The following is a 57,097-nucleotide window of genomic DNA, read 5'->3' on the forward strand; positions in this document are numbered from 1 at the left end:
ATCGTGACGTCGGGGTGCTCGGTGGTGTAAGCGTCGATCAGGCCCTGGATGTAGTCCGCGTAGTTGGCCTGCAGGTTGATCGTCCACCACTCCACCGTGCCGGCGAACTCCTCGCCGGCCTCCCCGCCACCGCCGCCGGTGTCGGGATCCTCCTCGCCGCTGATGCAGGCCGTGGTGGTCAGGGTGGCGGCGGCTGCGGTGCCGCCGAGGAAGGTGCGGCGAGTCAGGCGCGCTCGCCTCGATGCGGATGTGCTCATGATTCCTCGCTCGAAGGTGTCGGTGATGGTGGTGCGGTCGTCGACGACCGGACGGTGTACCCGAGGTGGGATGTCAAAAACATGCGTTAGCGACAGAGTGAAGCATGGAGTGGCGGAGGCGTCAACCATGACGCCCGGCGCGGTTTCTTGCGCGTTGAGTGCGTTGTGCTGAGGTATTGACAAGCCATAGCGAGCCTGTCCAGACTGTGCGACACGATCTGAAACCCAGGTTATGGAAGCAAGCGCAGCGGCTTGGCGGCAAGCGGCACAGCGAATCTCGTCTGCTGCCGCGGACACCGGAGAGGGAGGTGCCGATGACGGACCATCTGGGCCCGGTGCTGGGCGGGAAGCCTGCACCGCCGTCGGCCGAGACGGCTGCGGACCGGCGAAAACGGCGCCGTGCTCGCCGCCGTCCGGGTGCTCCGCGCGGCAGTCGCGTGACCCAGGGGCGCTGGTACACGCCTTATCTGTTCATGCTTCCGGGCCTGGTGCTGTTCGCGATCATTTTCGCCTGGCCGGTGGTGCTGGCGCTGCAGATGTCGGTGTCCAGCTACGACATCATCTCCCCGCCGACGTTCGTCGGGCTGGAGAACTTCGAGCGGCTGCTGGTGGATCCGCGGTTCCACCACGCGTTGACGAACTCGCTGCTCTTCCTGGTGCTCTACACCCCGCTGGCAGTGGTGGTGCCGCTGTTCCTGGCGCTGTTGGTGAACCTCAAGGTGCCCGGTATCCAGTCGTTCCGGGTGGCCTACTTCCTCCCGGTGGTGACCTCGATGGTGGCCGTCGCGGTCGCCTGGCGGTTCCTGCTCAACCAGGCGGGAGTGGTGAACTGGCTGCTCTCCCTGGTGGGCCTGGGACCGGTGGACTTCCTCCTCGACACCAGCTGGGCGCTGCCCACGGTGGTGGCGATCGAGGGCTGGAAGAACATGGGCTTCTACATGATGATCTACCTCGCCGCACTGCAGGGGATCCCGCGGGAGCACCTGGAATCGGCCACCCTCGACGGCGCGAGTGGGCTGCAGCGGTTGCGGCACATCATCGTGCCGGCGCTGATGCCGTTCTTCGCGGTGACCTTGACGCTGGGGATGCTCGAAGCGATGAAGAACTTCGAGACCGTCTACATCATGACCCGCGGCGGTCCGCAGGACGCCACGCTGACGCTCGGCTACTACATCTGGCACCTCGCGTTCGAACGCAGCCAGATGGGCTATGCGAACACGGTCGGGATCTTCATGTGGGTGCTGATGATCGGGTTCGCGCTGCTGAACCTGACGGTGACCCGGAGGAAAGACTGATGAGCGCAGACACCGTCCGCCGGCAGCGGCCCGCGTCGTTCTGGGTCCGGCGTTGCCTGCTCTACTTGTTGCTGGCAGTGGTGGCGTTGGGTTTCGTGGGCCCGTTCGTGCTGCTGCTGTCCACGGCGATGAAGCCGGAGACCCAGTCGGTCTACGGCTTCCCACCCTCGATCGTTCCGCTGCCGCCGGTCTTCGACTGGTTCGTGGATGCGTGGACGCTGATCCCGTTCGCGCGGATGCTGCTCAACTCGGTGCTCTACGTGGTGATCACCATCCCGCTGTACCTGTTGGTCTCGGCGATGACCGCCTGGCCGCTGGCGCGGATGCGGTTCCGGGGCCGCGGGGTGTTCTTCATCCTGTTCCTGTCCCTGATGTTCATGCCGGCCGAGATCATGCTCGTGCCCCGGTTCCTGGTGATGAGCCAGCTGGACCTGACCGACTCCTACACCGCCGTCATCCTGGTGGCACTGCTCAGCTCGCTGGGCGTGTTCCTGCTCCGCCAGACCTTCGCCGAGATGCCGGGGGAGATCATCGAGGCCGCCCGGATCGACGGCGCGAACGAGTGGGGGATCTTCTGGCGGATCGCCCTGCCGATCACCAAGCCGACGATGGCGGTGCTGGCGATCCTTGGGTTCATCTCGGTGTGGAACAGCTTCATCTGGCCGCTGGTGGTACTCACCACCCAGGACAAGTTCCCGATCGCCCTCGGGATCGCCTATCTCACCGGCGTGACCGGTACCGATATGCGCGGTCTGGCGGCCGGCACGGTGATGTCCCTGGTGCCGGTGATCGCCATCTTCATTGTGCTGCAGCGGAGGATCCTGAGTTCGATGGGCGGGGCGGTGAAGGGATGAGGCGATCGCCTCGGCCCGGGTGGCCGGTACGGATGACCGGCGGCGGGGTGTCACAGGTGAAGGAAGGGACGAGATGAAGTTTGTGTCGGTAGTCGTGGATGGTCGACGGCGGTCCGGTGTGCTGGACGGCGACGGCAGCGTGGCGTTGATGGTGGAGGGTCTGGGTGCCGCCTTCGGCGCGGGCGCCTCGATCGAGGACTGGACTGTGGCCGGGCGCGCGGCGTTGGCTGGGGGAGCGGAGCGCGTGCCCGCCGATCAGGTGCGGCTGGGGGCGCCGGTACAGCCGGGGAAGATCGTCTGCGTGGGTGCGAACTATGCCGAGCACGTGCGGGAGTCCGGTGCGCCGATGCCCACCGAGCCGATCCTGTTCCTGAAGACGCCCGACACGGTGGTCGGACCCACCGACGAGATTCTGGTGCCGCGTGGCAGTGAGCACACCGACTGGGAGGTCGAGCTCGGGGTGGTGATCGGGCGGCAGGCCGCCTACCTGCCCGATGACGCGCGGTCGCTGGAGTACGTGGCCGGGTACGTGCTCGCCAACGACCTCTCCGAACGTCACTTCCAGCTGGAACGCGGCGGCACCTGGGACAAAGGGAAGAACTGCCCCACGTTCTGCCCGCTCGGCCCGTACCTGGTGACCAGTGACGAGGTGCCCGACCCGCAGGACGTGCGCATCGGCCTGGACGTGAACGGGACCGCCTACCAGGACGCCAGTACCGCGGACATGATCTTCGACGTCGAGCTGGCGATCCGGTACATCTCCCAGTACATGACCCTGTACCCGGGGGACGTGGTGCTCACCGGTACTCCGGTGGGGGTGGGTATGGGGCAGAGCCCGCCGCGCTACCTGGCGGCAGGAGACAGCGTGCGCGTGTGGGGCGAAGGGCTGGGGGAGCAGCTCAACCCGGTGGCGGGGGCGTAGGGCTTCAGCTCTCGAGTGATGCTCTGGCATCGCTGAGCAGCAGATACAGGTGCAGCGCGTCCGTGGGGGACTGGCGGAAGCCGAGGGCCTGGTAGAAACGTGCAGCGCGCTCGTGCAGCGCATGCACCAGCAGCAGTCGGACCCCGACGCGGTCAGCCGCGGCGAGGGTGGACAGCACGGCGTCACGGAGCAGAAGTCGGCCGAGGCCCGAGCCTTGAGCACGTCGGTCGACAGCGAGCCGGCCCAGCAGCACGCGCCGCACCCCCAGCACAACTGGCGTCTCGCGAGCTCCGGGCGACCGTCGGTGGGAGGCCACGGGCCGTACCGACTCTCACCCGCCGAACGGCACCCGCCTGCGGAAGTCGTCGGCCACCTGCTCGAACGTCATCCACTCGACGCCGTCATGGCCGCTGATGTAGTCGAAGAGGCGTTCCAGCATCAGCAGCACCTGCGGGCGGCCGGAGACGTCCGGGTGGATGGTGAACGGGAACACCCCGTAGTCCATCTCCCGATAGACCCAGTCGAACTGGTCCTTCCACAGCTGCTCGATTACCTGCGGGGAGACGAACCCGTGCGAGTTCGCGTTCGCCTTGATGAACAGCATCGGCGGCAGATCGTCCACGTACCAGTTGGCGGCGATCTCCACCAGGTCCACCTCGTGGCCGCGGACCAGCGGTTTCATCCACTCCTCGGCCCCTTTGCTGTAGTCGACGTTCGTCCAGGTGTCGCCCACGCGGGCGTAGAACGGGCTGAAGTCGTCGTAGGACTGGGAGTTGTCATAGGTGAAGCCGTGCTCGAGCAACAGCTGGGCGGTGCGTTCGCCCATCTCCCACCACGGCGCCACGAACCCACGGGGCGGCGCGCCGGTGAGCTGCTCCACCAGCTGCACGCTCTTCGCCAGCACATCGGACTCCTGCTGCGCACTCATCGTCACCGGGTTCTCGTGGCTGTAGCCGTGGCAGCCGATCTCGAATCCGGCCGCGGCGACGGCGCCGATCTGGTCCGGGAAGGTCTCGATCGAGTGCCCGGGGACGAACCAGGTGGCCGGCAGACCCCGCCGCTCGAACAGTCGCTGCAGCCGTGGCACACCCACCTCGCCGGCGAACATGCCACGCTGGATGTCGTTCGGCGAGTCCTGCCCGCCGTACGAGCCGAGCCATCCGGCCACCGCGTCCACATGGACGCCGATGCAGACCTTGATCTCCTTGGACATGTGCGGGTCTCCTCCTCGTGGTGAGTGGGTTCGTCAGTCGCGGGCGGGTGCGGGAGTGGCTGGCCTGCGTGAGCCGGCGAGCGTGTGCAGCAGGACGTGCACCACGAACGCGATCACCAGCGCGGCCAGGCTGGCCGAGAAGTCACCGGGCAGCGGCCACACGTACTGGAAAAGCAGGCCGGAGGCGGCACCGACTACGAACGAGGTCACCGCGAACCAGCGCACTGCCGGCTGCTCGCGATAGCTCGTGGGGGTGAACGCGCCCCGCCGGAGCAGGAAGTAGTCGGCGATGATGGGGGAGACGAGCGGCACGAAGGCGGCGCCGAGCACAGTGATGAAGTCGTTGAAGAACAGCTGGTAGAACGCCAGCGAGCCAAGGACCGTGCCGACCACGCCAACGATGAGCACCAGCTTGGACCGCCTGACCTTCACGCCGAAGCCGTGCAGCACCGGTCCGGTGTAGAGGGAGTTCGAGTACAGCTCGGAGTTCTCCGTGGTCCACAGCGAGGTGGTCCAGACCACCACCCCGATGATGGTCAGCAGGATGCCCTGGGTGTACATCCAGTTCACGAAGTTGGAGTCGCCGGTGGCGATCGAGCCGATATAGCCGACGACGTTCAGCAGCGGGTTGGTGAGGATGAACGCCGCGGCCGCTCCGATCACCACAGCGCGGACGTTCTTGGCGAACCTCATGATGTCCGCGCCCATCACCGCCCCGGCGATCCAGGCACCCACCACGATCGTGATCCCGGTACCCATCGGCAGGCCGCTGCGGGTGGAAGCCTCGTCCACCATGGCGCCCCAGCCGCCGTTGTCGTTCAGCATGCCGACCCCGGCATAGAGCGCGACCACCAGCAGCAACGGTGCGACCGGCAGGGCGACCTTCTCGATCATCGAGATGCCGCGGTAGGCGGTCCAGGTGAACAGCGCTCCGAAGGCGACGCAGGTGAGCACCACCTCGAGGGAGACCGGGGCGACGTCGGCGCGGCCGAAGCTGGCGGGATCGATCACGGTGATCCCGGTCGGGTTGCCGAGCAGCACCCCCCAGATCTCCCCGATCATGCCGAGGATCGAGGCGAACCAGCCGAGGGTGAGCAGGGCCATGAAGACCATCGGCAGAATGAATCCGCGGTCGCCGTAGGACACCTTGGACAGCAGCGCGAGGTTGAAGCCGGTGCGCATCGCCGGGATGCCGAGCAGCACGGTGAGGGTGAACAGGACCAGCTCGCCGATGGAGATCGTGGCGACCGCACCGCCGAGCGTCATGCCCGGTTGGTCACCCTGCCCGGCGAGCTGCCCGCCGACGATCAGGCCGGTGACCACGAAGCCGAAGCCGACCCAGATCGCGGCGATGCCGATCGTCTTGCGCCGCGCCGACCGGGGGACCGGCTCAAGCATGTACTCGTCGTGTTCGTAGCCGAGCTGTTCCTCGCTCGGTGTCGGGTTCGTCTTTGAACTCATCGGTCCTCCGTCCCGCTGCAGAAGTCGGGCGTGTCAGGCAGCGGCTCGATCTAGTGGGGTTGTCGGGACCATAGCGAGTGGGCGAACGTTTTCCGCGGACGCGCGCCGTTCCCGCTGGTCGGTGTCCCGCTCAGCACGGCGCAGATACTTCGGCCGGCATCAGCCGGGATGCATCGATGATCGGTGACCAGGCCAGGTGCACACAGATGTTGGCGCACGAACCGACCCGGCTCATCCTGCGGTCCTCCACAGCGCCGGCGCACGAAGGGTCCGCGGGCCGAGGCTGAGCCTGGCGACCCGGGAGCTACCGCCCGCTCCGGACGGAGTCCAGGTCGCTGTATGCGGTGACCTTCGAGATTCCCAGGCGCGCCGAGACCCGTTCGACGGCGCGCTTGATGTGGAAGGCTCCCCGGTCCTCGAGCACACGGAGCACCTCGATACGGTCGGCCTTGGTCATCAGGTTCACCGGCTTGCCGGTCGCTTTGACCGCCGTGTCGATCATCTGCTCCAGCACCATCTGGATGTCGGGGCCGACGATCTCCTGGGGCCCCTCGTCGCCGTCGGAGGGGAGGAGGCTCGACAGAATCGCCTGGGCGTTCTGGACCACTGTCAGGTCGATATTGATACAGAGGGCCGCAATCACGGAGCCGGCCTCGTTCCGGTAGTACACCGACGAACAGTGCAGGTCACGACCGTCCGAGGTCCGGCCGTGATAACCGAAGGCGTTGTGGTCGATGTCTTCGTGCTGCAGCACCCCCAGACCGAGGTTCGTTGACGGCCCGCCCACCGTCCGGCCGGAGACGTCGCCGTTCTCGATGGCATAGATCGTGCGCTCCATCGACCGGTCGGAAAGGTCGTGCAGGACCACCTCACAGTGCGCTCCTACTGCTGCAGTGATCGCACGCATCACCGGTTCCAGCATGGAGTAGAGCTCGGCGACGCTCTCGAAAGTCTGTCGACCGGTAGTAGCGGGAGCCTGCTCCCTGTGCGCCGGCATGAGGTCCTCCTCGTGAGTTTTGACAGTGCGTTCATCGTACTGTAGAAATTCCGTTAACTTGATAGAAGTTACATTAGGTCGGGGTTGAGCTGGGTCCCTCGCTCGTCCGACAACGAAGTCAGACCTTACTGATGGAGGAAACGATGAGTGTGCGAAACCGGCGCGTGTGGCTGCTCGGCGCGAGCATCGCCACGGGCGCGATGGTTCTGGCCGGGTGCAGTGGTGGTGGAGACGACGACACCATCTACGTTTCTGTGGCAAACCACCCGTGGACCGATGCTGTGCTGGCCAACGTCGACGAGTTCGAAGCCGAGAGCGGGTTGACCGTCGAGGTCACGTCCTATACCGAGGACCAGCTCTCTCAGCAGCTCAACGTCCGGTTGAACGCCAACGCGGATGACATCGACGTGATGATGGTCCGCCCGTTGCAGGAGATCCGAACCTTCGACCGGAACGGCTGGCTCGCCGACCTCACCGAGCAGGCCGCCGGTGATCAGGAGTGGGACTGGAGCGACTTCCAGGAGGGTCCACGGGACTCGGTCACCGTGGACGAGCGTGTGCTCGGCGTGCCGCTGGCCACGGAGCGGGAGGTGCTCTACTACCGCACCGACCTGCTCGAGGAGGCCGGCCTGGAGGTACCGGAGACCCTCGAGGAGTTGGAAGAGGCGGCGCGCACGATCCAGGAGCAGAACGATGATGTGTTCGGCTTTGTCTCCCGAGGCGCCCGAGCCGCTGCGGTGACGCAGTTCTCCAGCTTCCTCTATAGCTACGGTGCTGACTGGGAGGCCGAGGACGGCTCTTCCGGTATCGGCACTCCTGAGGCGCGCGAGGCGTACACGTTCTACACGGACATGCTCCGGAACTACGGCCCGCCCGGAGTGACGAACATGAGCTGGCCGGAGGCGATGGGGATCTTCACCCAGGGCCGAGCCGCCTTCTACACCGAGGCGGACAGCCTCTACACCAACGCCACCGACCCCTCGAACTCGACGGTGAGCGACACGGTCGGGTTCGCACCATTCCCCGCCGGCCCGGCGGGATCACACCCCACGAACGTGCCGTCCTGGGCGTTGTCAGTCCCGGAGAGCTCCACCAACCACGAAGGTGCGTGGGAGTTCATCCGGTGGGCCACGAACCAGGAGAACACCTTGCTGGCCCAGGAGAACGGCGTCATCGGCGCGCGTGCTTCGGCCTGGGAGGCGGAGGTACCCGACATTCCGGAGGATCTCGCCGAGGCCCAGCGGACGAGCGCCGAGGTCGGTGTGGGCTACAGCCATCCGGTGGTGCTGAACGTCAGCCGCGCTCGGGACATCGTCGGCGAGCCGATCGTGACCGGTATCGAGGGCGGCGACATCGAGGCTGCCCTGGACACGGCGGACCAGGCGTTCACCGAGTTCCTCGCGGAGGAGAACGAGGACTGAGCGACGCCATGGCTCCCGCCAACGCAGGCGGGCGGGAGTTCCACCCGTGAACCGATCTGAAGGAGGTGCGCAGATGAGCACAGCGTTGACCAGCAGGCGCCGGGCGCCCTGGCAGGGCTTCTCGGACTGGGCGAACAGGCACCGCAAGTGGGTACTCGCCACCCCGGCCATCGTGTTCGTCATCGCGCTGATGGTGCTGCCATTGCTGTACACGGTGGTGCTGAGCTTTACGGACGCCGAGGGATCGATCCAGCGAGCCTTCGACTTCGTCTGGTTCGAGAACTACCTCAGCATCCTCAGCGATACCGAACGGTTCTGGCCGGCCGTGTGGCGCACAGCGATCTTTACCGCCGTGGCCGTCGCGCTGGAGATGACCATCGGTACGGCCGTGGCGCTGCTGCTCCGGCGCCCCTTCCTGGGACGCGGCGTGATCCGCGTCATCATGCTGCTGCCGTTGGTGGCTACGCCGGTGGCGGTGGCGATGATGTGGCTCCTGATCTTCGAGCCGACGGTCGGTTTCGCCAACCAGCTGCTCGGTTGGCTCGGCATCCCCGCCCAGGGTTGGATCTCCGACCCGTCGACGGCCCTGCCCACGCTGATGCTGGTGGACGTCTGGCAGTGGACACCGATGGTGATCCTCATCCTGCTCGCCGGGCTCGTTGGTCTGCCCGAGGAACAGCAGGAGGCCGCTCGGATCGACGGCGCCTCCAGCTGGCAGCGTTTCTGGCACGTGACGCTGCCGATGCTGAAGACCACGGTGATCGCTGCGCTGCTGTTGCGCAGCATCGATGCGATGAAGACCTTCGATCTGCTCTACGTGACCAAGGGCACCGGCGGTGGGTCCGCACACGAGGTGGAGACGCTGAACATCTACGCGTACGCGCTCAGCTTCGACTACAACGAGTACGGCATGGCGGCAGCCCTAGTGCTGTTGTACTTCCTGCTCATCGTGATCGTGCTCGCAGTGCTCACCGTGCGCCGGAAGGAGGCGCAGCGATGAAGACCGCGACCTCGATCGAGTCCCGAGGGTTCGTCCGGTTCCGGACGGTGTTCCTGATCGTGTTCGGTCTGATCTGCCTGGCGCCGATCGCGTGGATGCTGCTGGCCTCGTTCAAGACCAACATCGATATCTACGATCCGAGTAGCACGTTCTCCTTCAGTCCGACCTTGAAGAACTACGTCTCAGTGTTCGCGCAGGCGGACTTCCTGCAGTTCTTCATCAACAGCCTGGTGATCGGCGTGGGATCCACAGCGCTCTCGCTGCTGATCGGCGTACCGGCGGCCTACTCGATGCAGCGGTTCGGGATGGTGAAGTCTTCCGGCATGATCCTGCTCTCCCGGGTCATCCCGCACGTGACGCTGCTGGTGCCCTGGTACTTCATCTTCGCCTCGATGCGCATGGTGGGCGGGTACAGCTCGCTGATCATCTCCCACATGTTCATCGCGGTACCACTGATCGTGTGGGTGATGATCGGCGTATTCGAAGGAGTCCCGGAGGAGCTCGAAGAGGCTGCGCGGGTGGACGGCCTGACTCATATCGGGGCCTTCCGCCGGATCGTGGTGCCCTTGGTGGTTCCGGGTATCGCCACCTCCTCGATCCTGTCCTTCATCTTCTCGTGGAACAACTTTGTGTTCGCACTGGTGCTCTCCGGCAACGACACCAGGACCCTGCCGGTGGCGATCTTCAACTTTATCGGCTACGCCAGCATCGACTGGGGTGCACTGATGGCAGCGTGTGTGAGCATCACGGCACCGATGATCGTGATGGCGCTGCTCGGACAGAAGTACGTGGTGGCCGGTATGACGGCCGGGGCGGTGAAGGGCTGATGATGACAGAATCCGGTGACCTGGTGAACAGCGAGGCCACCACCTTGCTCTCCGAGCTGGTGGCGATTCCCAGCGTCAATCCGCGAGGGGAGGCCCTCCCGGCAGAGACACCTTTGGCGCAGCACATCGCCGACTGGTGTGCTGCGCAGGGGATCGAGGCCGTACTGAGCCCGGTCCTGGACGGACGCAGCAACGTGGTGGCCACCGTGCCCGGGCGAGACCCGAGCACCGCGGTCCTGTTCGAATCCCACCTGGACACGGTCGAGACCGAGCACATGAGTACCCCGCCGTTCACCCCCACAGTGCGGGACGGCCGGCTCTACGCCCGGGGGGCGTGCGATGCGAAAGGGCCGTTGGCGGCGTTTCTGACCGCACTACGGGACGTCGCGCATGCACCCGAACCGCCGCCGTCCACTGTCATCGTGGCCGCCGTCGTGGACGAGGAGCACGCCTACCGCGGCGTTCTCCAGTTGCTCGAGGACCTGGGCGGGGGACCTGCGAAGGTGCGCGGCGCCGTCATTGGTGAGCCGACCGACCTGCGTGCCGTGGTGGCGCACAAAGGCGTGATGCGCTGCCGGATCGTTGCGGAGGGCCCTGGCGGGCACAGCTCGCGTCCCTGGGGGATCGAGAACCCGATCGAGACTGTCGCCCGAGTGATCAGCTATCTGGCGGAGGAGATCACGCCCGAGCTCGACGGCCACACCCATCCGTTGGTCGGGCCAGCATCATTGGTGCCCTCCCTGATCAGCGGCGGCACCGGCCCGAACACGGTGCCGAACCAGTGTGCGGTGAGCCTGGACCGGCGCACGCTACCAGGGGAGGACCCGCAGCAGGTGTGGCGTGAGCTCCACGATCGGGTGAAGGCACAGTTCGGCAGCAGCGTCACCGTCGAACCACCGTTCCTCACCGACCTGGCACTGGACAACGATCCCCGTGATCCGTTCCTCGCCGGTGTCTGCGCCGAGCTGGGGAGCGCCGGTCACGACCCAGCGCCGATCGGGACCGGGTGGGGCAGCGATGCCAGCAAGATCGCGGCTGCCGGGATTCCCGCGCTGGTCATGGGCCCTGGATCAATCACCGATGCCCACACCCCGGACGAGTCGATCGATCTGACCGAGCTAGCCCGCGCCGTCGATATCGCCCGAGCGGTGATGTTCCGCCCGGTGCAGACGCCCCAGGAGGTCTGAGGAAATGGAATCTGCCGAGACCGGCCCGTTGGTGTTCGCGCCCGACTCCGGAGTGGAGTGGCCTGCCCTTCTCCTCAAAGAGTCCGCGCTGCGCCACAACGCCGAAGTCATGGCGCATTACTGCCGCGATCACGAGGTGTCGTTGGCCCCCCACGGTAAGACGCATGTCTCGCCAGAGCTGTGGCACCTGCAGGAGGGAGCCGGGGCCTGGGGCGTAAGCGTGGCCTCGCCTGGCCAGGCCCGCGTGTTCCACGAAGCCGGAGCTCGCCGCATCCTGCTGGCCAACCAGCTTGTCGATGCAGCGTTCGCCCGATGGGCCCAGCGCCAGCTCGCCACTGACGAGGACTTCGAGTTCTGCTGCTATGTGGACTCCGTCGCCGGGGTGCGCCTGCTCGAGGATGCGCTCGACTCAGGACCGGCGTTGCCGGTGGTGATCGAGATCGGGCACGACGGCGGTCGTGCCGGGTGCCGAGACTCCGCCACCGTGCGAGCAGTCGCTGAGGCAGTCGCGGCGTCGGACAGCCTGGCTCTGGTAGGCGTGGCGGGGTACGAGGGCAGCGTGAGCCACGCGCGCGACGCTCAGGCCCTGGACGCCGTGCGGGAGTATCTGCGGGGCGTGACCGCAGAGTTCCAGAATCTGGGCGCTGCCGGGTTGCTGGATTCCGCGGCCACGGAGTACCTGCTCACCGCTGGTGGCAGTCTCTACTTCGATGTGGTCGCCGAGGTCTTCGGCCGGGTGCGGTACCTGGACAGGCCGGTCCGGACAGTGCTGCGCAGCGGCGCTTACCTGACCCACGATCATGGTTTGTACGGTCGGCTCTCACCGCTCGGGGCCTCTGGTCCGCGTGCGTTCCGACCCGCCGGCGAGGTCTGGGCCCAGGTTCTGTCCGTGCCCGAGCCGGGGCTGGTCCTCCTCAATGCGGGCCGGCGGGACGTGCCGTACGACCAGGACCTCCCGACCGCACTGGGCTACCGGCGTGACGGTAGCTTCCACCGGCTCCAGGGGAGCGAGGTATTCGAGCTGAACGACCACCACACTTTCCTGCGCACCCCTGCTGGTCAGGAGCCCGCCGTGGGGGAACTGGTCGCCCTCGGCACTTCGCACCCGTGCACCCTGCACGACAAGTGGTCCCGCGCGCTGCTGGTGGATGACCACTACCGCGCCGTCGGCGCGATCCACTCCCACTTCTAGACCGCCATCACCTGACCGCTGCCCGGGTCTGCACCCGGGCAGATCGCTGACGCATGACCAACTTGGAGGTTTGTCACCATCGTGAAGAAGGCACTGTCCACCACGAAAGCACCCGCGGCCGCCCACTCGTTCTCCCAGGGGGTCCACGCCGGGCCGATCGTGCAGATCTCCGGTCAGGGTCCGCAGGACCCGGAGACAGGGGAGTACGTCTTTCCAGGCGACGTGGGCCGGCAGACCTGGCGGACGCTCGAGAACGTGCGCCACATCGTGGAAGCCTCCGGTGGCACCTTCGACGACGTGATCTCCCTGCGGGTCTTCCTCACCGACCAGTCGGAGTTCGCGGGTATGAACGAGGCCTACGAGGCATTCGTCCGTGAGCACACCCCGTCGGGGACCCTGCCCGCCCGCACCACGGTGTTCGTCGGCCTGCCCTGGCCGCAGATGCTCGTAGAGATCGACGGGATGGCCGTCATCGGGCAGTGAAACTGTGGGGCAGCCCGGGGCGGTCCGCAATCACTCCGGAAGCCAGCGCGCTCGGAGGTCCGGCCGAAGCCAGGCCGCCGGTGACGCGATCGAGAGGCCGCCGTCCACGGGCAGCACCGCTCCGGTGATGAACCCCGCTGCTGGTGATGCGAGAAAGTCGACGGCTGCAGCGACATCGGCCGGCTGGCCTGTCCTCATCAAGGGGTAGCCGGCAGTGACGTCCGGCAGGTCGCCATTCCCGATCATCGCGGGCGCTACTGCGTTCACCCGCACGCCTCGTGGGCCGTACTCCAGTGCTAGTTGACGGACCAGCCCCTCCACGCCTGCTTTGGCGGCCGCATAGGCAGGGAGACTGGGTGCAGCCAGCGTCGCATTGATCGAGGTCACTGCGACGATCGCACTTCCGCGCCTCAGATGGGGCAAGACGGCGCGGCTGACGAAGAACGCCGAGTCCAAGGTGGCGCCGAGTGCGGTACGCCACTGGACGTCCGTGGTGCATTCAGCCGAAGCCACCGGCATCGCCGCGGCCGCCAACACGACCACGTCAAGACCACGGATCTCCTCGAGCGTGCGCTCGACGACGTTGCTTGTCTGCTCGGGCTCGGAGAGATCGGCCACCATGTGGTGCACGAACGCAGGGTCATCACTGGCGTCCGCGGAGACTCCGACTACCAGTGCGCCACTGTCGGCGAACTGCTGTCCGATGGCCGCACCGATAGGCGAAGAGGCACCGATGACGAGTACACCGCGCACAGCCATGGGGCGGCCACCTAGCCGTAAGTCGGCAGAGCCAGTGCGGACATGATTGCCGTCAGGGATGCCCGACCCGGAGCATCGAGGTCCTGGGCGGGGGAGCGCACGGTGCTGTGGTCGATGATCCCGCGCGCGAGCAGGACCTCCTTGTGTACCGCCCAGGCGATGCCCTGCTGCAAGCCGAACACGATCAGCGGTAGCAGCGCCGCGAACTCACGCCGTGCCTCATCGGCCCGCCCGGCCTGCCACGCGGTCAGAATGGGGCCCAGCACATCGACGAACTCGCAGGCCGGCATCGTGCCGACGGCTCCGCGGCTATATTCCTCAAGCACGAACTGCGCGTTCTGCCCGCCGAGGATGGCTGTGCCGCGGTCAGCGAGAGCAGCACGTACCGCAGCGACCTTCGGCACCGTAGGTGGCGCCTCGACCTTGACCGACGTGACGCCGTCGAGGTCGGCGAGCTCGGCAACGAGCGCTGGCGCCATACTCACGCCTGTCGCGCCGGGTGCATCCTGAACCATCACCTGCGTATCGCTCGCTACGGCGACTCCGGCGACGTCACCGTAGAAGTCCACCAGTTGACCGGCTGTCGGTTTCACCATGAAGGGCGGGAGCACCATCAGCGTGTGCGCAGCACCCCCGATGTCGTGGATCTGCTCGATAGCGGTGATGGTGGACGTGCCGTTGATGCCCGCCACGATCGGACACTGACCAGCGACAACGTCGGTCACAGTGGCAAGCACCTGCTGACGGTCGGCCTGGGTCAGCGCGAAGGCCTCGCTGGCCATGCCGAAGATCGCCACGCCGTCGACCCCGCTCGCAAGCTGAAACTCGATCAAGCGGCGGAGTGAAGGCAGATCGAGTTCACCGTTCGGCCGGAATGGCGTAGCCACGATGGGGACGAGGCCCTGGACGGTGCCGCGCGATACAGGGGATGACACTGGTCTGCTTTCTGTCGGGTGACGAGTACGTGATGCGGTGTGGTCAGGAGCGTGACGCCAGGGCGGTGACCGCGTCGATGTCGACGTCGATGCCGAGCCCCGGCCCGGCCGGGAGGTCAATGTGGTCCGCCGCGACCAGAAGCGGAGCGTGCAGGATACGTTGCCCGACCTCCGTGGACGTGGGCTGGTACTCAAATGCCGGCAGGTCCTCGATCGCGGCGCTGACGTGCAGTCCTGCAGCCATCGCCACCCCCAGGCCGACTGAATGGTGCGGGGCGACGGGGACATGTGCTGCGGAGGCGACCTCGGCGATGGCCATGCCTTCCGTGATGCCCGTACGCGCGATATCCGGTTGGGCGATCCGTAGTGCCCGTGAGGTGAGCCAGTCGCTGAATTCGTAGCGGTTGCGCATAGCCTCACCGACAGCGATGGGGATCGAGGACCGGGCAACGAGCTCGCCGTGACCGGCTCTGTCCTCCGGAGCCAACGGTGCTTCAAGGAACCAGCACCCCCGTTCGGCCAGGCCGTGCGCCAGGCGAATCGCGTCGGTGATCGAGTATGCCCAGTGTGCATCGACGGCGATGCTCAGCTCAGGAGCTGCCTCGCGAATCGCGTCGACAGTGGCGAGGTCCCTCTCGACACCGTGCCCGATGTGCAGCTTCACCCGCCGAGCTCCGCGTGCCACCCAATCGCGGGCAAGCGCCGCTCGCTCGTCATCGCTGGGCTTCGGCAGCCCGGAGACATAGGTCGGAATCGATGTCCGGAACGCGCCGCCGAGGAGCTCGACGACCGAGCGGCCGCTGATCTTGCCGGCCAGATCCCAGAGTGCGATGTCTACCGCCGCCAGAGCGTCGGCCTGGTGACCGACCAGGTGCCCGCGTTCCCGCATCAGGTCCCGCAGTCTCGACCAGGTCGGTCGCGGTGAGGTCGCCGACCCGCCCCGCAATACCGGTGCGAGCAACAGCTCCACGATCGCTGCCGGGACTTCCGGAGCGACCGGAGCGAGCGCCTCGCCCCAGCCGGAGGTTCCGTCGTCGGCAACTACTTCAACGAGCAAGGTCTCGTAGCGGGCCGAGTACAGGCTGCGCCACGGCTCGCGCACTTGATATCCCGTGGTGGAGGAGTCGGGCATTGCTCCCAGATAGGGGGCGTCCGCAGCGAGCTTGAGGACGTAAGTACGTACATCCGCGATCTCTGGTCGTCGCATCACGTATCCAACTTCGATTGACGGAGCATGTGTCTATGCATGAGACTTGCATACAGAGCATGACGGATGCAAGGTGGAGTCGAGGGAGGAGCACACAGTGGCGGAGCAGGGTACGAACCAGAGCGTGGAGAAGACCGCTGCGGTCCTGAGTGCGTTCATCGACGGTCGCGAGCTGCGAGTCGCGGACGTCGTGAAGCACGCACGCCTCGGCCAGTCCTCCGCCTCCCGGCTGCTCGCCACGTTAGAGAGCCTGGAGTACGTCGAACGGGATCCGGTGAGTTCGCTGTACCGGCTGGGTCCCGCGCTGGTCACTCTCGGCGGCGTAGCAATCAATCAGCATCCGGTGCATCGCGAGGCGCGCCAACGTGCGCAGAACTTGGCGGCACGGCTCGGTCTTGGCGCGAATGTGGCAGTGCGGCGAGGCGAGTCGCTGTTCTATCTGTGCAACTTCGAAGGTCGGCTCGCTCCGAAGTCGTTCACACTCATCGGGCAGCGGAATCCGCTTCACGCCACGGGTATGGGGAAGTGCCTCCTGCTCGAGCTGTCCGCTGAGCAGCGCCGCGAACTGATCCCGGATCTACAGAGATTCACCGCGCGCACGATCACGGACCATGACGAGCTCGACCGAGACCTGCATGAAGCCAAGGAGCGGGGCTACGCGATCGAGGACCAAGAGCTCGCGCTCAGCCGCGCATGCCTCGCGGCGCCCGTCCTCGGCCCGGGTGGCCAGGTGGTGGCGGCCATCTCGGTCTCCGGCCCACTGACCGCGGTCAATCTCCCAGATCGGGAGCGCGAGCTGGGTCACGAGGTGATCGAGATCGCCGATGCGATCAGCGCCGGCCTCGGCTATCTGGGGCCGCACTCCGGCTGACACGGCACCCGCGCATGCGCCGCGGCGCAGGCGTCCACCTCTTCATCGACGGAACACGGGAGATCAGAACATGCGAGTAGCAGTCACCGGCGCGGCAGGACGAGTGGGTCGACGATTGGTCGAGTGGTTCTGTGAGCGTGGCGATGACGTCGTGGCGCTCGATCAGGTTGCCGTTCCGATCCACGAGGACGTCAGCTCCGTCGTCGCGGATCTGACAGACGCAGATGGCCTAGTGACAGCCACGGCGGGCTGCGACGTCATCGTGCACCTTGCCGCCGCCATGTCCTGGGACCCGCGAGAGAGTGGCTTGCTCCATCGGGTCAATGTGGATGGCACCTGGAACGTTGTGAACGCGGCGGCGGCGAACCGCGTTCGGCGGTTGGTGTTCGCGAGCAGTGGTGAGGTCTATCCGGAGTCCAAGGCGCAGTTCCTGCCAGTGGATGAGCACCATCCGACCGAACCGACGTCGGTCTACGGGATGACCAAGCTTGTTGGCGAGGCGATGGTCCGGAACCTGGGTCGCCGCAGCGACATCGAGACTGTCGTGGTCCGGCTCCCGCACACGCAGGAGGCGAGCGAGCTCCTGGATCCGGCCAGCCCGTTCAGCGGGCCCCGGTTCTTCCTGCACCGCCGCCTGGAGCAGCAGCGGGAACTCGGCAACGCCGGAGCCGTCGCGGCACTGGAAGCGGCGGGACGTGCCGATGAGCTGACCCTTCTCCTCGCCCGTGGCGAGGACGGAACGCCGTACCGGATGCCGATCTGCGACGCTCGGGACACAGCAGCAGGTCTGGGACTCGCGGCCACTGTTGCCGGCGCCGCTGACCAGGTGGTCTATATCGGCCCGGACGAGGCGACGTCGATGGCAGCGCTGATCCCCGAAGCCTCGCGACTGACCGGTCTGCCGCTGGCCGAGGTCCGGCTGCCAGGGCCGGCAGTGAACTACCACACCAGCATCGCCAAGGCGCGTGAGCTGCTCGGGTTCGCACCCCGATGGCCGATGCCGACGATGCTCGCCGAGGCCGCCGAGGCCCGGCAGCGAAGCAGCAGTACCCAGGCCTGAAAGAAATCGACGAAGGAGTCAGTGATGAAGAAGTACATGGTTGCGGGTTCGGTGCTCGTTGCGGGTGCGCTCACGCTGAGCGCTTGCAGCGGTGGCGACGGCGGCAGTGACGGTGAGGTGACGCTGGACTTTCCCACCTGGCAGGCGACGGAGCCTGGCTATCAGGAGTTCTGGGAGGCCGCCGTCGAAGAGTTCGAGGCCAGCCACTCCGGCGTGACGATCAACCTGGAGCAGATCTCGTTCGACGACTACCAGCAGTCGTTGGTGACCCGGTTCGCGGCGAACGACTCACCGGCGATCGTCCACCTTCCGACCCGGTTCTTCCCGAGCTTCGCTGACCAGGGGTTTCTTGCCGGTCTTGATGACCGTCTCGCAGAGACCGACATTCTCGAGACGTGGCCGGCGTCTCAGGACCAGCTGATGTGGGAAGGGGAGTACCAGGGCGTGCTCCTGCTGAACTATGGCTATGTCCTTTACTACAACAGCGAGATGTTGGCTGAGGCGGACGTAGAAGTACCGACCAGCTATGAGGAGCTCATCGAGGCTGCGGAGCAGCTGACGGACGACGGCGTGTACGGAATCGCGATGGACACAGCGCAGAATCCGAACCTGCTGACCGAGCTGGCGTGGCCTGTGGTCGGTTCGGGCAACACGGTCGTCGGTGACTCGGGGTACACGTTCACTGATCCCGCCGTCGTCGAGATCGCTGAACAGGTTCGGGAACTGTCCCAGTACGCACCGCAGGGCCTGGCGAGCGAACAGAAGCGGCAGTACTTCGCTGATGGAAACGCAGCGATGATGATCGATGGGCCGTTCGTCGGCCAACTCATCGAGGACTCGCCGAACGCCGAGGTGATCGAGGTCGCTCCGCCTCCCTTCGAGGTGGTTCCGGGCGCGCAGAGCAACTCTTTGCACGTGGCACGCAACGTCAGCGACGAGGAAGCGGACCTCGCCTGGGAGTTCATCGACATGGTGGCCAGCTCGCAGTGGCAGGACCGCTACGTCGAGGAGGTCGGTGTGCCGGCGCCCCGGGAGGGCAGTGGTGCGGAGACGATCGCGGATGACCCGGCACTGCAGGTGTTCGCCGATGTGCTGACTGACGCCGTGGACGTCGTTCCGGCGAATGACCAGGTGCGGCTCGAGTACCCGGCCTACGCGGAGGCGGTGAGCTTTGCGGTGTCCCGGCTGATCAGTACCGATGATCCGGTGGAGGACGTGATGTCCGAGCTGCAGACCCGGCTCGACGAAGAAGTGCCGCTGAGCTGATGGCACAACGCACGACGACCATGGGCGCGAAGGTATGACCGAACAGATGACCGCAGCGCCACGCAGAGGCGCGCGCCGGGTGAGCCTGGCTCGGAGGCAGTCGCGGCTGTACTGGGCCATGCTCGCTCCGGCGCTGGTCCTGGGCGGATCGCTGATTCTGTATCCGATGTATCTCGCTATCGATCTGTCGTTCACCGATGTCGGCATGGTGACGCTGGATGCCCTGGGAGACGCTGAGCGGACGCTGGAGAACTACACCAAGCTCTGGCACGACGAACGAGTACGGGAAAGTCTTCTGCTGGCGCTGGTCTATACGCTCGGTGCCACCATTCCCGCGTTCGTGCTGGGCCTGATCACAGCGCTCCTGCTGAACAAGCGATTCCCGGGCAGGCGTATCCTGCGCACCTTGGTCCTGTTGCCGTGGGCAGTCCCCACGGTGCTCGCCGCTATCGCCTTCCTGTGGATCCTTGATGCTTCCTACGGCGTGTTCAACTACGTGCTCCGGTCGCTCGGGCTGATCGAGGAGAACATCGCCTGGCTGGCGACGACGGACACGGCGATGATCGCCGTCATCATCCCGACGGTCTGGAAGATCTACCCGTTCTTCACGCTGATCATCCTGGCGGCGCTCCAGGCGGTGCCCGGGGATCTGTACGAGGCGGCTGCGGTCGATGGGGCCGGGCCGGTGCGCCAGTTCACGGCCATCACCTGGCCGGTGATCCGACCGGCGTGCTGGCTGTCGCTGATCCTGCAGGGGCTCTGGACGTTCCGAGAGTTCGACATCATCTACCCGATGACCGGGGGTGGGCCGGCCGATTCGACCAACACCCTCGCGATCAAGGTCTTTAACGAAGCGTTCAACCAGTTCAACATGGGCTTCGCCTCCGCCCTGGGCATCTTGACGATGGCGGTTGGCGCCCTGGCCATCGCCGTCTTCTACCGCAAGCTACGCCAGCAGGCGTTCTAGGAGTACCCCATGCGGACCAGAAACAGCACTACACGCCGGATCGTGATCGCAGGAGTCGTCGTCCTGTTCGCGGTGGTCGGCCTCTTCCCGATCTACTGGATGGTGGTGTCAGCCCTCCTGCCCACCTCAGAGACGCTCTCCACGAGTCCGCCACTGATTCCGAGTCCGGCCAGTCTGGACTTTGGCTATTTCGCTGATGTGGTCAGCAACAGTGAGTTGCCGACGTGGTTCCTCAACTCGACTCTCACCACGCTCGGCTCGGTTCTCGTGAGCATGGTCGTCGCCACCCTTGCCGGGTACAGCCTGTCGCGGATGCGGGGGCGGCTGCAGGACGCGGCCTCGGCGAGCATGCTGCTGACCCGGGTATTACCGGGCACGCTGCTGGTGATCCCGTTGTTCGTGGTGTTCTCCAGCCTCCACCTGCTCAACACGCTCTGGGCGATCATTCTGGCGAACTGCACCGTGATCATCCCGTTCGCGGTGTGGTTGATGAAGGGCTTCTTCGACTCCATCCCCAAGGAGCTCGAAGAGGCCGCAGTCATCGATGGCTGCGGAGTCTTCGGGGCGTTCGCGCGCATCGTGCTCCCGCTGACCCGTCCCGGTCTGGCTGCCACGACGGCGTATGCATTCGTGCTGGCGTGGAGCGACTACCTGTTTGCCAAGACCTTCCTCCAGGACCGCGACCTCTGGACCCTCACCCTGGGGTCCGCCTCGTTCGTCGGTGAGCACGCAGTGAACTGGAACAGTCTGATGGCAGTGGGCATCATTGCCATCATCCCGGTCGCGATCCTCTTCCTCTTCCTGGAGCCGTTGCTGGTCAAGGGCCTGGCCTCCGGTTCGGTGAAGGGCTGAGGTGGCGACCCGCGGCTACCGCCCCTGGTGCCCGTGTTCGACCACCCGCTCCTCCCGCAGCCGCTCCCGCAGCCACCGGACCGCCTCACCCTGCGGCACTGCGCGCGGCCAGAGCAGGTCGACGCCTACCCAGTAGTCGGTATGCGGGTAGGCAGTGAGGAGGAGGTCGACGAACTCTCCGCTGGACAACTCCTCCAGGACGAGCTGGCGCGGCACCGTCGCCCAGCCGAACCGTGAGCGGACCATCGTGATCAGTGCGGAGTAGTCGTCGGCGTGCCACGTCTGTACCGACTGCAGGTACTCGGTGGTCGGTAGCACGGCCGCGTGCTTGGAGTGCGCCAGGTGCCGGTAGGACTGCAGGGCCGCGAACGAGACCTCCGGCTCGGCGGCTAGCGGATGGTCGCGGTGCGCCACGTGGCACAGCACCAGCTCTCCGAGACGGCGGAACTCCAGTCCGTGGTCGTACTCCGGTTGGGCGAAGGACACTCCGAGCGCGACCTGTCCGTCCTGGACCAGCTGGGGCAGATCACCATGGCTGGGGTGGCGCACCACCAGGTCCACGTGCGGGTAGCGGGCCGCGAAGTCCCGCAGGGGCGCGATCATCAGGTGGTAGGGCACGTCGATCGCCACCGTGATCTGGCTCGGGTTGCCCTGGGCGAGGCTGTCCGCGTGGCTCTCCAGGGTGAGCGCCCGGTCCAGCAGATCGCGCGATTCGGTCAGCAACGTCCCGCCGGCGTCGGTCAGCGTCGGCATCTTCGTGGACCGGTCGAACAGCGCGGTGCCGAAACCGGCCTCGAGGTTCGCGATCGTCTCGCTCACCGTGGACTGGGATCGGCGCAACCGCCGGGCGGCGGCCGAGAACGATCCGGCGTCCACACAGGTGACGAAGACATCGATCTGGTCGAGGGTGAAGCGCATCGCCATCCTCCTATCGGCTCGCCCGATGGAACCTCACTTAACTTACCGGCCCTTGCCCCTTAGTGTCCCCGCAACGACAGCGACGTACTCAGGATCGCCGACCACGCCCATCGGAGGACGTGCATGACCGCAGATCTGGCCATCATCAACGCCACCATCGTGCCGATGACCGGCGGAGCGCCCATCGAGAACGGGGTGCTGACCGTCCGCGACGGCAGGATCGAAGAAGTTGGCACGGCCACGACAAGACCAGAGGCGACCCGCACGATCGACGCCGCTGGCTGCGCGGTCATCCCCGGGCTGGTCAACTCCCACACCCACAACGCCTCGAACATGCTGCTGCGCAGCCTGGACGAGGACGTGGAGCTCTGGCAGTGGCTGCGCTCGATGTGGGCGATGAAGCGCAACTTCGACCCGGAGACCCTGTACTGGGCCAGCCTGTGCGGCCTGATCGAGATGGCCCGTGGCGGGATCACCTGCTTCAACGAGCACTTCGACGCCTACGCCGTGGAACCGGAGGTGCGGGCCCTCGAAGAGGTGCCCCTGCGTGCCACCCTCGGTTACGGGTTCGCCGACCGCGGCGTGTACGAGTCGATCACGGACTGGTCCTGGCGCACCCTGGACAGCTTCGGCGAGAAGGTGGCCCGCCATCATGGCCGGGCCGAGGGCCGGATCCAGGTGGCGCTCTCCCCGCATGCGCCCTACTCGGTGGGCGCCCAGATGTGGCAGCTGGCCGCCACAGTGGCCGAGCAGCACGATCTGACCACGCACACGCACGTCGCCGAGGGGATGAACGAGGTGCGGTACATGGCCGAGGAGTACGGCACCACCACGGTGCAGTGGCTCGACTCGCTCGGGGTGCTCTCCTCGCGCGTCACTGCGGCACACTGCACCCGCCTGAACGCCCGGGACATCGAGATCCTCGCCGACCGGGACGTGAAGATCGCGCACTGCCCGATCTCGAACGCCAAGCTCGTGTCCGGAACGATGGACCTGGGCGCGGTCACCGAGGCGGGGATCACCGTCGGGCTGGCCACAGATGGTCCGGCCAGCCACAACACGATGGACATGTTCGAAGAGATGAAGTTCGCCGGGCTGATCCACAAGGACCGGACCCAGGAGCCCACCTTCCTGCCCGCCGGGCAGATCCTCGAACTGGCCACCGCCGGCTCAGCTGCTGCCATGCACCGCCCCGAGCTCGGCCGGCTGGTGCCCGGCGCGCCGGCGGACATCACCGTCGTCGACCTGGACCGCCCGCACACCCTGCCCGCCTATAACGCCGTCTCCACACTGGTCTACTCCAGCCGTGCTGATGACGTCCGATACACGATCGTGGCCGGCCGGGTGGTGCTGGACGACGGCGCAGTGGCGGGTCTCGATGAACGTCACGTCCGCAAGACCTTCCGTGAGCATGCCCTGGCGCTACGCGCCAGGAGCCTGTGACCTGACCCTCTGACCACAATGGAGTGAGCATGTCCGAGACCACAACCACGACCCCGGTCAAGTCGGAGGTCGACAGCCGCCCGACGATGGTGCGCACGGTGCTGCTGGGCGCCCAGCACCTGCTGGCGATGTACGCCTCGATCGCTGCTACGCCGCTTGCTCTGGCCGTTGCCCTGGATGTGCCCCAGGACCAGCTGATCTACCTGCTCACGGTGACCGCGCTGATGAGCGGTGTGGCCACGCTGATCCAGTCCATCGGGTTCTGGAAGATCGGGGCCAGGCTGCCGCTGGTGCAGGGCACCACGTTCACGGCAGTGGCGCCGATGATCCTCATCGGCAGCGAGTGGGGCTGGCCGGCGATCTTCGGCTCGACGATCGCCGCGGGGCTGATCGCCCTGATCATCGCCCCGTTCTTCTCCCGACTGTTGTTCCTGTTTCCACCAGTGGTGACCGGCACGACGATCGCGGCGGTGGGGATCTCGCTGCTGCCGATCTCGTTGATGTGGATCAACGGGGGCGACCCGACCCGAGAGACGCTCTCCCTGCCGGATCTCGGCCTGGCCGGGATCACCATCCTCACCATCCTGCTGGTGACCAAGCTGTCGAAGGGCTTCCTCGGCCGGGTGGCGGTGATGGTCGGGCTCGTGGTGGGCACGATCGTGGCCGCGATCCTCGGCCGGCTGGACCTGTCTCCGGTGGGCTCGGCGCCCTGGGTGGAGATCGTGCAGCCGTTCGAGTTCGGCTTGCCGACGTTCCCTCTCTCCGCGGTGTTCGCGATGACGCTGGTGATGATCATCTCGATGGTGGAGACCACCTCCGATGTGCTGGCGATCGGAGAGATCACCGAGACCAAGGTGGACCGGAAGCGGATCGCCGCTGCGATCCGCGCCGACGGTCTCGCCACCGCGTTGGGTGGGGTCTTCAATGCGTTCCCGTTTACTGCGTACGCCCAGAACGTCAGCCTGGTGCAGCTCACCCGGATCAAGAGCCGGTGGGTGATCGCCGCCGCTGGTGGGTTGCTGGTGGTGATCGGGCTGTTGCCGAAGGTCAGTGCCGTGGTGGCCTCCATCCCGATGGCGGTGCTCGGCGGGGGAGCGCTGGTGCTCTTCGGTGGTGTGGCCGCAGTCGGGATCAAGATCCTCGGCAAGGCCGACCTGGAGGACGCCGGCAACCTGATCATCGTCGCCGTAAGCATGGGGCTGGCGATGATGCCGGTGGCGATGCCGACCGTGTTCGCCGACCTACCCTCCGGCGTGCGCATCGTGGCGGAGAACAGCATCGTGCTCGCCTGTGTCAGTGCCATCGTGCTGAACGTGCTGTTCAACGTGATCGGCCGAGGTAGAGGTGCCGGAAAGGTGCCCGCCGAGGGCGCCGATCCCAGTACCGACGATCCCAGTACCGACGGGCCCCGTGCAGACGAGCCCCGTGCAGATGGGCCCCGTACCGACGGGCCCAGCGACGAGGTCCACTCCCGCGCCTGACGGGCCCGCGGGCGTGACGGCTGGGCTGCATCCGCGCCGTCGCCACGGAAGCCGCGGGTGCCCCTCAGCCGAGCGCCGCGGCGACCCTGCGCAGCCCGTCCGGGGCGGTGATGTCCTCACCGAGCAGCGGCACCTCGGCCAGGGGCAGGTCCGGGAGGCGGTCAGTGACGTAGCGGATGTGCTCGCTCTCCTGAGCGCGGCGCTGCACGAGCAGCGCACCGGCGTCGGCAGGGGAGCGCCGGTTCACCACCAGGGCGCTCACCGCGAGACCGGACTCCCGGAGCTGTGCGGCTAGCTCGACGGTCTCCAACGCAGGCAGGCGCTCGCCCAGGAGCACGGCGACGAACGCCGTCTGCTCGTGGTCTCGCAGCAGGTCACGCAGCCGGGTGAAGCGTTCCTGGCGGGCCAGCAACACGCTGCGGATCTCGGCGTCCCGTGCGCCTCGCGAGCCCTCGTCTCCGGAGATGGTCCGGTAGGCCGGGTCCTCCTCGTCCAGGCTGCGGATGGCGTCGGTGAACCGCTGCGCGCGGCTGTGCCGGTCCAGCATCCCCTGGGTCCAGGCGGACATCGTCTCCGGCAGGGACACCAGTCGGGCGGTGTGCCCGGAGGGTGCGGTGTCGAAGACGATCAGGTCGAAGTGGTCCAGCTGTTCGGTCACCGTGACGGCGATGCGTTCCAGGATCGCTGCCTCGAACGCGCCCGGGGCGTTCTTGGCCAGTCGGAGGTGCTTGCTGACCTCGGCGTGCAGATGGTCGGGCACCAACCGCTCCAGCCGCTCACCCACCTGCGCCAGATGCTCAGCCGTGGCGCGCTCCGGGTCGATCTCCAGCCCGCAGAGCCGGTCCGGGCCGAGCGCCGTGATCTCATCGCCGACCCGGCGGTCCCACAGGTGCCCGAGATTGTGCGCCGGGTCCGTGGAGACCACCAGCACCCGCTGCCCGGCCTTGGCTCGGGCGAGTGCGATCGTGGAGGCGATCACGGTTTTGCCCACTCCGCCCTTGCCGCCGACGAACAGCAGCCGCCGCTGACCGGCCAGGCTCAGCAGCACGCCACGGTCTCCAGCGGGGAGGTCTGCATCCCCATCCTGCGGTGCCAGTCGTGGAAGCGTTCGTAGACCACCGGCAGCAGCTCGATCGTGTAGTAGCTCACCGGGTTCGGCACGCCCAGCGACTCAGCGAGCACCACGATCATGAAGAGATCCTCCTCGTCCCGCCGGGCCCGGGCGAACGTGCGCCGGTACGGGGCGACGTAGAACTCCCGCAGCCCCCGGGCCAGCCGCTGCAGCGGTCCGTCGGGATCGCGGACCTCCTCAGTCACGGTGCTCGCCCACCTCCGCGGGATCGGACGAGGCGTCCTCGGGTTCCGGCGGAGACTTGCGCGCCCGCCCGATCGCCCGGCCGGCCGCCACGATCACCCACAGCGAGGCGATCAGGATGACCAGATCCATCACGAACAGCAGCCAGTTCTGTTCCTCGTAGAACTGGCCCAGCTGGACGACCAGGGCGTAGAGGGTCATCACGGTGACGAACACCATCGGCACCACCACCGGCGTGACCCGGCGCCGCTTGCGTATCAGCATCACCGCGAGGATGGACAGCGTCAGCGCGGCGAGGAGCTGGTTCGTGGTGCCGAACAGTGGCCAGATCACCATGCCGCCGGAACCGTCGGCACCGGCGCCGAAGCACAGCCCGATACCGAGCACCAGCACCACGAGCGTGGCCACGAACTTGCCGATCTTCAGCCCGGCCAGCTCACCGGCTTCCTGAACCACGAACCGCTGCAGCCGAACCCCGGTGTCCATCGTGGTGGCGGCGAACAGCACGGCCATCGTGGCCAGGATGGTGGCACTGAGCGAGGTGGGAAGCCCCAGCCCGCTGTTCACGATGTTTCCGCCTCCTTCGACGAACGCCGCTACGCCGCCCTCGTTGAACGCGGAGTAGACCGCCTCCCAGTCGGCCAGTGTCCGGAAGCCGGCGGTGGTCGCGATGATCGCACCCAGGGCGAGCAGGCCTTCACCCACGGCACCGAAGTAGCCGACGAACCTGGCGTCGGTCTCCTTGTCCAGCTGCTTGGAGCTGGTGCCGGAGGAAACCATGCCGTGGAACCCGGAGATCGCACCACAGGCGATGGTGACGAACAGCAGCGGGACGATGCTGGGTGTCCCCGCGGGCACCGCCTCGTTCCAGGCGGGGGCGACCATGGTCGGGGTGGCGATCAGGACGCTGCCGTAGAGGATCGCCAACCCGACGAACAGCTGCAGACCGTTGATGTAGTCCCGGGGCTGGAGCAGTACCCACACCGGCAGCATCGACGCCACCCCGGCGTAGAGGAACAGCACGACCACCCAGAACGCGTTGGCGGACAGGCCGAGCACGGTCTCCGGCAGCTCCACCGGAACCTGGTTACCGAGCACGATCAGCGCGTACAGCGCCGCCACCCCCACGATCGAGACCGCGATCAGGTTCCACTTGAACCGGTAGATCGCCTGACCCACGCCCAGTGCCACGACGAGGGCGCCCCAGGTGGGGATGACCGCCGTCGGCGTGGTGACCAGCAGATCGGAGATGACCACGGCGAACGCGGCGTTCACCATCAGCAGCAGCAGGAAGATCACCACGAGGAACAGGTTCCGGCCCTGTTTGCCGATGTAACGCCCGGATAGGGTGCCGATCGACTGTCCCTTGTGCCGCACCGAGGCCCAGAGCGCGCCGAGATCATGCATCCCGGCGAAGAACACCGTGCCGAGGGTGACCCAGAGGAACGCCGGCAGCCAGCCCCAGATCACCGCGACCGCGGGGCCGACGATCGGCGCCGCACCGGCCACCGAGGTGAAGTGGTGCCCCCAGAGGATGAACTTATTCGTCGGAACGAAGTCCACCCCGTCGCGCTGGGTGTGCGCCGGGGTCTTGAACGTGGCGTCCAGACGGTAGAGACGTGTGGCCAGGAATTTCGAGTACAGGGCGTACCCGAGGGCCATCATGGCGATTCCGATCACGGCCAGAATGAGCGAGTTCACGGCGGCTCCCATCCGCATGATGTGCGGCAGTGCCCCGGAGCCGTCAGGCCCCCCTGCGTGCGCCGGCCGCGCTGCCGAATCTCGTTGCCGGTGACGCTAGCAGAGCGCCGGGGGAGCGGCACGTCGGATCGCCGCACGACCTCCTGTTGGGTTCGGATGAATCTGCTTATGCGTATTGACACCGTTCGAATCGCACGTATGCTTATGGGCATAAGCAGCAAGGATGATGCCGAGATCTGGAAGGGCAGCAATGGCGCAGAGCAAGAGTCAGCCGGGCGCGTCTCGCACGCGTCAGGCAGACGTCGCCAAAGCTGCGGGCGTCTCCCAGGCGACCGTCTCCATGGTGCTGTCCGGCCGGAAGTCCACGCGGATCTCCGAGGAAACCCGGCAGCGCATTCTCGGCCTCAGCGGATCGCTGGGTTACAGCGCGAACCCCGCTGCACGCAGCCTCGCGGGCGGGAAGAACCGCATCCTCGGCGTCTTCACCTACGAGCCGACCTTCCCGATCGCCGGGCTGGACCAGTACTACCCGTTCCTGCTCGGTATCGAGTCCGAGGCGGAACGGCTGCAGCAGAACCTGCTGCTTTTCACCAGTGCGAGCTCCGGCGGCGCCGGCAGCCCGCGGAGCATCTACGCAGGCAGCGTCAACCAGCTCGGTATCGCTGACGGCAGCATCCTGCTCGGTCGTGGTGAGGACCGCGATGAGGTCGCGCGGCTGTCGAAGGAGGGCTACCCCTTCGTCTACATCGGTCGCCGTGAGATCAAGAATGCGAGGATCTCCTGGGTCACCGCGGACTACGAGAGCGCCACCTACGAGGTGATGACCCGGTTGGCCGAGCTCGGGCACCGGAAGCTCTTCTACGTCGGCGTGCCCGTTCCGGAAGAGCCCAACCTCGATCGATTCGCCGGCTGGCAACGCGCCCTCGACGATCACGGCATGACTGGCTCGGTGGATCGCTCCGCCGACGGCGCTGATCTGGAGGCGGAGCTCGGCGCGCAGATCAACGCCGGTGCCACCGCGATCATCGTGGAGACGCCGGAGAACGGTGCGCGGGTGTTCCGCGTGATCAAGAAGCTCGGACTGGACGTGCCGGGCGAGGTTTCCGTGGCCGTGCTGGGTGACATGGCAATACCCCGCGGCCGGAAGCAGTCCTGGTCCGGTTTCGACATGCCGTTCGGTGACATCGGTGCTGAAGCGGTCCGACTGCTGGTGGAGCTGATCTCCGACCGCACGGCAGGTCCGCGCACCTTGAAGCTGCCCTGCACCGCGCGCCCCGGCCGCACGATCGGCCGTCCGCCTGCCCGGCGCTGATGCTGCGGCGCCCGCATACCTACACAGAAGTGCTTCATCCGTCCGGGAGGGACCGCCCCTTCCGACCCGAAAGGAGACCCGTGAGTCAAGCAGTATCGCTCCATGTCGAGGCCCCGGTCCGCACCAGTGTGGACGTCGTGGTGGTGGGCAGTGGCCCGTCTGGACTGTCCGCAGCGATCAGTGCCGCCCGGCGCGGTGCTCGTACGCTCCTGGTCGAACGTTTCGGCTACGTCGGCGGAAACCTCACCGCTGGTCTGGTCGGACCGTGCATGACCTCCTACAGCCTGGATGGGTCCACCCAGCTGATCAAGGGCGTCTTCGAAGAGCTCGTGCTGCGGATGGAGGCCGACGGCCAGGCGATCCACCCCTCGAAGGTGCCGGCGAACAGCCCATACTGCGGCTACATCACCTACGGGCACGACAAGGTGACGCCGTTCGAACCGGAGGCCGTCAAAGCCACCGGGCTGGAGATGCTCCAGGAAGCGGGGGTGGAGATTCTGTTCCACACCACGGTGATCGCCCCGCGTACCGACGGCGATCAGGTCACCGGGCTCTTCATCTCCAGCAAGTCCGGGATCGAGGCGATCGATGCCAAGGTGGTGGTGGACTGTTCCGCTGACGCGGACGTCGTCGCCGGTGCGGGCGGAGAGACCATCTACGGTCGCGAGGAGGACGGTCTCGCCCAGCCGATGACGCTGTTCTGCCGGGTGACCGGAGTCGATGATGCTGCGGTCGATGAGTACGTCACCCAGGCCCAGGAGTTCCGCCCGTTCAAGTCGATCGTGGATGAGGGACGACGCGCCGGCGAGTACTCGATCCCGCGCATGGGCATCGGCCTGTACAAGACGTTGCGGCCCGGGGTGTGGCGCTTGAACACCACCCGCGTCCTCGGTGTCAGTGGTGTGGACGTGGCCGATCTGACGGCCGCGGAGATCGAGGGCCGCAAGCAGGTCCACGAGCTGATTGCCTTCCTTCGTCGGCGCGCCCCCGGTTTCAGCCAGGCCACCCTGCTCGACACGGCAGCGATGATCGGGGTGCGAGAGACGCGGCGGATCGTCGGGGACTACACCCTCACCTTGGCCGACCTGGAAACCGGCAGGCACTTCGAGGACGTCATCGGCACCTGTGGGTACCCGGTGGACATCCACAGCCCGGTGGACGCCGGCGGCCGCCTGGAGGACGACCCCACAGCGAACATCTACGAGATGCCGTTCCGGATGCTCGTCCCGCAGACCCTGGACGGTGTCCTGGTGGCCGGCCGAAGCGTCTCGGCCACGCACGAGGCGCTGGCGGCGATCCGGGTGATGCCCCCCTCGTTCGCGATGGGCCAGGCTGCCGGGACCGCAGCCGCACTGGCGGTCGCCACCGGTGTGCAACCGCGCGCTGTCGACGTCCAGGCACTGCAGGACCAGCTGCTCGAAGACAACGCCTACCTCGGGGCCGAGCGCGTCCCGCAGACGATCGGCTGATCGTGGGGGTGCTCGTTGCCCGGCGAGTCGGCCAGGCCGTGCTGGTGCTCTGGGGCGCCCTGACGATCGTGTTCGTGGTGGTCAGGATGGTCCCGGGGGAGCCGGCGGCACTGCTGCTCGGCCCCACGGCCACACCGGAGCAGATCGCCGCGCTCACCACTGAGCTCGGCTACGACGATGCGCTCGGCGTGCAGTACGTCCACTACCTGATCGACGCCGTTCGTCTGGACTTCGGCGACTCGCACCGGCTGCACGTGCCAGCAATGGCAGCAGCGCTCGGGCGGCTGCCGGCCACGATGACCTTGGCGATCAGCGCGATGGTCGTGACGATCGCCGTGGGCTTCCCGCTCGGGGTGGTGGCCGCCCGCCGGCCGAAGAGCATGGTCGGGCGGGCAGTCTCCACGATGTCGCTGGCCTTCCAAGGCATGCCGCAGTTCTGGGTGGGCATCATGCTGGTGATCATCTTCTCGGCCACGCTGAGCGTGCTGCCGTCGTCGGGTTTCACCACACCGTTGAGCCTGGTGATGCCGGCCGTGGCGCTGTCCTTGCCGTATGTCGGCTGGCTCACTCGGTCCGTGCGCAACTCCGTGATGGAGGAGCTCGACCAGCACTATGTGCGCACCGCACGCGCCAACGGCCTCCCGCGACAGCGGATCTTCTACGGCCATGTCGTGCGAAACACGCTCATTCCGGTGATCACCGTGGTGGGTCTGCTGCTCGGAGTGTTCATCGGCAGCGCCGTGATCGTGGAGCAGGTGTTCGCCTGGCCCGGGGTCGGACGTTTGCTCGTGGACGCGATCACCTACCGGGACTACTCGGTGGTGCAGGCCGCCGTGCTGGTGATCACTGCGTTGTACGTGGTGATGAACCTGGCGGTGGACCTGCTCTACAGCTTCTTGGACCCGCGCGTGCGGTTCGGAACTTCGTAAGGCGGTAGTCATGACAGCTCTCACAGCCACCAAGCCCAGAACACGCCGGGTCCGCCTGTCGTGGAATATGCGGACCATGGCCCAGGCGGTGATCGCGCTCTACGTCCTGGTCGCGGTCTTCGGGCCGCTGCTCATCCCCTACGACGCCAATGTGACCAGCACCATCGACCGTCTGCAACCACCCGGCGCCAGTCTGGACGACGGGACCACCAGTTGGCTCGGCACCGACCAGGTGGGCCGGTCCATCATCGCCCAGGTCATCTCGGGCTCCCGAGTGTCCATGCTGATCGCGGCCGCGACAGTGGGTATCGCAGGCGTCCTCGGGCTCGTTCTGGGATTGATCTCCGGTTATTTCGGCCGCTGGGGCGACTCGCTCATCATGCGGCTCGGTGACATCCAGCTCGCCTTTCCGAGCATCTTGCTCGCCATCCTGATCGCCGGTGTGCTCGGCCCGAGCGTCACCAACGTGATCTTCACCCTGGCGATCACCCGATGGGTGATCTTCGCCCGCGTCGTCCGCGCCTCCGCGCTGGTGGCGAGCAAGAGCGAGGCAGTCGAAGGAGCCAAGACCCTCGGCGTGACCAACTTCTGGATCATCGTTCGCTACATCCTGCCGCGCGTGCTCGGCCCGCTCGCCGTGGCGGCGACGGTCCAGGTGGGCCTGATGGTGATCGCCGAGGCGTCATTGAGCTTCCTCGGCCTCGGCGTACCGCTGGACCAAGCCTCCTGGGGCTCGATCATCGCCAATGGGCGCGACTACCTCTCGTCGGCCTGGTGGATCGCCGCCTTCCCGGGCCTAGCACTCGTGATCCTCGTGGTTGCCACGGGGATGGCCACCGACGGCAAACGTGCCGCCAACCAGACCATGTAAGGCGCCCAGAACCGCCGACCGCCTCTTCCCCCGGTTCACCAGTCACTCTGTTCCCTTGTTCCCCGTATCCCTGTTCAACACTCACTCGAAGGAGAGATGAATGTCCCGTCACACCCCCCTCTGGAACACCCCCATCGACCGCCGCACGTTCTTCGGCCTCACCGGTGCCGGCGCCGGTGCGCTCGTGCTCAGCTCCTGCGGTATGCAGACCGATAGTGAAGGTGCAGGCGGTGAAGAGTCCTCGGTGATCCGCGCCGCATTCGACCGCCCGATCCTCGACCTGAACCCCTTCGGCTCTGCGAACGTGGAGCAATCCACCCTCCTCGCTGCAGCGCTCATCTTCGACTCACTGGTGACCCGCACCGACGACGGCTTCGCACCACGGCTCGCCGCCGAGTGGGACCAGCCGGACGAGAACACCTGGGTCTTCACCCTCGCCGACGTGACCTACCACGACGGTCAGGCAATCACAGCCGAGGACGTCAAGGCCTGTGTCGAGAACATCGCGTCCGGCTCCACCCCGCAGGCGGCCCTCTGGGGTGCCCTGGACGCGGTGGAGGCAACGGACGAGACGACGGTAACGATCACCACGAGTTCGCCGGTGGGCACGATGTTGTCCAACCTCTCCCTCATCTCGATCGTCCCGGCCGACAAGATCGAGGACCAGAGCTTCTTTGCCACGTCGCCAGTCGGAAGCGGGCCGTTCGAAGTGGACAGCTTCACCGCCTCCGACCACCTCAACCTCACAGCAGTTGAGGACTACTGGAACGGGGCCGCGGCCTCCACGCGGTTGGAACTTCCGTACATCCCGGAGAACTCCACCCGGCTGACTGCGCTGAAGACCGGTGAGGTGGACGTCACCTGGTCGATCCCGCCGGACCAGCTCGCAGAGCTGGAAGAGCCAGGGGTGGAGGTGGTGACCGGACCAAGCTTCGTGAACTATTTCAACTGGTTCAACTCCAGCCGCGAGCCATTCACCGACGTCCGCGTGCGGCAGGCGATGTGGATGGCGATCGACGTGGCGCAGGTTGTCACCGACCTGTTCGGTGACTCAGCCGAGCTGGCGACCGCTCCGATCCCGTCACCGGTGTTCGGATACAGCGCGCAGGAGCCCTACCCCTACGACCCCGAGCAGGCGCGCTCGTTGCTCGCCGAGGCAGGTTTCGCGGACGGCTTCTCCACCCACGTGATGTGGGCTCAAGGAGTGGCGCCGCAAGCTCGACCGCTGGCGGAGTCGTTCGCCTCCTACTGGCAGGAGATCGGAGTGACGGTGGAGCTGCAGGAACTCGAGCAGGCCCAGTGGCTGGACCGCCTCCTGGCTCTGGACTGGGACATGGACCTGCAGAACGCGGGCAATGCCACCGGGGATGCCGACTACACCCTCGGTCGCCTCTACAGCACCGATGCGAACCGGATGGGCTACTCCAACCCCGAGCTCGACGAGATCCTCAGCGGCGCCCGGAGCACCACCGATCAGGACCAGCGAGCCGAGCTGTACGCCCAAGCGTGCAAGATCATCTGGGATGACGCCGTCGGCATCTTCCCGCTCGCCCCGCTGGCTACCTACGGGGTGCGCGACGGCGTTGAGGGCCTGGCGCCGGCGCCGAACAACCAGCCGGACTTCGTGCCGGTGCATCATTCGGCATGAGCGCGGGCACGATGACGGCACCAGGCGAGGCAGCCCCTACCGAAGAGGCGGCCGCGGCACTCGAAGTCGATCACCTGCACGTGGCGTACCGCCGAGGCGACGAGGTGCTCGAGGCGGTGCGGGATGTCTCCTTCCGGGTGGAGCGAGGTGAGACAGTAGCGCTCGTCGGTGAGTCCGGAAGTGGCAAGAGCACGATCGGGTTCGCGCTCATGGGCCTGCTCCCGGCCGGTGTCGGTGAGGTGACCAGCGGCACGGTGCAGTTCCTCGGATCCGCGCTGGACGTGACCTCCGAGGCCGACCTTTCCCAGGTACGCGGCCGGAAGATGTCGATGGTGTTCCAGGACCCGCTGACGTCGCTCAACCCGGTGCTGACCGTGGGTAAGCAGCTGTCGGAACTGTTCACCGTCCACCAGAAGCTGGGCCGACGCGAGGCCTGGCGGCGGGCAGTGGACCTGCTCCGAACCGTCCGCATTCCGGATCCGCAGCGGCGTGCCAGGCAGTATCCGCAACAGCTCTCCGGCGGCATGCGCCAGCGGGTGGTGATGGCGATGGCATTGGCACAGCATCCGCAGATGGTGATCGCGGACGAACCCACCACCGCGCTGGACGTGACCGTGCAGGCGCACGTGATGGAGCTGCTCGAGGACCTCGCGAAGCAGACCGGGGCCGGCACGCTACTGATCACCCATGACCTCGGCGTGGTCGCCTCGTATGCTCGGCGCGTCTACATCCTCTACGCCGGCAGCGTGATGGAGCGCGGCCCGATCCGGGAGATCTACGAACGGCCCGCCCACCCGTACACGGAGGGGCTGCTGCAGTCCGTCCCACGGGTGACGGGAGAGCAGCAGGACCTGCGCCCCATCCCGGGCAGCCCACCCAACATCGCGGAGCCGGTCGCCGGCTGCCCGTTCAACACGCGCTGCCCCCTGGCTACCGACCGGTGCCGGGACGAGGTTCCGCAGATGGTGCCCGTGGCTGACGGCCGGGACTCGGCCTGCCACTATGCGAAGGAGGTGTACGCCGGTGAGCACGACGCCACGCTCCGTGCTGAGCGCGACTGACCTGACCAGCACGTACCGACTCAAGGGAAGCCTGCTCCGGCGCGGTCCCAGCGAGGTGCAGGCAGTGGCGGGCATCGACCTCGAGCTGGCCGAGGGTGAAGCGCTCGGCCTCGTCGGGGAGTCCGGCTGCGGTAAATCGACAGTGGCCCGCGCGATCGTCGGACTGCAGCCGGTGGCGAGCGGATCAGTGCAGGTGTGCGGACAGGACCTGATGGCCCTGCGCTCGCGCGAACGCCGCGCCGCACGCCGCCAGGTCCAGATGATCTTCCAGGACCCGTACTCCTCGCTGAATGCAGACATGACGGTCCACGACCTGCTCACCGAAGGGTGGCGGGCGCACCGTGGCATCCTCGAACCGGACCGGTGGGACCGGCGGGTGGACGAGTTGCTGGAGATGGTCGGGCTGAGCTCTCACCACGCCGACCGCAAGCCCCGCGAGTTCTCCGGCGGCCAGCTGCAGCGAATCGCTATCGCCCGCGCGCTGAGCGTGGAGCCGCGACTCCTGGTGGCCGACGAGGCGGTCTCGGCCCTGGACGTGTCGGTGCAGGCGCAGGTGCTGAACCTGTTGGACGATCTGCGCAAGCGGCTCGGCCTCGGCATCCTGTTCATCTCCCACGATCTCGCCGTGGTGCGGCACCTGTGCGATCGAGTTGCCGTGATGTACCTCGGCAAGATCGTCGAGACCGGTGCCACCGCGGAGGTGTTCGCCGGGCCCACCCACCCCTACACCCAGTTGTTGCTGGACTCGGTGCCGGACCTGTACCCGTGGGAGTCCGAAGTGCAGGACCGGCTGCCGGAGTCGGGGGAGCTGCCCTCACCGATCGATCCGCCGTCTGGGTGCCGGTTCCGCACCCGGTGCCCGCTCGCCAGCGCGGTCTGCGCGAGCGACCTCCCGGTGCTCGAGTCGGCCGGCGGGGCGGCCCCAGGGCACACAGCGGCGTGTCACTTCAAGGAGGAGGCGCTTCAGGGTGCCTGGCGGGACGCGGTGGCGTAGAAGACCCTCGGCGATCCGTCAGCATGCCGCGCGGCGGCCCTCGGCCCCTTGCTCCGAGACAACGTTGTCGTCTAACGTGATGCGGAACACAAAGTGGTGGTCAGCCAGGAGGCGACACCGACGTCGTCGAGAGGTGTCGCCACCGGACCGGCCGTGAGCACACAGCCCCAGCCCGCGGGTACGCCTTTCAATCATTGGAGAGAGATATGGCTGCGAAGCGCTTGAAGTACCTGTCCCTCGGAGCCAGCGTTGCAGTGATCGCGGGCCTTGCCGCATGCAGTGAGGGCGACCCCGGCCAGGAGGAGCCCGGGGGTGAAGAAGGTGGCGAGATCCAGACCGTCGGGCTGATGGTCCAGGACCTGTCCAACCCGTTCTTCGGTGCGATGGAGGACGCCCTGGTGGCGGCGGCCGAACCGCAGGGGATCGAGGTCAACGTCCAGGACGGACAGCAGGACCTGAACACCCAGAACAACCAGATCGACACCTTCATCCAGCAGCAGGTGGACGCGATCCTGATCAACGCCGTCGACTCCGAGGGCATCGGCCCGGCCGTCCAGCGCGCCACCGACGCGGGAATCATCGTGGTGGCCGTGGATGTGGCGGCCGAAGGCGCCCAGGCCACGGTCACGTTGGACAACACCGCAGCGGGCGAGGTGGCGTGCACCTACCTGTTCGAGCAGATGGGTGGCTCCGGCGACATCCTGGTGGTGGACGGCACGCCGATCACCTCGGTGCAGGACCGGATGACCGGCTGCGAAGCGGTGATGGAGGAGAACCCGGACATCAACGTCGTCGGGCACCAGAACGGTGACAACGGCCGGCAGGAGGCGCTGAGCCTCACCCAGGACATGCTCACCGCCAACTCGGAGATCGACGGCATCTTCGCCATCAACGACCCGAGCGCTCTCGGCGCGACCCTGGCAGCCGAGCAGGCCGGCTACAGCGACCTGACGATCGTCGGCGTGGACGGCTCCCCGGAAGCGGTCGAAGCGCTCGAGGACCCGGACTCGATGTTCTCCGGAACCGCGAAGCAGGATCCGGGCGCTCAGGTGGAGATGGGCCTGGAGATGGCCCAGCAGCTCATCGCCGGTGAGGAGCTGGAGGAGGACTACGTGGAGATCCGCACCGAGATGCTCACCCGGGACAACCTGGAGGAGTACGAGGGCTGGTGAGCCCGGGCCTTTCCACTGATGACCGGGGCTGCCATGACTGACCGACCCGTACCGCACACGAGCGTGCTCTGGCTGGAGAACATCTCCAAGAAGTTCGCCGGGACGACAGTGCTGCACGGTGTCGACCTCGAGGTGCGAGCCGGCGAGGTGCACGCCCTGATGGGTGAAAACGGCGCCGGCAAGTCCACCCTGATGAAGGTGGTCGGGGGAGTCCATCAGCCCGACACCGGCCAGGTACGGGTGAACGGGCAGGAACTGGTCCTGGCCAGCCCGAAGGATGCCATCGCCGCGGGGATCGCGATGATCCACCAAGAGCTGAGCACCGTGCCGTACATGACCGTGGCCGACAACCTGGCCCTGGGGAGGGAACCTACCCGCGCACGCTACGTCGTCGACCGGGAAGCCCTGATAGCCGAGGCACAGCGCAAGCTGGACCGGATCGGGGTACGGGTGAACCCGAAGGCCAAGATGGTGGACCTCTCGGTCGGCCAGCAGCAGATGGTCGAGATCGCCCGAGCCGTGGACCAGCAGGCGAAGATCCTGGTGCTCGACGAGCCCACCGCGGCCCTCTCGGATGCCGAGTCGGAGCGGCTGTTCACCCTGGTGGACTCGATGCGCGAGCGCGGGATGGGCCTGATCTACATCTCCCACCGACTGGACGAGGTCTGGCGACTGGCCGACCGGGTCACCGTGCTCCGCGACGGGCATCTGGTCGGTACCTCCGAGCGTGGCGCCGTGGACCAGGACGAGATCGTGCGGCAGATGGTCGGCCGGCGGATCGAGTCGCTGTACGTGCGCGAGAACCGGTCAGCCGGCGAGGTGGTGCTGGAGGTCAGCGACATCATCTCCGCCGAACGGGGTATCGGGCCGGTATCGCTCTCGGTCCGGGCCGGTGAGGTGGTCACCCTCGTCGGCCTGATCGGCGCCGGGCGCACCGAGACCGTGCGGATGATCTACGGCGCGGATCTCCCGGACTCCGGCTCGGTCCGCCTGCACGGGAAGAACGTCTCCATCCAGTCGGCCACGGACGCGCTGAAGGTGGGCATCGGGCTGCTGCCGGAGAGCCGCAAGGAACAGGCGCTGTTCCCGAGCCGGGACGTGGTGGACAACATCACCATCACGTCCCTGAAAACCACCTCGCGGTTCGGTGTGCTGGCGCGAGCACGGCTGCTGCAGACGGCCAAGGAATACATCGACATGCTGCGGATCCGCGCCCAGTCCGCCCGGCAGCTGGTCAGCACCCTGTCCGGCGGGAACCAGCAGAAAGTGGTGCTCTCCCGCCTGCTGGCCAGCTCCACCGAGGTGCTGATCCTGGACGAACCGACCCGTGGGGTGGACGTCGGCGCCAAGCACGAGATCTACGAGATCATCAACGGTCTCGCCGCCGAGGGGAAGGCGGTGCTGATCGTGTCCTCGGACCTTCCGGAGGCGATGGGGATCAGCGACCGGCTGCTGGTCTACCGGGACGGGCAGATCGTCACCGAGCTCACCGCGGCCGACACCTCGGAAGAAGAAGTGATGATGTTTGCCACCGGTCTGGCAGGGAGTGAAGAGCGCGATGACTGACGGAACTGTGCACAGCGGGCCCGGGCCGGAGGCGCCGCCGGAGACCTCGAGGATCGCGTGGCTGCTCAAGCAGGGCCTGCGGATCTGGGAGACCTGGGGCATCGGTGTGGTGCTGGTGCTGCTGGTGGCGCTGATGTCCTTCATCGCCCCGCACTTCTTCAGCCTGTCCAACCTGTTCAACATCGCTCGGTCCACCTCGATCATCGCGGTGCTTGCCGCCGGGATGACCGTGGTGATCCTGATCGCCGGGATCGATCTCTCGGTGGGGTCGGTGCTGGCCGTCTCCGGGGTGATCTCAGTGATCGGCTGGAACGCCGGCCTGCCCGCGGTGGTGGCGGTTCTCCTCGGCGTGATCGTCGGGGCACTGGCCGGGATGCTGAACGGGATGCTGGTCGCCTACCTCTCCTTGGCCGGCTTCATCGTCACGCTCGCCGGGCTGACGGCGTATCGCGGGGTGGCCTACGCCCTCACCGATGGTCGTCCGCTCACCGCCGAGGGCACGCTCGGGTTCCACCTGCTCGGCGACGGCAACTTCATCGGCGTGCCGATCCCGGTCTGGATCATGATCGCCACTTACGCGATCCTCTGGTTCCTGCTCGAGCGCACCACCTTCGGCAAGCACGTCTACGCAGCCGGCGGCAATGCCGAGGCCGCACGGATGGCCGGTCTGCGCACCAATCTGATCTTCGCCTCCGCCTATGCGATCTCCGGGGTCACCGCGGGTATCGCCGGGGTGATGTTCATGGCCCGGGTGCAGTCCGGCCAGCCCACCGCCGGGGAGGGGTATGAGCTGCAGGCGATCGCGGCCGTGGTGCTCGGCGGCACGAGCCTGATGGGCGGGCGCGGGCGCGTGCTCTCCACGCTGGTCGGAGCGTTGATCATCGGGGTGCTGACCAATGGGATGGTGCTGATGAACACCCCGTTCTTCACCCAGCTGATCGTGCAGGGCGTGGTGATCGTGCTCGCCGTCTCGATCGACCGGCTGCGGGTCCGGTATGTGAAGTAGTTTTCCGCTGTCGACGGCGGAGCTCGCCGTGACTAGGCGTTGTTCCGTTCCGGATCGGGTGGGCGGCAGACGATCGCGTGCACGGTCCCGGTCAGGGTGAGCGCGCCGGCGGCGTGGGGCAGAAGCAGCACCGTCCCCGGGATCAGTGGCGTGGCGCCGGCCGGACCGATCAGCTCACCGGCGCCGCCGAGCACCACCAGCACGGCCAGGCCCGGTGCTACTTCGGACCGGGCGCCGGGCAGGAGGCGCTCGACCCGGAAGTAGGCGTCGGCCGCCGGGACGAGGGCCGATCGTGCGCTGGACTCGGGGGCGATCAGGGCGTCCACGTCGGCGCTGGTGAGCGCATGGGTGTGGACGGCATCCAGGGCCCGGTCGAAGCCGAGGCCGAGGTGGCCGTCCGCCGTGCCATCGATCTCGAAGTCCTGCCACTCCAGCAGGATGGACAGGTCCTCCGGCTGCTGCACCTCGACGAGGAAGACACTTTCGCCGATCGCGTGCGGTAGTCCGGCAGGGATGAACACGGTGTCCCCGGGAGCGACCTCGCGGCGGTGACACAGGGCGAGCAGCTCCGCGGTGCGCTGCTGCGTGACCAGGTCCTCGAGCTCGTGCCGGGTGACGGTGCGGGTGAAGCCGAGGAAGACCTCGCCCCCGTCGACGATGTACCAGGCCTCGGCCTTGCCGTGGGCCAGGCCGAGGTGATCGGCGGCGAAGTCGTCGTCGGGATGTACATGCACCGGGAGGCGTTGACCGGCTTCGAGCAGCTTGACCAGGAGCTGGGTGTCCGTGCCGAAGGCGGTGCGGTGATCGGCGCCGAGCCAGTGCTCGGGGTCCGCCTCGATCAGGTCCCGCAGTGGGCGGCCGGCGATCGTGGTCAGGCCCAGGCTGGGCTCGCCGAACAGGGTGGTGGCCGAGCCCAGCCAGTCTTCGGGGGTGCGCGGCTGGCTGGTAGGCAGGCCCCGGAAACGGGCGATGCGTTCGCCGCCGAGGTAGAAGCGCTCCGGGGGCTGGTTCGGCGGCAGCGGGATCGGGGTGGTCATCGTTCCTCCTGGCTGGGCGGGAGCGGGCGGATACCGGATTGGCGCAGGGTGACCGGCAGCACGAGGTCTCGTGGCGGCCCGGTGTCCCCGTCGATCCGGGCGAAGAGCAGGCGGGCGGCCTCACGGCCGAGCGCGGTGGCGTCGTAGCTGACCAGGGTCAGCGGCAGCGGCATCAGGTGCGCGAGCCGGAAGTCGTCGAACCCGGCGATCGCGACGTCGGCGCCCCGGTTCCAGATCTCTTCGACGGCGCCGATCGTGGCGCGGTTGTTGCCGCAGAAGATCGCTGACGGCGGATCGGGCCGATCGAGCAGCTCGGCGACTGCGCGCGCGGAGGCTTCCGGTCCGTGCACACCGGTGCGGCACAGGCCGTGCTCGGTGGTCAGCGAGAGCTGCCGGAGCTGCTGCCGGGCGCCGTCCAGACGTTGCTGCATCGCGGTGATAGCGAGCGAGTCGAACACCATCCCGATGCGCTCGTGCCCCTGGTCGGCGAGGTGGTGGATCGCGAGGGCTGCCCCACGGGCATTGTCGAGCACCACCGAGTCCGCAGCCAGGCCCCGGGGCGCACGGTCGACGAAGACCATCGGGGTGCCCATCGCCACCTCCCGGGCCAGGCTGGACTGGTCCGGGCTGTGCGGGACGACGATCAGCCCGTCCGCCCGCCGGCGGCACAGCTCGAAGATCGTGGCCAGCTCAGCGTCTTCGCTGACCTCCTCCTCCGGGCTGCATGCGGTGATGAGCTGCACACCGCGCTCGGTCGCGACCTCGGAGGTGCCCTGCGTGATGGCGGCATAGAACTCGTTGGAGACGTCCTTGATCACCAGGCCGATCATCGCTGTGGTGGATCCGGACTTCAGCGCGGCGGCCATCTGGTTCGGCCGGTATCCGATCTCGGCGGCGGCTTCCCGCACCCGGTCGGCGAGCACCGGGTCCACCGTGGCCACGCCGTTGACCACCCGGGAGACGGTCTTGAAGCTGACGCCGGCGATCTTCGCGACGTCCACCATCGTCGGGCGCGGGTGCGGTCGCCTCGTGTCCATGGCGCCCGTTCGCCTCCCCTGAGTCAACGTCGACGTGCCGTCGTGGCTACCGGCCGTGGCCCAGACCGCCACACCAAGCAGACTGGACAACGTTGTCTCAGGATACCCGGCTTGGGGAGGCTCCGCTCGGAGTTCGGGTGGAGTTCGCGGCGGGTTGCGGGAGTCAGTCGCCGAGGGTGAGTCGGATGCGCTGTCGGATGTTGGCGAGCTGTTGGTCCGTGACGCGCGAATCGGTAGGTGTGACGCGTCGGAGCGACACGCTGGTGACGTGGTGAGCGAGCGCCCAACAGGTGCCTTCTGCACTGTTCTGTGCCGTCGGCTCGATTCGTTCCGCGAACGATTCGTGTGCGAGGCCTTCGTCACGAGTCATCGGGACAACGAGGATATTCGGGTAGTCATCCGGGAAGAGCTCGCCGTCCTCAACAACAATGCCTGAGCGCAACTTGCTGGGCTCGCGGGGGAGGGCGCCACCTCGCCAGTCCACCACTCGTCTTACGCACACTGTGAAGCGATCGAGCCCCGATCGGGTACCCCCAGATGGGCAGTGTCCGGCGATCCCACTGCGCATCCCGGGCAAGTCGATGGTGGGGAGGGCCGCCGACCGGTCAGAATCCGTTGTCCGATAGCGATCTGGGCAACGGATTCGGTCCAGTCGCGGAGGTGGTGGTTGGGGGAGTGCGGCGCCGGGGCACACACGTCCCCATCCACCTGGCGCAACCAGTGCACCCGGCGCCCGCACCTCCCCACTCGCCCGGCCCACTGGCCCGCCGCACCCACCCGGCCCACTGGCCCCCGCACCTACCCCGCCCGGACCTCGTCCCCGATCCGCTCCGGGTTGTCCGCGTCATAGATCAGCGACGCGCGCTTGATCACCTGCAGCCCGTCGGAGACGTCCACCGCCGCCACCCCCGGCAGCCGGCCGACCTCCTCGGTGAGGAAGGAGTAGAGCGCGTCGTCGTCGGCCACGGCGATCTCGCCGGACAGGTTCGTCAGGCCGGTGGTGGCGGCGATGTTCAGCACGTTCGGGTGGGCGGCCAGCGTCCGGCCCACGGCCTCCAGCCGCGCCGGCGTCACCCGCAGCCACAGCGACGCCACCACCGGCTGGCCGATCACCGCCGGCTGCACCACCGTGCGCAGCCGCAACAGGCCCGCGGTCATCAGCGCCTCCACCCGGCGCCGCGCGGTGGCCGGCTGGATCGCCAGCGCCGCACCGAGGTCGCGCCAGGTGCGCCGGCCGTCATCGGTGAGCAGGTCCACCAGGGACTGGTCCAGCTCATCGAGCTCGCGCGTCTGCCGGGAGGAGTCCTCGCTCCAGTGGTCCAGCCGCTCCGAGCGCAACGCCGCCAGCGCCCGCTCCGGCACCAGCCCGCCGCACCAGCCATGCGGGGTGGAGAACCGCCGAATGATCTTGGCGGTCGAGCTCCCGGTGACCCCGCGCACCTTCGTCAGCCGGGCGTTGAGCAGCTCCATCAGGTGCTGGGTCGAGTCCACGTGCAGCTGGGCCGTGCAGTCCAGATCGCCACCCACCACGGACACGTACCCGCACTCCGGCCACTGCGCCACGGCCCGCGCCACGTCCTGACTCGCGCCGGGCACACAGCGCAGCCGGAGGAACACCGCGAATCCGTACCCGGCCCGCTGCTGGTCCACCACGCTGATCACCCGGATCAGCTGCCGGTCGAACAGCCAGGCGAGCCGGCGGGACACGGTCGGCGCACTGGTTCCCGCCGCCGCAGCAAGCGCGCTCATCCGGCAGCGCGGATGCGCGAGCAGTGCAGCCACAACTTTCCTGTCCAGCGGCTGCAGAGTGTCTGTTTCCACCATGGTGGGCTAAAACGCTATCACTATCGTTCATCCAGCCCGCCTTCCTTGCACCGGCGCTACTGGCCGATCAACGATGCAGCAGAACGAGCAGAACCATGGACCGCGAAGGTGGGCTGAATGAGTGCAGTGACGTTGAGCGTGGTCGGCGCCGGGCACCGTGGAGCGGAGGCCTACGGCGACTACTGCCTGCGCTACCCCGAGCGGGCCCAGGTGGTCGCCGTCGCCGAACCCGATCCCGTCCGGCTCGCCGAGTTCGCCGCGGCCCACCAGATCCCACCGGAGCGGCAGTTCACCTCCTGGGACGACCTGCTGGCTCAGCCGAAGCTCTCCGACGGTCTCGTGGTCGCCACCCCGGACCTGGTCCGCGCCGGCCCGGTGGTCACCGGCGCCCGCCAGGGGTACGCCCTCCTGGTGGAGAAGCCGTTCGCCCCCACCGAGGAACAGCTCGATGCGATGTCCGCCGCGATCACCGAGAGCGGCTCCTTCGTCGGGGTGGCGCACGTGCTCCGGTACACGAACTTCTACCGCACGGTGAAGCAGCTCATCGATGACGGCACCATCGGTCGGCTGATCCACATCGACCAGACCGAGGACATCGGCTACTGGCACTTCGCGCACAGCTATGTCCGCGGCAACTGGGCCCGCGCCGAGGAATCCAGCCCGATGCTGCTGGCCAAGTCCTGCCACGACCTGGACCTGCTCACCTGGCTGATCGACGAACCGGCCACGTCGGTCTCCTCGGCCGGCACGCTCACCCACTTCACGCCCGCGAACGCCCCCGAGGGGGCACCCGAACGATGCACCGACGGTTGCCCGGCCGCGGACACCTGCCCGTTCTACGCCCCCCGCCTCTACCTCGACCGACTCGCCGGCCACCACACCTGGCCGGTCACCGCCGTCACCCGAGACACCAGCCCCGAGGCCCGGCTGCAGGCACTGCACGAGGGCCCGTACGGCAGGTGCGTCTACCGCGCGGGCAGCAACCAACCCGACCACCAGGTGGTCACCATCTCCTTCGGCGCCGGTGTGCTCGCCACGCTGCGGATCGGTGCCTTCACCGGCTCGAACACCCGCACCATCCGCGTGCTCGGCTCCCACGGCGAGATCAGCGGCCGCCTGGACACCGGCGAGATCGAGGTCCGCCGATTCCTGCCCGCACCCGGCACCGAGATCCACGAGTGGCCCCGCTGGGACCGGGACGCCCAGGGCCGCTCCGGCATGCCCGATGACGAGACCTGGACCATCGCTGCCGGCCCCACGTCCGACCCGGACCTGGCCGATACCCCCGGCCGCCGGGAGAGCGATGGGCACGCCGGTGGCGACGACGGGTTGATGCACGAGTTCGTCGAACAGCTGAGCCTGTGGAAGTCCGGGAAGGGCGCGGCGCTACCCACCGAGCTGCGGGACGCCGAACGCAGTCACCGGATCGCTTTCGCCGCCGAACGCTCCCGGCACGCCGGCCAGACGATCGAGCTCGCGGGATGAGCCAGCGGCTCTACGTCCGTGCCGTCACCCAGCTCGCCGAGCGCGTGCTCGGTCACGCGCAGGGTATTCAGTTCGCCCTGCTCGACGGCGGGGACTTACCTGCCTCGTCCAGCCTGCCCGCGTACGAGTACAGCGCAGCGGGCGGAGTGGTGCAGATCCGCGCCACCGACACCCCGGCCGCCAGTGCCGGGCTGTACGCCTACCTCAAAGACGCACTGGGTGTGCAGGTCACCTGGGACACGCCGCTGCCGCTCCAGCTGGAAGGACCGTGGCCGGACGCCGGCCCCACCCGCCGACACACCCCGGCGCAGCACCGGTACTACCTGAACGTCGTCACAACCGGCTACTCCGCGCCGTACTGGGACTGGGACCGGTGGCAGCGCGAGATCGACTGGATGGCGCTGCACGGCATCACCACCCCGCTGATGATGGTCGGCCACGAAGCCATCCTCGCCCGCGCGTTCACCGCGCAGGGCGCCGACCCTCAGGACGTGCGCACCTGGCTCGGCTCCACTGCCCACCTGCCCTGGACGCTGATGGGGTGCACGAACGCCTTCGGCGGACCGCTGCCGGCCACCTGGTTCGAGGACCGCCTCGAGCTCGCGGCGCAGATCCTCAGCCGTCAGCGGGAACTCGGCATGCGGGCGGTGCTGCCCTCGTTCGGCGGCCACGTGCCAGACTCGCTGGCCGCTGCAGACACCCCCCGCACCAGCTGGCAGGGCTTCTCCACCGCACTCTTGGCGCCCGGCGAGCCGGCGTTCGCCGAGATCGCTGAGGCGGTCACCCGCGCCCAGGCCGAGCTGCTCGGCACCGACCACCTCTACAGCGCCGACCCGTTCATCGAGTCCATCCCGCCGGCCGGCGAGCCGGAGCAGCTGACCGCGCACACCCGCGCCGTCTACCGCGGGATGAGTGCCGCCGACCCGGACGCGGTCTGGGTGATGCAGGCCTGGCCGTTCCACTACCACCGGCAGTTCTGGACCACCGAGCGGATCGCGGCGGTCACCAGGGCTGTCCCCGACGAGCGCCTGCTGCTGCTCGACCTGTGGGCCGAGCACGCCCCGGTCTGGGACGACGGCCGCGGGATCAAGGACACCCCCTGGCTGTGGTCCGCGGTGCACAACTTCGGCGGCCGGTTCTCCGTGCACGGCGACCTGTTCGGGATCACGGAGAACCTTGGCGGCGTGCTCGATGCCGCCCGCGCGGGTGAGGCGAACGTCGGCCGCCTGGTCGGCACCGGGCTGGCGATGGAGGCGATCGAGAACAACCCGGTGTTCTACGAGCTGGCCACCGACCTGGTCTGGCGCACGCCGGACGTCGCCGCCTGGGTGACCGACTACGCACGCCAGCGTTACCAGCTCCAAGAGGCTCCGCCGTCGGCAACCGGCGCTGCATCCCGGGCCTGGGACGTGCTGCTGACCACGCTCTACCGGCGAGGAGCCAGCCGGTCCACCCCGTCACCGCTGATCGCGCGCCCCTGGGACCTCGACCCGCCGTTCGCCCGGCAGCGCAGCGCGGGGGAGTTCCTCGACCCGGACGCGCCCGTGCTGATCTCGGCGAACATCGATGCCGAGTCCGACCCACACGTCGAGGGCGACCTGCCCGCGATCGCCGACGCCGCTGCGCACCTCCTCGAGGTCGCTCACGCGGGGAGCTCGCCGGAGGTAGCCAGCGATCTGGCCGATCTGCTCACGCACCTGCTGGCGCAACGCAGCCGGGCCGTGATCCGCGCCCTGTCCGCGGCTGCTCAGGCGGGAGAGGTCGACGGCGTGACTCGCCACGGCGCAGCGCTCACCCAGGCGTTGGCGGACCTGGACCGGCTGGCCGGCACCCAGCGGAACAGGCTGCTCGGCACCTGGCTCGCCGATGCCGCTCGCTGCGGCGCGGACCAGGCCGAGCGGGACACGCTGGTCCGCGATGCCCGGCGGCTGCTTACCGTGTGGGCGTGGCAGAGCTCCGGGCTGCACGACTACTCCGGGCGGCACTGGGCGGGACTGCTGGCCGGTTTCTACCTACCGCGCTGGCAGCTGTGGACCGACTGGCTGACCACCGTGGCCACCCAGGGAACGGACACCGACCTGAGCCAGTTCCGCTCCGCCGTCGTGAATTTCGAAGAAGCCTGGGCGGACCGGACGACGATCGGGGAGACCGAGCCCAGCGGTGACCTGCTCGCGATCGCGGCCGAGTTGCTGGAGCGCTACCGCGGCCCGATCGGCTGAGTCGGCAGGAGCGGGGCACTGCTGAGCGGTGCCGGTTCACTGCCGGGCCCTTCAACCTCCCTGTGCTCGTAGCCGGGAACGGCTTGGCCGTGCACCAAGCACCCGGTGCGGCTTGGGCTGCTGCAGGGAGCAGCTTGCTCGTGCGCGGCAAGCAGCCGGTACTGCTGCGCCCGGCTTGGCGCGGATCGGGGGAGCGATGGCGCTGCAGTGACCGATCGAGCGCGAGCGCCATACGGTCGAGCGGCCAAGGACCGCACATACATACTTGACAATCCATTATGCATAATTAGGCTTTGGGTCATGCCAAATGAAACGAGCTTCGGGGAGCTCACCCGCGAGACCCTCAGCGAGCTGTCCGCCGATGCGATCGCCGTGGTGCCCCTCGGTGCCACCGAACAGCACGGCCGGCAGCTGCCGACGGCCACGGACACGATGATCGCCACGCATCTCGCCGAGCGCTCGGTGCGTCTGGTCGCCGACGAGGTGAAGGTGGTCCTCTGCCCGACGGTGCCGTACGGGTTCTCCGAACATCACGTGCCGTTCGGCGGCACCATCAGCCTGGATAACGACACCTACATCCGTGTGCTCACCTCGATCGGCCGGTCGCTGTCCAGGAGCGGGTTCAAGCGGCTGATCTTCCTCAACGGGCACGGCGGCAACGTGGCACCGGGTTCTGCTGCCGCCGACCGGTTGGTCACCGAGCTGGGGCTCGATCTGGCCGTGGGCCTGCTGAGCTACTGGGAGTGCATCGACGAGCGCACGCGGGCGGCCTTCACGATGCCTGCACCCGGACACGCCGGGGGGTTCGAGGCCGCGCTGATCAGCGCGCTGGCCGCCGATCTGGTCCTGCCGTTGCCGCAGGACCAGGGCAGCTCCGCACGGGACGATGCCGCACGGCCGCTGAACGTCTCCGACGAGATGAAGGGCACCACTCGGTTCCCGAACATGTGGCAGGCCTCGGACGGTGTCACCGACATCCCCGCCCACCCTGATCCGGTACTCGGTGCCGAACTGCTGGAGAACGTCAGCATCGCCATTGCCGAGTACGTCAAGCAGTTCGACGCCGCTACTCGCTGATTCCTCCGCTCACCCGGAAGCCAATGGAGGTTCTCTATGGAAAATGTCGATACGGCACAGGCCGTACCCACGAAGATGCGTAGGCGCTCTCGGCGCACTGTCTATCGGTCCATCTGGGGCACGGTCATGTCCCTGCCGGTCCTCGTTCCTTTCATCGTCTTCGGCGTCGTGCCGCTCGTCTGGCTCATGGTCATCAGCGTGACCGACTACGACGGGTTCCTCCGGATGGACTTCGTCGGCATTGAGAACTATGTGGAGCTGATGGGGGACAGCTACTGGTGGCGTTCGGTGGCCAATACCCTGATCATCGCCGTCTGCGCGGTCGCGATCCAACTACCCATCGGATTCGGGCTCGCCGTCGTCCTCAACGCGGCCAGCAAGCGGATCGCCACCACGTTCCGCACGGTGTTCTTCCTGCCCTACATCATTCCCGCGATGATCTGCGGTGTGCTGTTCGGGTTCCTCGTCGGCCCCACCCGGCTCGGGATCGTCAACGACCTGCTGATGAACCTCGGCCTGGTGGAGAGCCCGATCACCTTCCTCGGCACTCGGGTCGGCGCGCTGGCGGTCATCATCATTGCGACAGCCTGGATGGAGTTCGGGTTCACCCTGTTGCTGTTCCACGCCGGTCTGCAGTCGGTACCCGAGGAGCTGTACGAAGCGGCACAGCTGGACGGCGCGAGCCGCTGGCGCAGCCTGACCAACATCACCCTGCCGTTGCTGCGCCCGATCATCAACGTGATCTTGTTGCTGGCGATGGTCTCGGTGATGAAGTCCTTCGATGTGGTGAAGTCGTTGACGAATGGCGGCCCGGCCGGTGCCAGTGACGTCATGTTCACCCACATCTACGACTTGTTCTTCAGTCAACAGATCTACTCGCGAATCGGTTATGCCTCCGCGGTGTCGGTGGTCGCCAGCGTGATCATCGCCGTGTCCGTGGGCGTGGTGTTCATCATGATCGGTCGCGGACGAAAGAAGGGTGCGTGATGAAGGGCTACCGGTACCGGCGAACGCGAATCACCGTATTCGCCGCCCTGGTCGTGTGTGCGGTCACGACGCTCTTTCCGATCCTGTACGCCATCTCCGGATCGTTCAAGACGCTGCCCGAGCTCTCCAACTCCGGGTCACGACTCATTCCGCAGAACCCGACGGTCCAGAACTACCTCGACGCGCTGACCGAGGCCAATTTCTTCCAGGCCTTCACCAACAGCGTGATGGTCACCGTATCGGCGACCGTCATCGGGACGATCGCGGCCGCGATGTGCGGGTACGCCTTCGCCCGGAAGATGGTGCCCGGATCGAAGCTGTTCCTCGGTCTGATGGGTGCCGGCATCTTCCTCAGTGCCGGTACCGCGACCATCTATCCCCGCTATGTCATGGCCCAGGCCCTGGGAATCGACAACTTGGTCGGGGTGGTCGTGCTGCAGCTGGCGGAGATCACGCTGCTGACGACCTTCCTGGTCCGGGCCTACTGCCTGGACATGGGTGAAGAGGTCGAGCACGCTGCCATGATCGACGGCTGCGGTACCTTCGGTGCCTTCTGGCACGTGGGGATCCCGGCCATGCGCCCCATCCTGACTACGGCAGCGGTACTGACCTTCCAATGGTCCTGGAACAGCTTCCAGGTTCCGCTGGTGTTCACGTTGCCTCGGCCGGATCTGCAGACCCTCACCGTGAGCGTCTTCGCTATCAAATCGGCCGGTGGAGACGGTTTCGGGGAATACACGATTCTGCTCGCGGGCGCGGTGATGGCAGTGCTGCCCATCATCGTCGTCTACATCATTGCGCAGCGCTATTTCATGGATGGTCTGACAGCAGGAGCTTTGAAAGGATGATGACAATGCACAAGCGCAAGCTTGGGGTGATCAGTGTGCTGGCCGGCACAGCTTTGGTGGCGGCCGGATGCTCAGGTGGCGATGACGATGGCGGTGTGCCGACCATCAGCATCTGGGTGCAGTCAAGCAGCGAGACCGCGGTCGACGAACGATGGGTCGAAGACTTCAACGCAGCGAATGACGACGTGCAGGTCGAGTACCGGAGCATGCCGTCCGACCGCTTCGCCAACGACCTCATGCTCGCCATGCGAACGGACGAGGGTCCGGACATCTTCCACGGCCCGTCTCCGGCGGAAGTGGTCAACCCGGGATTCGCCCTGCCGCTGGAGGACTACCTCTCCGAGGAGACCCGCGCCGAGTTCGAGGGCTATCTGGAAGGGTCCTTCGACTACATCATCCAGGACAGCATCTACGCGCTGCCGTACAAGTTCAACGGCACCCGGCTGCTGATCAACCGGGACCTGTTTGAGGAAGCCGGCCTCGACCCGGACTCACCACCGCAAACCTTCAGTGAGGTGCGTGAGGCTGCGGCGGCCATCACCGAGTCCTCAGGCGGTAACGCCTACGGATTCGCTGTGCCGCTGGCCTGGAACGGGGTCTACCAGAACCACATCGAACCGCTGGCGATGGCGGTGAACCCGAACCTCACCCGCGTGGGGCTGTTCGACCGTGAGCGGCAGGAGTTCGCGATGGAGGAGTTCGAACCGATCCTCCAGCTCTACCGCGACGTGCAGGACGACGGCGCGATGTTCCCCAGCATCGGCACGCTCGACCGGGACAGTCTGCGCAGCGAGTTCGCGAACGGACAGGTCGGCATGTACGTGGGCAGCTCCCTCGAGGTCGGCGTGATGAACGATGCGTTGGACACCGATGTGGACTGGGATGCGGTCCGTATCCCGATCCCGGACGGTATGGAGTACCAGCGTTCCAGCGGGACGGTCGTGGCCGGTGGCTTCGTCAGCTCCCAGACCGAGGACCCCGAGCTCGCGGTGCGCGTCTACGAGGAGTGGCTGAGCGCAGACCGCACCTGTGAGCTCACCGAGGAGGGGCACATCATCCCGGTCCTGGGGAGCCTGAACGAGTGCGTACCCAGCGATATCACCGGGTACGAGGAGTTCGTCCCGTCCGACGAGATGCTGGACACCCCGGACCCGATCGCGCCCGGGAACGCCCTGCGCATCACCGGCACTCCGTACGAGGACATCATTGCCGAGCTGGCGGTGACCGATGCCGAGATGGCCCCCGCCCTCGAGGAGCTCTCCACTCGCTACACCGAGGCGTACCAGGAGGGGGTGGACTCAGGTGAGCTCGACGCCGGTGACTACAGCTGATCCGCACGCCGGCCAGGCTGCCGCGAAGCCGCGGGTCGCCGTCATCCTCACCACCTATTTCCGCGGATCGCACTCCGATGTGGTGGTGGGCCGGCTGCTGGACGGGTACCTCCTCGAAGGGGAGAACCGGCAGCCGGACGTCGAGGTGGTCTCGGCGTACCTGGAGCTGCTCGGCGACCCCTACGGCGGCGACGATCCACGCGATGACATCGGCGTCGAGATGTTCGAGCAGTTCGGCATCCCGATGTTCGACTCGGTGGCCGAGGCCATCGGACTGGGCGAGCCCGGCGTGGCCGTCGACGCAGTGCTGGTGATCGGCGAGCACGGCGGGTACGAGGAGAACATGTACGACCAACGCCTCTATCCGCGCAAGCGGCTCGTGGACGCAGCGATCTCGACCATGTGGGGCGCCGGAACGTTCGTGCCGGTGTTCACCGACAAGCAGCTGGCCTGGCGCACGCGGGACGCGTTCCGGATGGTCGAGGACTGCCGGCGCTTCGGGGTGCCGCTGATGGCGGGGTCGAGCATTCCGCTGGCCTGGCGCAGCGGTGATCAGACCTGGCCTGCTGGCGAACCGATGGACGCCGCCGTGGTGGTCGGCTTCGGTGGTGCGGACATCTATGGCACGCACCTGCTGGAGCTGTGCCAGTCGTTCACCGAACGCCGAGCAGGCGGTGAGACCGGGGTCGAGCAGGTGCTCGGGCTCACCGGAGATCAAGCCCGAGCCGCTCTGACCGACGGCCGCATCGACCGCGAGCTGTACGAACGAGCTCTCGCGACGGTCGACCTCGAGCCAGAGGGCCAGGCGCGGATAGCCGAGTCCGGCATCGACGTGTTCGAGGTGATCCACCGCGACGGGTTGCGCAGCTGGATCGTGATCCACGAGGGGCTGTACCGGTTCGGGGTGGCGGCCCGCGGCCCGAACCTCAGCACCGCTACGCGCGTCTGGGCCCAGCGGGGCCCGGAGTTCGGGCACTTCTCCTACCTGGTACGCAACATCGAGCAGTTCTTCAGCACCGGCAAGCCGGGCTGGCCTACCGAACGGGTCCTCCTCGTGACTGGTGTGCTTGACGCCGCGATGCGATCGCGGCACGCGAGTCGCGGGCAGGGTGTGCCGGTTCCGGTAGTCACTCCGGAGTTGGACTTTGGCTACCAGCACGACGACAGTGCGGTGATCCACGCGCACGGTCTCCCTGTGATCGACGATTCTGAGTAAGAGGAAACAGATGCAATTCGCAACATCGCCAGACGCGCCCCGCCCGGCCGGACCGTACAGCCATGCCGTGCGGGTGGGCGGTTTCGTCTACACCGCCGGCTTCGGGCCGCAGCATCCGGATACGGGGGAGGTGCCCGAGGGAGTGGTCGCCCAGACCCGACAGGTGCTGGAGAACCTGCGGGTCGCGCTGCGCGCCGTGGGTGCGGAGCTGGACCAGGTGGTCAAGACCACCTGCCATCTACGGCATCCCGAAGCCGATTTCGCCGGGTTCAACGAGGTGTACCGGGAGTTCTTCGACGAGCCCTACCCGGTGCGCACCACGGTCGGCTCGGAACTTCCGGGAATCCTGGTGGAGATCGACGCCGTCGCCGTGTCGGGCGACACAGCCGAGACGGCGTAGGCATAATGTGGCGATGAGCGATCCGATCTTCGGCCTCACCCTGGGAGCGTCCGGTCAGTCGATGGTCGACCGGATCGAGGGCACCCTCTCGGACGCCATCCGCAACGGTGACCTCCCCGGCGGACACCGGCTTCGCGAGATCCCCATCGCTCAGCAGTTCGACTGTTCCACCACGCCGGTGCGAGAGGCGATTCGACGTCTCGCTTCTGCCGGGTTGGTGACGCTAGCTCCCCGCCGCGGGGCGATCGTCAGCGCCATCTCGATGGACGAGATCGAAGATCTCTACGAGCTGCGGATGCTTGTGGAGCCGGCGATGGCGCGCCGAGCAGCCGCAGCAGCGGCCGAGCGGCCGGAGGCGCTGGAGCGACTGGGAGAGCTGGTGCGCAGACAGACCGAGCAGCTCGAGTCGGGTGAGGTGGGCGATGGCCTGTTGGACGCCTCGGTGCACGCAGCCATCGCTGAGCTGGCCGGAAACGTGGTCATCGCCGGGCACGTCTCGAACGCCACCCAACAGGTCGAAGCGGTGCAGGCCCGGGCACGGAAGTGGGCGCCACGTGGGCTGGAGTCAGCTCTGCACTTCCACACCCGCTTGCTCGCTGCGATCGATGCCGGGGACGCCGACCGGGCAGAGTCTGTGATGCGCGAGCATCTCGTCGAAGCGCAGGAGGGTGTCGTCGCTGGTCTGCAACGGCAGGCGGACGACGCAGTGCAGCGGCCCGAAGGGACACTCTGAGCTCGCCACCCAGGTCTGGACTCCGTTGCGTACCGAACGGTAGACGGTGACCTGCACGGTCAGGAGCGCGGTCCACGGTGCCAGCAACGGCAGCTGGGAGCCCATCAGGTTCGCCGAGATCCCGGGAGCAGGCTCGCAGCGCCGCGCCGTCCGGTGGCGGCCCAGGCTGGAGCGGGCGACGACGTCGCTCACCAAGGCGCGCCCCTCACCCTGACCGTGCGCGACCGGGCCCGGCTGGCTGGTCCGCAGCCTGACCGGCTGCGCTCCGGATGTCGCGGGAGATGAGCCGAGCAGCCCGCACCAACAAAGGAACGCGCAGTTGCAGCTCGTCCAATCCGGCGACCGCCTTCGGCACACTGAACGATATCGCGCCAAGGATCTCGGGACCGTGGATGATCGGCACGGCCACGCAGTTGATGAAATCTTCGAACTCTCCGTCATCGCGTGCCCAACCGAGCCTGGAAATATCCCTCAGCTGTGCGTCAAGACCCTCCTCGTCGCGCAGGGTCATCGGGGTGTATTTCTGCCAGGGATGATCGACCAGGATCGCTGAACGCCGTTCGGTAGGGCAGTGGGCGAGGATCGCCTTGCCTACGGCAGTGCAGTAGGGGATGACCGGCGCGCCGAGACGGGAATAGGTAGGTATCGCCGTCTCGTCAGCCACCTTGTGCACATAAGCGATCTGATCGTCGAGCAGTGCTGCGACATGGATCGTATGACCGACCGCCCGTTGGAGCGCCCGGGCGTGCAGCTCAGCGGGCCGATGGAGACTGACGTCGCCTATGGCTACCTGTCCGAGCTCGACGAGCCTCAACCCGAGTACGTACGTTCCATCTCTTCGGCGACGCACGTACCGCTCGCCTTCGAGGGTCTTGAGATCACGAAACATCGTTGTCCGATGCACGTCGAATTCCCTGGCCAAATCCGCAACGGTGCGCCCTCGTTCAGTGAGTGCCTGCACGATACGAACACCTCTCGTGATCGTAGTGCCCATCGATCCTCCCAGATCCAACACCCTCCGACGGGTGTGCAACTATTGCAACATCGGACGTCGACGGGCTCTCGCGATGCCAATCTACCTGCATCTGCGCTGGTCAAGTCAACTTGAGGCACCGGATTTGTGCGGGGTGTGCAGATAGTGCAACATCGCTTGCCGCTCCGGCCCCACGATGCAAATATTGAGAAATGCACGGAGTCCTAGTAGCCAGAGCTGCGCATCGTATGGATTGAGCAGTCGCCATCGCCTTTGCTGTGCAAAACACCGTAACGACTAGTGGACTCGGATCAAGGCGGACCGAGTCTTTGTCGCTACTGCCCTAGGTTCCACGTGTCAAGTCGCCCGCTATCCGCTATGCCAAAGGAGTCATGACCACTATGCGCCCAAACCTACGTTCCGGCACTAGGCGCCGAACGCTGGCGGCATCAGCCATTGCGCTTTCCATGCTCGGCCTTACCGCGTGCGGGAGCGGAAGCGCCGGAGGGTCGAGCCTGCAGATCATTCTGACCACGAATCCCTGGTCCACGGAGATCGTGGAAAGGCTGAGCGACTTTGAGGAGGAGAGTGGTATCGACGTTGAGGTCACGCAGTTGACCCGCGAGCAAGCCCAGTCCACTCTCACCGTGAAACTCAAGGCCGGCGCATCCGATTTGGACGTCTATATGTATGCCCCGCCGCAGCTGGGCCTCCAGTACGCACAGAACGGGTGGATGCTCGACCTGACGGACAGAGTCGCCGAGGACAGCGTATTCGACTGGGACGATTTCATGCCCGCCACCCGGGACGCCGTCACCTTCGAGGAACGCGTGTATGGAATTCCCACGGTGACTGAACGTGAGGTTCTCTTCTACCGGAAGGATCTGTTCGCCGCAGCCGGGCTGGAGCCGCCCACCACCTTCGCGGAGCTCGAGGCGGCCGCGGCCGAGCTGAACCAGGATGATGTCACCGGCTACATCGCGCGGGCCGAGCCCAGTGCGGCCATCACCCAGTTCTCCGGTTTCCTGTACGGGCATGGCGGCGACTTCATCACCGACGGCGAAGCGTCGATCAACAGCGACGAAGCAGTCGCTGCGTATCAGACCTATGGCGATCTGTATCGCGAGCACGGACCGGTCGGCCTGGTGGGTACCACCCAGGAGCTGGTCGCCATGTTCCAGCAGGGGAGTGCGGCGATGATGATCGACGCCGAGGTTTGGTGGGGGCAGCTGGTTGACCCAGAGGCGTCCACCATTCCCGCCGAGGACGTTGGTGTGGCCCCGTTACCGGGCGGGTCAGCAGGATCTCGGCCCTACAACATTCCGTCGCAGGCCCTGGGCATCAACCCCGATACGTCGATGGAGGACGAGGCGTGGGAGTTCGTCCAGTGGGCCACCAGCCCGGAGATGGTCTTCGACATCCAACAGTCTGGAGTGTTCGGCGCACGGCAGAGCGTCTGGGACGACCCGGACGCGCTCACCGGGATCCCTGAGGACTACCGGGAGACGCTGCTGGCATCGATCGAGAGTGGCATCGGACATGACCGGCCGCAGGTGATGCAGGTCGGACGGGCCCGGGATATCGCCGGTGCGCCGATCCTGGTCGCGATCGAGGGCGGCGATGTTGCCAGCGCCGCGGATCAGGCACAGGCACAGCTGGAGGCGCTGCTTGCCGAAGAGCGAGAGGCGAGCGAGTAGGTGGGGCCAGGAACGAAGCTGGCCGGACTTTGTGCCGATCCACCCACTCGAGCGCTGAGGAGCCCGCACAGATGATTCGAGCTCTCCGGATGAACCGGACCAAACTGATCATGATCACGCCGGCAGTTCTCGTGATCGTGGCGTTGATCGCCTTCCCCATCATCTACACGGTGCAGCTCAGTTTCACCGAGGGCCTCGGCTCCGGTCAGGCATTCAGCCTCGACAACTACCGTGCGGTGCTCTCCGACACCGGAAGGTTCTGGCCGGCCGTCCTGCGCACCGTCATCTTCACCGTCGGGGCGCTGGTTCTTCAGCTGGTCC

The 57,097-nt window shown here is 67.0% G+C and carries 54 protein-coding genes (2 of these 54 cut by a window edge); 37 read left to right on the forward strand and 17 right to left on the reverse strand.

Annotation, left to right across the window (positions count from 1 at the left end; all coding sequences use genetic code 11):
- Window positions 1–257: the 5' end (the start) of an ABC transporter substrate-binding protein gene (locus FU260_RS10860; protein ID WP_168211737.1), read on the reverse strand. 1,081 nt of this gene lie to the left of the window's left edge; the window shows 257 of its 1,338 coding nt (coding positions 1–257); its start codon is at window positions 255–257; the stop codon falls past the left edge of the window.
- A 314-nt stretch (window positions 258–571) separates the two neighbouring features.
- On the opposite strand from FU260_RS10860, the gene FU260_RS10865 reads away from it, so the two are divergent.
- The 3 genes from FU260_RS10865 to FU260_RS10875 all read left to right on the forward strand — a co-directional run bounded on the left by FU260_RS10865 (window position 572) and on the right by FU260_RS10875 (window position 3,328).
- Complete coding sequence (locus FU260_RS10865) at window positions 572–1,552, forward strand: carbohydrate ABC transporter permease (RefSeq protein WP_147917078.1); 981 nt, start codon at window positions 572–574, stop codon at window positions 1,550–1,552.
- Window positions 1,552–2,406 (forward strand): carbohydrate ABC transporter permease, encoded by an 855-nt coding sequence (locus tag FU260_RS10870; RefSeq protein ID WP_147917079.1) that lies wholly within the window; start codon window positions 1,552–1,554, stop codon window positions 2,404–2,406. The genes FU260_RS10865 and FU260_RS10870 overlap by 1 nt, the downstream gene beginning before the upstream one ends.
- A 73-nt stretch (window positions 2,407–2,479) precedes the next feature.
- Entirely contained in the window at window positions 2,480–3,328 is an 849-nt protein-coding gene (locus FU260_RS10875; protein ID WP_147917080.1) for a fumarylacetoacetate hydrolase family protein, read from the forward strand.
- Window positions 3,329–3,332: 4 nt separating this feature from the next.
- Here the strand turns inward: FU260_RS10875 and FU260_RS10880 are convergent, their stop codons facing one another.
- The 4 genes from FU260_RS10880 to FU260_RS10895 all read right to left on the reverse strand — a co-directional run bounded on the left by FU260_RS10880 (window position 3,333) and on the right by FU260_RS10895 (window position 6,999).
- A complete protein-coding gene (locus tag FU260_RS10880) occupies window positions 3,333–3,581 on the reverse strand; it encodes a GNAT family N-acetyltransferase (RefSeq protein WP_210418247.1) in 249 nt (82 codons plus the stop codon).
- Between the two features lie 78 nt (window positions 3,582–3,659).
- Window positions 3,660–4,541 carry a polysaccharide deacetylase family protein gene (locus tag FU260_RS10885; protein ID WP_147917082.1) on the reverse strand — a complete coding sequence of 294 codons (882 nt, stop codon included), beginning with the start codon at window positions 4,539–4,541 and terminating at the stop codon, window positions 3,660–3,662.
- Between the two features lie 33 nt (window positions 4,542–4,574).
- Window positions 4,575–6,002 carry a purine-cytosine permease family protein gene (locus FU260_RS10890; RefSeq protein ID WP_147917083.1) on the reverse strand — a complete coding sequence of 476 codons (1,428 nt, stop codon included), beginning with the start codon at window positions 6,000–6,002 and terminating at the stop codon, window positions 4,575–4,577.
- 304 nt (window positions 6,003–6,306) lie between these two features.
- The gene (locus FU260_RS10895) at window positions 6,307–6,999 is read right to left on the reverse strand and encodes a helix-turn-helix transcriptional regulator (protein WP_147917084.1); all 693 of its coding nucleotides are present in this window, start codon (window positions 6,997–6,999) and stop codon (window positions 6,307–6,309) included.
- A gap of 143 nt (window positions 7,000–7,142) precedes the next feature.
- On the opposite strand from FU260_RS10895, the gene FU260_RS10900 reads away from it, so the two are divergent.
- The 6 genes from FU260_RS10900 (at window position 7,143) to FU260_RS10925 (ending at window position 13,109) form a co-directional block, all read left to right on the forward strand.
- Entirely contained in the window at window positions 7,143–8,420 is a 1,278-nt protein-coding gene (locus FU260_RS10900) for an ABC transporter substrate-binding protein (protein WP_235912199.1), read from the forward strand.
- A gap of 73 nt (window positions 8,421–8,493) precedes the next feature.
- A complete protein-coding gene (locus FU260_RS10905) occupies window positions 8,494–9,420 on the forward strand; it encodes a carbohydrate ABC transporter permease (RefSeq protein ID WP_147917085.1) in 927 nt (308 codons plus the stop codon).
- Window positions 9,417–10,247, forward strand: a complete 831-nt coding sequence (locus FU260_RS10910; RefSeq protein WP_147917086.1) for a carbohydrate ABC transporter permease — start codon at window positions 9,417–9,419, stop codon at window positions 10,245–10,247. Before FU260_RS10905 ends, FU260_RS10910 begins: the two co-directional genes overlap by 4 nt.
- Window positions 10,247–11,434: a M20 family metallopeptidase gene (locus FU260_RS10915; RefSeq protein WP_147917087.1), complete on the forward strand. Its 1,188-nt coding sequence runs from the start codon at window positions 10,247–10,249 to the stop codon at window positions 11,432–11,434. Before FU260_RS10910 ends, FU260_RS10915 begins: the two co-directional genes overlap by 1 nt.
- A gap of 4 nt (window positions 11,435–11,438) precedes the next feature.
- Complete coding sequence (locus tag FU260_RS10920; protein ID WP_147917088.1) at window positions 11,439–12,626, forward strand: alanine racemase; 1,188 nt, start codon at window positions 11,439–11,441, stop codon at window positions 12,624–12,626.
- Window positions 12,627–12,704: 78 nt separating this feature from the next.
- Window positions 12,705–13,109, forward strand: a complete 405-nt coding sequence (locus tag FU260_RS10925) for a RidA family protein (RefSeq protein ID WP_147917089.1) — start codon at window positions 12,705–12,707, stop codon at window positions 13,107–13,109.
- 30 nt (window positions 13,110–13,139) lie between these two features.
- Here FU260_RS10925 and FU260_RS10930 read toward each other — a convergent pair whose 3' ends face one another.
- Genes FU260_RS10930 through FU260_RS10940 form a run of 3 tightly spaced genes read right to left on the reverse strand, consistent with a single transcriptional unit; the run spans window position 13,140 to window position 16,010 of the window.
- Window positions 13,140–13,868 carry an SDR family NAD(P)-dependent oxidoreductase gene (locus FU260_RS10930; RefSeq protein ID WP_147917090.1) on the reverse strand — a complete coding sequence of 243 codons (729 nt, stop codon included), beginning with the start codon at window positions 13,866–13,868 and terminating at the stop codon, window positions 13,140–13,142.
- Between the two features lie 11 nt (window positions 13,869–13,879).
- The gene (locus FU260_RS10935; RefSeq protein ID WP_147917091.1) at window positions 13,880–14,803 is read right to left on the reverse strand and encodes a dihydrodipicolinate synthase family protein; all 924 of its coding nucleotides are present in this window, start codon (window positions 14,801–14,803) and stop codon (window positions 13,880–13,882) included.
- Window positions 14,804–14,846: 43 nt separating this feature from the next.
- A complete protein-coding gene (locus FU260_RS10940; RefSeq protein ID WP_147919436.1) occupies window positions 14,847–16,010 on the reverse strand; it encodes a mandelate racemase/muconate lactonizing enzyme family protein in 1,164 nt (387 codons plus the stop codon).
- 73 nt (window positions 16,011–16,083) lie between these two features.
- On the opposite strand from FU260_RS10940, the gene FU260_RS10945 reads away from it, so the two are divergent.
- From FU260_RS10945 to FU260_RS10965, 5 genes are all read left to right on the forward strand, one after another.
- Window positions 16,084–16,881: an IclR family transcriptional regulator gene (locus FU260_RS10945; RefSeq protein ID WP_235912200.1), complete on the forward strand. Its 798-nt coding sequence runs from the start codon at window positions 16,084–16,086 to the stop codon at window positions 16,879–16,881.
- A gap of 70 nt (window positions 16,882–16,951) precedes the next feature.
- Window positions 16,952–17,941 carry an NAD-dependent epimerase/dehydratase family protein gene (locus tag FU260_RS10950; protein ID WP_147917092.1) on the forward strand — a complete coding sequence of 330 codons (990 nt, stop codon included), beginning with the start codon at window positions 16,952–16,954 and terminating at the stop codon, window positions 17,939–17,941.
- A 24-nt stretch (window positions 17,942–17,965) separates the two neighbouring features.
- Entirely contained in the window at window positions 17,966–19,207 is a 1,242-nt protein-coding gene (locus FU260_RS10955; protein ID WP_147917093.1) for an ABC transporter substrate-binding protein, read from the forward strand.
- 46 nt (window positions 19,208–19,253) lie between these two features.
- Window positions 19,254–20,174: a carbohydrate ABC transporter permease gene (locus FU260_RS10960; protein ID WP_168211738.1), complete on the forward strand. Its 921-nt coding sequence runs from the start codon at window positions 19,254–19,256 to the stop codon at window positions 20,172–20,174.
- A gap of 9 nt (window positions 20,175–20,183) precedes the next feature.
- A complete protein-coding gene (locus FU260_RS10965) occupies window positions 20,184–21,026 on the forward strand; it encodes a carbohydrate ABC transporter permease (RefSeq protein ID WP_147917095.1) in 843 nt (280 codons plus the stop codon).
- Between the two features lie 15 nt (window positions 21,027–21,041).
- On the opposite strand, the gene FU260_RS10970 is transcribed toward FU260_RS10965, so the two are convergent.
- On the reverse strand, window positions 21,042–21,944 hold the full coding sequence (locus FU260_RS10970; protein WP_147917096.1) for a LysR family transcriptional regulator: 903 nt from the start codon (window positions 21,942–21,944) through the stop codon (window positions 21,042–21,044).
- 123 nt (window positions 21,945–22,067) lie between these two features.
- Between FU260_RS10970 and FU260_RS10975 the strand changes: the two genes are divergently transcribed.
- Window positions 22,068–23,387 (forward strand): amidohydrolase family protein, encoded by a 1,320-nt coding sequence (locus FU260_RS10975; protein WP_210418249.1) that lies wholly within the window; start codon window positions 22,068–22,070, stop codon window positions 23,385–23,387.
- A 29-nt stretch (window positions 23,388–23,416) separates the two neighbouring features.
- On the forward strand, window positions 23,417–24,868 hold the full coding sequence (locus tag FU260_RS23585) for a nucleobase:cation symporter-2 family protein (protein WP_168211739.1): 1,452 nt from the start codon (window positions 23,417–23,419) through the stop codon (window positions 24,866–24,868).
- 64 nt (window positions 24,869–24,932) lie between these two features.
- Here the strand turns inward: FU260_RS23585 and FU260_RS10985 are convergent, their stop codons facing one another.
- Genes FU260_RS10985 through FU260_RS10995 form a run of 3 tightly spaced genes read right to left on the reverse strand, consistent with a single transcriptional unit; the run spans window position 24,933 to window position 27,884 of the window.
- Window positions 24,933–25,916 (reverse strand): ArsA family ATPase, encoded by a 984-nt coding sequence (locus FU260_RS10985; RefSeq protein ID WP_147917097.1) that lies wholly within the window; start codon window positions 25,914–25,916, stop codon window positions 24,933–24,935.
- The gene (locus FU260_RS10990; protein WP_235912201.1) at window positions 25,907–26,185 is read right to left on the reverse strand and encodes a cory-CC-star protein; all 279 of its coding nucleotides are present in this window, start codon (window positions 26,183–26,185) and stop codon (window positions 25,907–25,909) included. The genes FU260_RS10985 and FU260_RS10990 overlap by 10 nt, the downstream gene beginning before the upstream one ends.
- Window positions 26,178–27,884 (reverse strand): carbon starvation CstA family protein, encoded by a 1,707-nt coding sequence (locus tag FU260_RS10995; protein WP_147917098.1) that lies wholly within the window; start codon window positions 27,882–27,884, stop codon window positions 26,178–26,180. Before FU260_RS10995 ends, FU260_RS10990 begins: the two co-directional genes overlap by 8 nt.
- A 250-nt stretch (window positions 27,885–28,134) precedes the next feature.
- Between FU260_RS10995 and FU260_RS11000 the strand changes: the two genes are divergently transcribed.
- The 10 genes from FU260_RS11000 (at window position 28,135) to FU260_RS11045 (ending at window position 39,912) form a co-directional block, all read left to right on the forward strand.
- A complete protein-coding gene (locus tag FU260_RS11000) occupies window positions 28,135–29,196 on the forward strand; it encodes a LacI family DNA-binding transcriptional regulator (RefSeq protein WP_168211740.1) in 1,062 nt (353 codons plus the stop codon).
- 80 nt (window positions 29,197–29,276) lie between these two features.
- Window positions 29,277–30,665 (forward strand): FAD-dependent oxidoreductase, encoded by a 1,389-nt coding sequence (locus tag FU260_RS11005; RefSeq protein WP_235912202.1) that lies wholly within the window; start codon window positions 29,277–29,279, stop codon window positions 30,663–30,665.
- A gap of 2 nt (window positions 30,666–30,667) precedes the next feature.
- Entirely contained in the window at window positions 30,668–31,594 is a 927-nt protein-coding gene (locus FU260_RS11010; RefSeq protein ID WP_147917101.1) for an ABC transporter permease, read from the forward strand.
- A 10-nt stretch (window positions 31,595–31,604) separates the two neighbouring features.
- On the forward strand, window positions 31,605–32,465 hold the full coding sequence (locus FU260_RS11015) for an ABC transporter permease (RefSeq protein WP_210418250.1): 861 nt from the start codon (window positions 31,605–31,607) through the stop codon (window positions 32,463–32,465).
- Window positions 32,466–32,565: 100 nt separating this feature from the next.
- Window positions 32,566–34,113: an ABC transporter substrate-binding protein gene (locus FU260_RS11020; RefSeq protein WP_147917102.1), complete on the forward strand. Its 1,548-nt coding sequence runs from the start codon at window positions 32,566–32,568 to the stop codon at window positions 34,111–34,113.
- The gene (locus FU260_RS11025) at window positions 34,110–35,174 is read left to right on the forward strand and encodes an ABC transporter ATP-binding protein (protein ID WP_222847971.1); all 1,065 of its coding nucleotides are present in this window, start codon (window positions 34,110–34,112) and stop codon (window positions 35,172–35,174) included. The genes FU260_RS11020 and FU260_RS11025 overlap by 4 nt, the downstream gene beginning before the upstream one ends.
- Window positions 35,137–36,168, forward strand: coding sequence for an ABC transporter ATP-binding protein (locus FU260_RS11030; RefSeq protein WP_222847972.1), 1,032 nt, complete (start codon window positions 35,137–35,139; stop codon window positions 36,166–36,168). Before FU260_RS11025 ends, FU260_RS11030 begins: the two co-directional genes overlap by 38 nt.
- 206 nt (window positions 36,169–36,374) lie before the next feature.
- Window positions 36,375–37,340 carry an ABC transporter substrate-binding protein gene (locus tag FU260_RS11035; protein WP_147917104.1) on the forward strand — a complete coding sequence of 322 codons (966 nt, stop codon included), beginning with the start codon at window positions 36,375–36,377 and terminating at the stop codon, window positions 37,338–37,340.
- 33 nt (window positions 37,341–37,373) lie between these two features.
- A complete protein-coding gene (locus tag FU260_RS11040) occupies window positions 37,374–38,906 on the forward strand; it encodes a sugar ABC transporter ATP-binding protein (RefSeq protein ID WP_147917105.1) in 1,533 nt (510 codons plus the stop codon).
- Entirely contained in the window at window positions 38,899–39,912 is a 1,014-nt protein-coding gene (locus FU260_RS11045; RefSeq protein ID WP_147917106.1) for an ABC transporter permease, read from the forward strand. The genes FU260_RS11040 and FU260_RS11045 overlap by 8 nt, the downstream gene beginning before the upstream one ends.
- Before the next feature lie 32 nt (window positions 39,913–39,944).
- Here FU260_RS11045 and FU260_RS11050 read toward each other — a convergent pair whose 3' ends face one another.
- From FU260_RS11050 to FU260_RS11065, 4 genes are all read right to left on the reverse strand, one after another.
- Window positions 39,945–40,949 carry a class I mannose-6-phosphate isomerase gene (locus FU260_RS11050; protein WP_147917107.1) on the reverse strand — a complete coding sequence of 335 codons (1,005 nt, stop codon included), beginning with the start codon at window positions 40,947–40,949 and terminating at the stop codon, window positions 39,945–39,947.
- The gene (locus FU260_RS11055; protein WP_147917108.1) at window positions 40,946–41,986 is read right to left on the reverse strand and encodes a LacI family DNA-binding transcriptional regulator; all 1,041 of its coding nucleotides are present in this window, start codon (window positions 41,984–41,986) and stop codon (window positions 40,946–40,948) included. Before FU260_RS11055 ends, FU260_RS11050 begins: the two co-directional genes overlap by 4 nt.
- 163 nt (window positions 41,987–42,149) lie before the next feature.
- Window positions 42,150–42,554, reverse strand: coding sequence for a type II toxin-antitoxin system PemK/MazF family toxin (locus FU260_RS24605; protein ID WP_147917109.1), 405 nt, complete (start codon window positions 42,552–42,554; stop codon window positions 42,150–42,152).
- Window positions 42,555–42,784: 230 nt separating this feature from the next.
- On the reverse strand, window positions 42,785–43,807 hold the full coding sequence (locus FU260_RS11065; protein ID WP_168211741.1) for an Lrp/AsnC family transcriptional regulator: 1,023 nt from the start codon (window positions 43,805–43,807) through the stop codon (window positions 42,785–42,787).
- Window positions 43,808–43,927: 120 nt separating this feature from the next.
- Between FU260_RS11065 and FU260_RS11070 the strand changes: the two genes are divergently transcribed.
- From FU260_RS11070 to FU260_RS11110, 9 genes are all read left to right on the forward strand, one after another.
- Window positions 43,928–45,295: a Gfo/Idh/MocA family protein gene (locus tag FU260_RS11070; protein ID WP_147917111.1), complete on the forward strand. Its 1,368-nt coding sequence runs from the start codon at window positions 43,928–43,930 to the stop codon at window positions 45,293–45,295.
- Window positions 45,292–47,514, forward strand: coding sequence for an alpha-N-acetylglucosaminidase (locus tag FU260_RS11075; protein WP_147917112.1), 2,223 nt, complete (start codon window positions 45,292–45,294; stop codon window positions 47,512–47,514). The genes FU260_RS11070 and FU260_RS11075 overlap by 4 nt, the downstream gene beginning before the upstream one ends.
- Window positions 47,515–47,814: 300 nt before the next feature.
- Window positions 47,815–48,591, forward strand: a complete 777-nt coding sequence (locus FU260_RS11080; RefSeq protein WP_147917113.1) for a creatininase family protein — start codon at window positions 47,815–47,817, stop codon at window positions 48,589–48,591.
- A gap of 36 nt (window positions 48,592–48,627) precedes the next feature.
- Entirely contained in the window at window positions 48,628–49,578 is a 951-nt protein-coding gene (locus FU260_RS11085) for a carbohydrate ABC transporter permease (RefSeq protein WP_147917114.1), read from the forward strand.
- On the forward strand, window positions 49,578–50,426 hold the full coding sequence (locus FU260_RS11090) for a carbohydrate ABC transporter permease (protein WP_148239320.1): 849 nt from the start codon (window positions 49,578–49,580) through the stop codon (window positions 50,424–50,426). The genes FU260_RS11085 and FU260_RS11090 overlap by 1 nt, the downstream gene beginning before the upstream one ends.
- A gap of 5 nt (window positions 50,427–50,431) precedes the next feature.
- Complete coding sequence (locus tag FU260_RS11095) at window positions 50,432–51,757, forward strand: ABC transporter substrate-binding protein (RefSeq protein WP_168211742.1); 1,326 nt, start codon at window positions 50,432–50,434, stop codon at window positions 51,755–51,757.
- On the forward strand, window positions 51,744–52,973 hold the full coding sequence (locus FU260_RS11100) for a hypothetical protein (protein ID WP_147917117.1): 1,230 nt from the start codon (window positions 51,744–51,746) through the stop codon (window positions 52,971–52,973). Before FU260_RS11095 ends, FU260_RS11100 begins: the two co-directional genes overlap by 14 nt.
- 10 nt (window positions 52,974–52,983) lie before the next feature.
- The gene (locus tag FU260_RS11105) at window positions 52,984–53,373 is read left to right on the forward strand and encodes a RidA family protein (RefSeq protein WP_147917118.1); all 390 of its coding nucleotides are present in this window, start codon (window positions 52,984–52,986) and stop codon (window positions 53,371–53,373) included.
- A gap of 13 nt (window positions 53,374–53,386) precedes the next feature.
- Window positions 53,387–54,106: a GntR family transcriptional regulator gene (locus FU260_RS11110; RefSeq protein WP_147917119.1), complete on the forward strand. Its 720-nt coding sequence runs from the start codon at window positions 53,387–53,389 to the stop codon at window positions 54,104–54,106.
- Between the two features lie 205 nt (window positions 54,107–54,311).
- Here the strand turns inward: FU260_RS11110 and FU260_RS11115 are convergent, their stop codons facing one another.
- Window positions 54,312–55,100, reverse strand: a complete 789-nt coding sequence (locus tag FU260_RS11115) for an IclR family transcriptional regulator (RefSeq protein ID WP_147917120.1) — start codon at window positions 55,098–55,100, stop codon at window positions 54,312–54,314.
- Window positions 55,101–55,636: 536 nt separating this feature from the next.
- On the opposite strand from FU260_RS11115, the gene FU260_RS11120 reads away from it, so the two are divergent.
- Window positions 55,637–56,776 carry an ABC transporter substrate-binding protein gene (locus FU260_RS11120; protein WP_168211743.1) on the forward strand — a complete coding sequence of 380 codons (1,140 nt, stop codon included), beginning with the start codon at window positions 55,637–55,639 and terminating at the stop codon, window positions 56,774–56,776.
- A gap of 71 nt (window positions 56,777–56,847) precedes the next feature.
- Window positions 56,848–57,097, forward strand: the 5' end (the start) of a protein-coding gene (locus FU260_RS11125) for a carbohydrate ABC transporter permease (protein ID WP_147917122.1). It continues 617 nt past the right edge of the window; only the first 250 of its 867 coding nucleotides appear in the window; its start codon is at window positions 56,848–56,850; its stop codon lies off the right edge, out of view.

The organism is Ruania zhangjianzhongii (assembly GCF_008000995.1).
GTDB classification, from domain to species: domain Bacteria; phylum Actinomycetota; class Actinomycetes; order Actinomycetales; family Beutenbergiaceae; genus Ruania; species Ruania zhangjianzhongii.

Excerpts from the sequence above, each read along its gene's own strand:
- FU260_RS10910 (WP_147917086.1), top strand. The coding sequence starts at position 9,417 with ATGAAGACCGCGACCTCGATCGAGTCCCGAGGGTTCGTCCGGTTCCGG.
- FU260_RS11090 (WP_148239320.1), top strand. The coding sequence starts at position 49,578 with ATGAAGGGCTACCGGTACCGGCGAACGCGAATCACCGTATTCGCCGCC.
- FU260_RS11015 (WP_210418250.1), top strand. The coding sequence starts at position 31,605 with ATGACAGCTCTCACAGCCACCAAGCCCAGAACACGCCGGGTCCGCCTG.
- FU260_RS11115 (WP_147917120.1), bottom strand. The coding sequence starts at position 55,100 with ATGGGCACTACGATCACGAGAGGTGTTCGTATCGTGCAGGCACTCACT.
- FU260_RS10930 (WP_147917090.1), bottom strand. The coding sequence starts at position 13,868 with ATGGCTGTGCGCGGTGTACTCGTCATCGGTGCCTCTTCGCCTATCGGT.
- FU260_RS10875 (WP_147917080.1), top strand. The coding sequence starts at position 2,480 with ATGAAGTTTGTGTCGGTAGTCGTGGATGGTCGACGGCGGTCCGGTGTG.
- FU260_RS10905 (WP_147917085.1), top strand. The coding sequence starts at position 8,494 with ATGAGCACAGCGTTGACCAGCAGGCGCCGGGCGCCCTGGCAGGGCTTC.
- FU260_RS11080 (WP_147917113.1), top strand. The coding sequence starts at position 47,815 with ATGCCAAATGAAACGAGCTTCGGGGAGCTCACCCGCGAGACCCTCAGC.
- FU260_RS11040 (WP_147917105.1), top strand. The coding sequence starts at position 37,374 with ATGACTGACCGACCCGTACCGCACACGAGCGTGCTCTGGCTGGAGAAC.
- FU260_RS10900 (WP_235912199.1), top strand. The coding sequence starts at position 7,143 with ATGAGTGTGCGAAACCGGCGCGTGTGGCTGCTCGGCGCGAGCATCGCC.
- FU260_RS11095 (WP_168211742.1), top strand. The coding sequence starts at position 50,432 with ATGCACAAGCGCAAGCTTGGGGTGATCAGTGTGCTGGCCGGCACAGCT.
- FU260_RS24605 (WP_147917109.1), bottom strand. The coding sequence starts at position 42,554 with ATGCGCAGTGGGATCGCCGGACACTGCCCATCTGGGGGTACCCGATCG.
- FU260_RS10975 (WP_210418249.1), top strand. The coding sequence starts at position 22,068 with ATGACCGCAGATCTGGCCATCATCAACGCCACCATCGTGCCGATGACC.
- FU260_RS11000 (WP_168211740.1), top strand. The coding sequence starts at position 28,135 with ATGGCGCAGAGCAAGAGTCAGCCGGGCGCGTCTCGCACGCGTCAGGCA.
- FU260_RS11020 (WP_147917102.1), top strand. The coding sequence starts at position 32,566 with ATGTCCCGTCACACCCCCCTCTGGAACACCCCCATCGACCGCCGCACG.
- FU260_RS10865 (WP_147917078.1), top strand. The coding sequence starts at position 572 with ATGACGGACCATCTGGGCCCGGTGCTGGGCGGGAAGCCTGCACCGCCG.
- FU260_RS11055 (WP_147917108.1), bottom strand. The coding sequence starts at position 41,986 with ATGGACACGAGGCGACCGCACCCGCGCCCGACGATGGTGGACGTCGCG.
- FU260_RS11070 (WP_147917111.1), top strand. The coding sequence starts at position 43,928 with ATGAGTGCAGTGACGTTGAGCGTGGTCGGCGCCGGGCACCGTGGAGCG.
- FU260_RS11085 (WP_147917114.1), top strand. The coding sequence starts at position 48,628 with ATGGAAAATGTCGATACGGCACAGGCCGTACCCACGAAGATGCGTAGG.
- FU260_RS10940 (WP_147919436.1), bottom strand. The coding sequence starts at position 16,010 with ATGCGACGACCAGAGATCGCGGATGTACGTACTTACGTCCTCAAGCTC.
- FU260_RS11025 (WP_222847971.1), top strand. The coding sequence starts at position 34,110 with ATGAGCGCGGGCACGATGACGGCACCAGGCGAGGCAGCCCCTACCGAA.
- FU260_RS10915 (WP_147917087.1), top strand. The coding sequence starts at position 10,247 with ATGATGACAGAATCCGGTGACCTGGTGAACAGCGAGGCCACCACCTTG.
- FU260_RS11035 (WP_147917104.1), top strand. The coding sequence starts at position 36,375 with ATGGCTGCGAAGCGCTTGAAGTACCTGTCCCTCGGAGCCAGCGTTGCA.
- FU260_RS11075 (WP_147917112.1), top strand. The coding sequence starts at position 45,292 with ATGAGCCAGCGGCTCTACGTCCGTGCCGTCACCCAGCTCGCCGAGCGC.
- FU260_RS11110 (WP_147917119.1), top strand. The coding sequence starts at position 53,387 with ATGAGCGATCCGATCTTCGGCCTCACCCTGGGAGCGTCCGGTCAGTCG.
- FU260_RS11045 (WP_147917106.1), top strand. The coding sequence starts at position 38,899 with ATGACTGACGGAACTGTGCACAGCGGGCCCGGGCCGGAGGCGCCGCCG.
- FU260_RS10890 (WP_147917083.1), bottom strand. The coding sequence starts at position 6,002 with ATGAGTTCAAAGACGAACCCGACACCGAGCGAGGAACAGCTCGGCTAC.
- FU260_RS11105 (WP_147917118.1), top strand. The coding sequence starts at position 52,984 with ATGCAATTCGCAACATCGCCAGACGCGCCCCGCCCGGCCGGACCGTAC.
- FU260_RS10870 (WP_147917079.1), top strand. The coding sequence starts at position 1,552 with ATGAGCGCAGACACCGTCCGCCGGCAGCGGCCCGCGTCGTTCTGGGTC.
- FU260_RS23585 (WP_168211739.1), top strand. The coding sequence starts at position 23,417 with ATGTCCGAGACCACAACCACGACCCCGGTCAAGTCGGAGGTCGACAGC.
- FU260_RS10955 (WP_147917093.1), top strand. The coding sequence starts at position 17,966 with ATGAAGAAGTACATGGTTGCGGGTTCGGTGCTCGTTGCGGGTGCGCTC.
- FU260_RS10885 (WP_147917082.1), bottom strand. The coding sequence starts at position 4,541 with ATGTCCAAGGAGATCAAGGTCTGCATCGGCGTCCATGTGGACGCGGTG.
- FU260_RS10970 (WP_147917096.1), bottom strand. The coding sequence starts at position 21,944 with ATGCGCTTCACCCTCGACCAGATCGATGTCTTCGTCACCTGTGTGGAC.
- FU260_RS10965 (WP_147917095.1), top strand. The coding sequence starts at position 20,184 with ATGCGGACCAGAAACAGCACTACACGCCGGATCGTGATCGCAGGAGTC.
- FU260_RS10950 (WP_147917092.1), top strand. The coding sequence starts at position 16,952 with ATGCGAGTAGCAGTCACCGGCGCGGCAGGACGAGTGGGTCGACGATTG.
- FU260_RS10920 (WP_147917088.1), top strand. The coding sequence starts at position 11,439 with ATGGAATCTGCCGAGACCGGCCCGTTGGTGTTCGCGCCCGACTCCGGA.
- FU260_RS10895 (WP_147917084.1), bottom strand. The coding sequence starts at position 6,999 with ATGCCGGCGCACAGGGAGCAGGCTCCCGCTACTACCGGTCGACAGACT.
- FU260_RS10960 (WP_168211738.1), top strand. The coding sequence starts at position 19,254 with ATGACCGCAGCGCCACGCAGAGGCGCGCGCCGGGTGAGCCTGGCTCGG.
- FU260_RS11050 (WP_147917107.1), bottom strand. The coding sequence starts at position 40,949 with ATGACCACCCCGATCCCGCTGCCGCCGAACCAGCCCCCGGAGCGCTTC.